Genomic DNA, 57,671 nt, shown 5'->3' with positions numbered 1-57,671 from the left:
GGCAGCCGCCTGCCCGAACCAGCGGTTCGTCCTCGTCGGCTATTCGCAGGGCGCGAACGTGGTCGACAACTCCGTCGGCGTCAGCAGCGCCGGAGCGGTGGTCGGCAGCCCCATCGTCGCCACGATCCCCGCCGCTCTCGAACCGCGGGTGGCGGCGGTGCTGCTGTTCGGCAACCCGATCCGGGCCCTCGGCAGGAGCGTCACCGGCGTCTACCAGAGCCGCACCGTCGACTTCTGCGCCCACGGCGACCCCATCTGCGAGAGCGGCGGCGGCGACGTGCTGGCGCATCTCGGCTACACGGCGAACGCCGACGCGGCGGCCGTCTTCGCGGCGGGCAGGGTCTGACGCCTTCGCCCCGCAGAGGCCCTGAGCCTCGGTCCCGCACGGCGGAAGGGCCCGGGAGGAGATCCCCCGGGCCCTTCCGCCCGCGGGTACCGCCGGCGGGGTCGCTCGAGATCGGTGACGAGCCCGGTCGGGCAGTGCCCCGCTCGGTGGCCCCCGCGCGACGGTTCGCGTGCGGGGGCCCGGGACGAGCTAGAAGACGCTGACGCCGTAGGCGCTCAGCGCCTCCACCACCGGCTGGAAGAACGTGGTGCCGCCGGAGCTGCAGTTGCCGCTGCCGCCGGAGGTCAGGCCGTAGGCGACGCCGCTGGTCGAGTACAGCGGGCCGCCGGAGTCACCGCCCTCGGCGCAGACGGTGGTCTGGATCAGGCCGTAGACGACGTCGCCGCCGCCGTAGTTCACGGTCGCGTTCAGCGCGGTGACCCGGCCGCTGTGGATGCCGGTCGTCGAGCCGTCGCGGTAGACCGTGGCGCCGACGCTGGGCGTCCCCGCACTGGTGATGTCCGTGTTGCCCGCGGTGCCGGACTTGGTGACGGAGGTGTTGGTGTAGCGGACCAGCGCGTAGTCGTTGCCCGGGAAGCTGTAGCTGACGTTCGTGCCCAGGGTGGTCGACTGCCCGGAGTTGGAGTACCAGGTCGAGGCGACCTCGCCGCAGTGCCCGGCGGTGAGGAAGTAGTAGGTGCTGCCGCTGCGGACGTTGAAGCCGAGCGAGCAGCGGTAGCCGCCGCCGTAGATGGCGTCGCCGCCGGCGATGAGCTTGTTGAACTTGCCCGGGGTGTGCTTGATCGTGAGCGCGCCGGCGTTGCCGCCCGCCTGCTGCTTGATCTTCGCGATCTCGGAGTCGGAGACCGTGCTGTCGACGGTGACCACGAGTCGGTTGGTCCTGCTGTCGACCGCCCAGGCGGTGCCCGGGACGTCCGCCTTGAGCACCGAGGCTCCGGCGCTCTTGAGTTCGGAGGCGCTGTAGGTGGTGTTGTCCGCCGCGCTCGCGTGGGGGATGGCGACGGCGGCCGCGGCCACGAGTCCGGTGGCGACGGCGGTCAGCCGGGTCCGTCTCGAGATGCCGCTCATGGGGGTGGTGGGGGTGGTGCGCTTGATCCTCACGTTTCGTTCCCTCCTGGGGGAAGTCGGGGGCCCGTCGTGTGGGGTCGGGGCCCGTGAGGCGCAGCCAGAGCCGACGTTCGTCCGGATTCCGGACACGCCGTGACCCTGACAAGCGCTGAGGGGGAGTATTCGGCCGAACGGCCGGTAGGCGCAAGGGCGCCTTTCGGCCGTAGACCAGTGAACGAACTGCGTGAGTCGATCCCTCTTGCAGCCCTCTTGCCCCAGCTCAGACCGGGTTGCGCTCCTTCTCCTCGACCGCCACCTCCCATGTCTTCCCGGGCGGGACGACGGACGGACCGAAGTAGGGGCAATGGCGCACGGAGGCAGTACGGCCGCATCGAGGACCACCGCCGTGCGTCCGTACGCGCCTGGTGCGCCGGGGTGCGGGGAACCCGACGCGTCAACCGGCCGCCCTGCCGGTGACGTCGGCGAACGCCGCCCCCCGGCAGACCGTCCCCCGCGGTCTCCTCCGTAGGGGACGCCGCGTCAGGGCGCGGACCGGCGCGCGTCGCAGGCGACGCCGTCATCGCCGTCGGCCCGTCGACGCCGTGCCGGGGGGTGCCGCGCAGTCCCGGTCGACGACACACGTCACCGAGGCGACGGCACACCGCACCGAGGCGTTCTCGCGGACCGGTGCGAGCAGTTGCCGTACGCCGTCCCCGCCCTGACCCGCGGCTGCCGCCCGCGGGCCGGCCCCGGACGGGCGCCCCTCCGTGTCCGCGGAGACCTGCGCGACGACCTGCGCGAGGTCCTGCGAGACGACCCGCTCGCTGCGCGCGGTCGGTCGGGGACGGCCGCGGTGAGCGCCACGGTGAGCGCCGGGGCCGCCGCTTCGGCCGTCTCCGGGCCGGGTGTCCGGAAGTCGACCGTCCGGATGGCTTGCGCGCGGCGGGCGGCACACCTCTCGACGGCGGTGTCCGAGCGCCGCATTCCGGCAGGGCGCTTGCCGGAGGAGAACACGATCGGCGCGCTTCTCATGCCACGCGACCTGCGCGCTTCTCAGGCCGCTCCCCCCGCGGACCGGTCGGCGGGCCGGGCGAGCCCCAGATGCTCGCGCAGGGTGCTGCCGGGATAGAAGGTGCGGAACAGGCCCCGGTGCTGAAGGAGCGCCACCGTGCCGTTCACCAGGCGCTCCAGATCCCGGCGCGGCTCGACGGGGGTGAGATGGAAGCCGTCGACGGCGCCCTCCTGACGCCAGGAGGCGATCAGGTCGGCGAGGTCGACGGGACCGCCCCGGTACAGCGGCCCCCGCGGGGTCTGCCGGGGGCCGCCCCCGCCGTGCCCGGGATGGGCGGCGTGCTCGCCGTCGCCGAGGTCGATCAGCAGACTCGCCATGACGCGCAGCGAGTCAGGGTCGCGTCCGGCCCCGGCGGCCTCGGACCGCAGCCGGTCGCGGGCGGCACGGGCCCGCGCGGGGCTCGCCACGCGCACCAGGGCGACGTCGGCGTGACACGCGGCGGCGGACCGGGGACGCCCCTCGGCGGCGTCGACGACCCGCACGGGGTGTCCCTGCGGAGATCCGGGCCCGGCAGACGGCCCGTTCGCCGTGGCGGCCGAGCCGCGGAAGCCGGCGCGGCGGAGCGTGTCGGCGTCGCCGAAGCGGCCGCCGCGCGCCCGGCGCGTCCCGGCGCCGTCCGCCCGGCCGTCCCACGACCCCGCGGCCGTCACCGCGACCTCGCCGGCCTCCCGCCACCGGGCCTCCGGCTGCGCGGCGGGGCGGCCGGAGAGCCGGGCCTCCTCGTCCGGGGCGAAGACGTCGGTCCGCCAGCCGGCCCGGCCCCGGCTGACCCGGTCCAGGGCGGCGATCGCCGCCGGGACGGGGAGGAGCTCGGTGGGCGCTGCGGTCAGCGTGGGCACCAGCCCCACGCGCCGCGTGACCGGCGCCACCCGCGACAACGCGGCCGACGCGTCGAATCCGGGCCGGGCGAAGGCCTCGTCCAGCGTGACGAAGTCGAGGCCGCCGCGCTCGGCGAGGCGCGCGAGCTCGGCGTAGGGGCCGATGTCGCGGCCCTCGGGCTGGTCGACGGCGGCGGCCAGGTGCAGCAGCCCCCGGCCGGGCGATGAGCTCATGAGGAAGAACCCTTTCTGTGGCGAGTCGGAAGGCGGCCGGCTCACCCGGCCTGTGGCGAGTCGGAAGGCGGCCGGCTCACCCGGCCTGTGGCGCTTCGGAAGGCGGCCGGCTCACCCGACGGCGTCGGCGCCGAGGTCCCGCAGGAACACCAGGGCGGCCCGCGCGGTGGCGTCGTTCTGCCGGAACGCGGGACCGCCGGTGTGCGGCCGGGTGAACGCGCCCGGCGTACGGCCGTCGGTGTGCGGCCCGAGCGCGAACCGCCGTGGATGGGGCCGGCCGCTCCGGTCCAGGACCCGCCCGTCCGCGCGGTCCACCCGCAGCAGCCCGTCCGCGGTCTCGCCGGCGCCGTCGGCGTGCAGGCCGCGCAGCAGCGGGTCGAGGGCGCGCCGCAGCGTCGGCTCCGGCAGCCTGGCCTCCACCAGCGCCCGCGCCTCGACCGAGCGCCCCGGCACGGTCGCGCCGTACGCCCGGAACACGCCGTCCTCCGCGCGTACGGTCATGTCGGCGCCGACGAAGTTCACCACCCCCGCCCGGGACAGCGCGAGCAGTTGCCGCAGCCGGGGGCCGGGCGGGCCGGAGGCAAGGCAGCTGAAGAACCCGTGCCACCAGGAGCCGACGCCCTCCAGCCGGACCAGTTGCCCGTAGACGGACAGCAGGCCCAGGAAGACGGCCAGGTCGGGGCTGTACGCCGGGTCGTGACGGCGGTTCAGATCGCCCTCGACGTATCCGCGCAGGCCCTCCTGCAACTCCTCGAAGGATCCGTAGGTCACCCCCTCCAGCGGCCGGTCGAGGGCGGCCAGGTCGAGCCGGTCGCGCGGGTCGGGCACGGCGGAGGCCACCAGCGCCTCCCGTTCGGGCCCCGCCGCCGCGGCCGCGTACTTCTCCTCGAAGTCGGCCCAGGCGATCGCGGTCCGCTCGGCGTGGGCCGTGAACAGCCGGTGGTAGTGGGCGAAGCCCAGCTCCTTCTCCACCAGCGGCCACACGTCCCGCCGGAAGTCGAGGCCCCCGGACCGCGCCGCCAGGGCGTCGATCTCGGCGGGCCCCAGGAACCTCGGCAGCGGCGGCCGTTCTCCGGTCCAGTCGTAGCCGATCTTCGAGTGGTACGGCACACCGCGCCGCGAGCCGACGTACAGCACCGGCTCACGCCCCGAGGGCACATAGACGTCCCCCTCGTACCGTCCGCCGCGCCCCTCGGTGAGCAGCACCGTCAGATCGACGAAGGCCAGTCCGAAGCCGCGCACCAGGACGGGTTCGCCGGCCCCGAGCGCGGACAGGTCGCTGTCGGCGGTGAAGTCCGGGGGAAGGTGGACGAGCCCGTGCTCACGGGCGTACGCGGCCAACGCGCTCTGCTCCTCGTCCGGTTCGGCGTCGAGGTGACCGAGGGCGAGGACGACGAGGTCGGCCCGGAGCGGCCGGGGCCGGCCCTCCAGCCACACCTGCTGGCGCTCCTCGCGCGAACCGCTCACCCGCAGGGCACGCCGCGGGTGGCGGTGCACGGTGATCTCCGGCGGCAGCGCGGCGACGGCCTGCTCGTGCGCCCAGCGCAGATACGCGCCCTGGATCCGCCGGTCGGCGAAGACGCGCCCGTCGAGGCCGGCCCACTCGTGCAGAGTGGGCCCGGGCCGCACGGGCCCGGCCATCCGCACCGTCTCGTCGGTGAACACGGTGACGTCCTCGGCGTGCGAGTTCATCCACAGCAACGGGGACTGGGCGGCCCGCCAGATGCGTCCGGCGCCCGGTGGATACGGGTCGACGAGATGGATGTCGAGAGCCGAACCGGCGTACAGCTCGGGGGCGTTGGCGGCGATCCGCTCGATGAGACCGGTCCCCCGGGGGCCGGCCCCGACGATCACGAGGGATCGTCTCGCCGGCCGGGACGCCGGGTGGGGCGCCGGGGATGGGGCAGGGGGCTCGGAAGGCATGCGAAGGCTCCGTGACACGGATGGGCCTTCACCACACGGCAGGAGACACGGCCGAGCCCCTCAGCAGGGCCGTGCAGCGAGGGTACGGGGGTATTTCCCCTCACTGTCAAGGCTGTCCGAACTGTGAGCGGTGCGTCTCGGATCGGTTGACGGGTAATCGGAGACCTGTTCCACTTGGGCCATGCATCCGCAGCAGTGGCTGGTCACCCGCTCCCACATCGACTTCGGTCGAGTGTGGTCCTGTTCCTGTTGAGCTGACCCCCTGCGCGCCCGGATTCCGGGCGCCCCCCGCGCGTTCTCCCCCAGCCAGCCCCGCCTTCACCCACGCACCCCCTTCTCGGCCCCCCTCACCCCTGCGCCGCCACCGCCCGACGCCCGGGCGCGGCCCGGAACCCGATCACCCGGTCCATCAAGGCGCCCAGCACATCCCGTACGGACCCCCGCTCCCGCGCGTCGCACTCCAGCACGGGAACGTCCGCGCCCAGCCCCAACGCCTCCCTGACCTCGTCCAGTTCGAACCGGTCGGCCCCGTCGAAGCGGTTCACGGCGAGGACGAACGGCGCGCCCTGCGCCTCGAAGTAGTCGAGAGCGGGATAGCACTCCTCGATGCGCCGGGTGTCCGCGAGGACGACCGTTCCCAGCGCGCCCTCCACCAGGTCGTCCCACAGGAACGAGAAGCGGCCCTGCCCCGGCGTGCCGAACAGGTACAGCGCGATGGCCGGATCGAGCCTGATGCGCCCGAAGTCCAGTGCGACGGTGGTCGTCGTCTTGGACTCGACGCCGTCGAGCGAGTCGACGCCCACCGACACCTGGGTGATCGGCGCCTCCGTGTCCAGCGGCTCGATCTCGGAGACGGCGGCGATGAAGGTGGTCTTGCCCACCCCGAGCCCCCCGCTCACGACGATCTTCACAGCGAGCGGCACGGTCTGGTCAGAACGCCCGGGCATGGTCCCTGGTCCTTTCGAGCATCCGCATCCTTGGCGGGAGATACGGCCCGGAGACGTCCGCCGCTCACCGCGCCGGCGGCCGGCACGGACGATGAGCGTCCGCGCACGGCAGGTGGCGGCACGTCAGCAGGAGCAGTCGCAGGCGCAGCACTCACAGCACGAGCACCCGTCACAGCAGTCGCAGCAACTGCAGTCACAGCTGCCGCAGTCGCCGCAGTCGCCGCAGTCGTTGCACAAGCCCTCGCGCTTCTTCCTCGACCAGGGGCCCTCGAACTCGTCGGCGCAGCACACCTTGCAGGTGCAGCACAGCCCGATCGCCACCGCGCAGCCGGCCAGGAAACCCCGCTTCTGCGGCCGGGGCGGCTCGCCGTACGGGTTGCCGTAGGGGTTGCCGGGCGCGTGCGGAGCGTTCGGATCCGCCGGGTTGCGCGGGGCATACGGGCCGGTGGGCGGCCCGAAGGCGCCCTCCGGTGCGTCCGCGTCCTGCGGCCCGTGCGTGTGCCCGCAGGACTGCGTTCCGAAGGCCCGGTCCACCGACCGGCCCAGCTCGTGCGCGAGCAGCAGGTGCGCCAGCCTGCCCTCCTCGAACTCGACGTCCCGCAGGGCGAGCCGGATGCCGTGCAGGGCGTCGTCGGCGAGCCGGCGGGCCTCGGCGAGCGGGGTGTGCGTGGCCGTCAGCGGGTTCCAGGCCCCGGCCGCCGCGTCCGCCGCCTGGTCCTCGACGGCGTCCAGCAGATGCGCCAGCCGTCCGAAGAGACGGCCGGCCTCGGCGAGCGGCACGGCGTTGGCCGGCCGGCCCGCCAGGACCGCGGTGTGCGCGAAAGCGGCGGCGGTCGCGGTCTCGGTCGGCTCGGTGACGGTCAGCAGCGGGGTGCCCGGACCGGCGAGCGCCTCGATGCCGACCTGCCGGTCCACGGCGTCGACGAGGACGGCGGTGTCGAACCCCACGGCCGCTCCGCCGCGTTCCCCGGCCCGCCCCCAGCTGTCGGCGACCCGGCGCGCGGCGGCGGCGACCGGCCGCCGCGCCAGCACCCCGTCGCCGTCGGCGACGTGGTCACGCACCTTGGCCGAGGCGAGCACCAGCGAGACGGCGGCCGCGAGCCGTGCGCCCTCCCCCTGGGCGACCGAGGCGGTGCGCATGCCCCGCAGCGGGCACGGTCCCGCCGTGCGCCGCCACCCGCCGGCGGTGACGCGCTCGGCCTGAGCCTCCGTCAGGACCGATATGATCAGCCCGTCGTAGTTGGTGACGACCCGCGCGAACTGCCCGTGATCGCCGCGCAGCGCGAGACACAGCCCGCACAGATGGGCCATCCACTGGGTCTTGAGACTCTCACCGAGCCGATGGCTGCACGGCCTGACGATTCCGAACACGACAACCCCCGTCGTCCTTGGGACACTGAGCTGCGCATGGTATCGACCGATTGTCATGCCGGATCGGGGGCACTCGGTTCACCCGGACGCACCGTCCGTCACCCGTCCGCCACGAAGAATCATATTTCACTCACAGTCAGCAGCTGTATGCGGTGCGACCCTTGGGAGACGCGGGCTCTCGACGTATTAGCTGTGCACCAGTACCGTCACAAACCCCCCGCGCGGCGTCTATCCACTTGGCGCGACATCCGCATCATGGACGACCATGGGGAATGCGGAAAGCAGAAGAAGACCGCTGTGAGAGGAGGCGTCCATGGGATCGGTGCGCAAGGCGAGTGCCTGGCTTGGCCTCGTCGACGACAACGATGACGAGCGTTACTACGACGACGACTATTCCGAGGGGACCGACCCGCAGGACGCCTGGGTCACCGACCCGCGCGTGAAGGTGGCGGCGGACACGGCCGAGGAGAAGGGCCGCCGCATCGGCACCGTCACCCCGGACAGCTTCCGGGACGCGCGGGCGATCGGCGAGCTGTTCCGTGAAGGCGTGCCGGTCATCATGAACCTCACCGCCATGGAGGCCGGCGACGCCAAGCGCGTCGTCGACTTCGCGGCGGGGCTGATCTTCGGCCTGCGGGGTTCGATCGAGCGGGTGTCCACCCGGGTGTTCCTGCTGAGCCCCGCCAACACGGAGATCGTGAACGGGGACCCGTCCGCGCATCGGACGGACGGATTCTTCAACCAGAGCTGAGGCAGGGCCGCTCGTCGGCCCTGCCCCGGCCCCTGGGCCGGATCAGCGGAAGGCGTCGAGTCCGGTGAGCGCCTTGCCCAGCACGAGCTGGTGCATCTCGACGGTGCCCTCATAGGTGAGGACCGACTCGAGGTTGGTCGCGTGCCGCATGACGGGGTATTCGAGCGAGATCCCGTTGGCCCCGAGGACGGTACGGGCGGTCCGGCAGATCTCGATCGCCTCCCGCACGTTGTTGAGCTTGCCGAAGCTGACCTGCTCGGGACGCAGGCGGCCGGCGTCCATGCGCCGCCCCAGGTGGTGGGCGAGCAGAATCCCCTTGTGCAGTTCGACCGCCATGTCGGCGAGCTTGGCCTGGGTGAGCTGGAATCCCCCGATGGGCCGCCCGAACTGCTCCCGGGTCTTCGCGTACGCGACCGCGGTCTCGAAACACGACCGGGCCGCCCCCATCGCGCCCCAGACGATGCCGTAGCGCGCGTGGGACAGACAGCTGAGCGGGCCGCGCAGCCCGGTGACCTCCGGCAGGACGGCGTCGGCCGGCAACCGCACGTCGTCGAGCACGAGTTCGCTGGTCACACTGGCCCGCAGGGACCACTTGTGCTTGATCTCCGGGGCGGAGAACCCGGGGATGCCGGTCGGCACGACGAACCCCCTGATCCCTTCCTCCGTCTGCGCCCAGACCACGGCGACGCCGGCGACCGACCCGTTGGTGATCCACATCTTCCGCCCGTTGAGCACCCAGTCGGAGCCGTCCCGCTTGGCGTACGTCCGCATACCCGCCGGGTCGGACCCGTGGTCGGGCTCGGTGAGCCCGAAGCACCCGATGACCTCGCCGGCGGCCATGCGGGGCAGCCACTCCCGCTTCTGCTCCTCGGAGCCGAACCGGTGGAGGGCGTACATGGCCAGGGATCCCTGCACGGAGACGAGCGAGCGGATCCCGGAGTCGGCGGCCTCCAGCTCCAGACAGGCGAGCCCGTACTGCACGGCGCTCGCACCCGCGCATCCGTACCCGCTCAGCGACATCCCGAGCGCCCCGATCCCGCCGAGCTCCCGGGCGAGCTCCCGGATGACCGGCAGCTCCCCGCTCTCGTACCACTCGGCGACATAGGGCAGCACCCGGTCCGCCGCCCAACCGCGCACGGTGTCACGGATCGCGAGATCCTCGGCGTCGAGCAGGTCGTCGATCCCGAGCGGGTCGGCGGGGTCGAACGGGGGCGACTTCGAGGACGCGGACATACGACAGCCTCCGGCAGAACCTAAAACTAGCACCGCTAGTAAACCTCTCCCGCCCGACCCTACGACCCCCCCGCCCCCCACGTCCAGTAACCCCCACCGGACCGCGGGGAGCGGGCTCACGGCAGTCCCCGACGGCCGGGTGAAACCGGGCCACAGGCCACAGGCCACAGGCCACAGCCCAGCAGCCCCCAGCTCCCCAATCCGCAGGCACCGTAGGCACCCGCCGCAGACGCCGACGGCGAAGCACCCCCACGGGCGACGGTCACCCCTCGACCAACCGTCACGGGCGGTGCGCGGGTGGGAGACCGACCGGCAGGCCGCAGGCCGCCGCACAGCAGGCGCAGGCCCGCAGGCGACAAGCCCGCACAACCGCCGCGGACAAGCGCCGCAGGCGCCCGCAGGCATCCGCAGACGCCGACGGCGATCCACCCCCACGGGCGACGCCCACTCCTCGACCGACCGTCACGGGCGGGGCGGGGGTGGGCGAAGGTCAGGCCGAGACGCGGGGCTCCACGACTTCCCGAGGCGCAGGAAGCCCCACCCCCGCCGGAGAGGCCTCGCACTGCATCACCCGCGGCAACCGCAACGCCATCACCGCCCCCAGCATCAGCAACCCCGCACTCACCAACAGCGTGACGTGCAGCCCGTGCACGAAGCTGTCCCGCGCGACCCGCCGCAGCGCCACCCCGGCGGGCCCGCCCAACTGCCCGGCCACCTGGTAGGCCTCGCCCAGCGAATGCCCCGCGGCCGCCGACGCCGACGCCGGCACCCCGGGCACGGAGGACAGCCCGGGAGCGTACGCAGCGTTCATCACGCTCCCCAGGAGGGCGATCCCGATCCCCGCCCCCAGCTGGTACGACGTCTCCCCGATCGCCGCCGCCCCGCCCGCCTGCTCCTGCGGGGCCTCGCTCAGCATCGACTCGTACGCCGCGAACAACGTCGTCTCGAGACCGAACCCGAGCAGCAGGAACCCGAACAGCAGCAGCCCCGTGTTGTCCGACCCGCCCATCGCGGTCAGCACCAGCACGGCCATCGCCGTCAGCAGGAACCCCCCGCACACCATCCGCCGCGGCCCGAACCCCCGCAGCAGCCGCGCCCCCGCCAGCCCCGCCGCCATCGCGGCGAAGGTCAGCGGCAGGAGCCGCAGTCCCGTCTCCAGCGGGGACAGGCCGAGCACGAGCTGCAGATACTGCGCCGCGATCAGCTCGAGTCCGACGAGCGCCAGCATGGCCAGCACAATGCATCCCACCGACGTGCTGAACGCCGGCCGCGCGAACATCCCGAGGTCCACCAGGGGATGCGTGCGCCGCCGCTGACGTCGTACGAAGAGGACGATCAGCACCGCGCCCACGGCCAGCGGCACCACGGTGAACGGTCCCAGCTCGCCGCCGCCCAGCCGCTTCACGCCCAGCACGACGCCGAACAGTCCCGCCGCCGCCATCAGCGCGCCGACGACGTCCCAGGGACCGTTCCCCGCCCCGCGCGACTCGGGCAGCAGCAGCCGTCCCACCGGCAGACTCACCAGCATCAACGGAATGTTGACGAGGAAGACCGAGCCCCACCAGAAGTGTTCGAGGAGAAAGCCGCCGAGCAGCGGTCCGATCGCCGCGCCCACCGCCGCCACCGCGCTCCAGAGGCCTATCGCCAGCGCCCGCTCACGCCGGTCCGGGAACACCTGCCGCAGGATCGACAGCGTCGCGGGCATGATCATCGCTCCGCCCACCCCCAGCAGCGCCCGCGCCACGATCAGCGTCTGCGCGCTCCCGGCGAACGCCGCCAGCGCGGAGGCGACGCCGAACAGGGCGTATCCGAGCAGCAGGATCCGTCTGCGGCCGACCTTGTCGCCGAGCGTGCCGAACAGGATCAGCAACGAGGCGCAGACCAGCGGATAGGTGTCGACGATCCAGAGCAGCTCTATCGCGCCGGGCCGCAGGTCCTCGGTGACGGCGGGCACCGCCACGTGCAGCACGGTCGCGTCGACGGCGACCAGGAGCAGGCTGACGCACAGCACCACCAGGACGACCCAGCGGTTGGCACCGGCCCCGGCCGTCCTCCGGCGCAGCCCAGCGGCGGCCGTGGTCGTCCCGGACATGTACGTACCTCCCAGGTGATCCCTCGGTCCGGCGGGCTCGCGGGGTGGGGACTCCCCGCGACTCGGCCGGAGAGGAGCGGTGGTCTCCGGCCCGCGCAAACGAACACGAGTGAGACGCAGCGTACGCGAGTTCGCGCCACGGTCACGTGGCGGACATCTCACGTCCAGGAGCGACCCATGTGGCGTACGCCACTACACCCCGACCCCGCACCCACTCCGCGCCCCCGTCCCTCACCCTGCCCCGCATTCCGCCCCCCGCCCCGCCCCACACCCCTCCCCCACCCGTCCCACACGCGTCCCCCACCCGTCCCACACTCGTCCCGCACGCACCCCCCACACCCGTCGCGCACATGCTCTGCACCCGCACCGCACCCGCTCCGCGCCCCGCGGCGCACGCCCCGCGCACCGCGCCCGGCGCGCTCCCGCCGCACTCGGCGGCCCGCCGGCTCCGGGCGCCCGTCGATAATCGAGCCCGTGACCGATCTCCAGACCCGTGTGAGGCCCCCCGGCTCCGCGGCCCCGCGCCGGGCGGCCCCCGTCCTCCTGGGGTACGCGGCCGTGCGCGCCCTGGGCCTGCTCGGCCTGGCCCTGTGGAGCGCCGCCGGCGACAAGAGCGCGCACACGCTGCTCACCGCCCGCTGGGACGCCCTCTGGTACACCAGGGTCGCCGAGCTGGGATACGGCTACGAGGTCCGGCTGCCGAACGGCGACGTGCACTCCAATCTGGCCTTCTTCCCGCTGCTGCCCTGGCTGGAAAGACTGCTGCACGCGGCGACCCCGCTGTCGTACGCGGACGCCGGTTTCGTCGTGTCCCTGCTCGCCTCGCTCGCGGCGGCCTGGGGGATCTTCGCGGTCGCCGACCACGTGTACGGGCGGCGGGCCGGGGTGTGCGCGGTGCTGGTGTGGGCCGTCCTGCCCGTCGGGATCGTGCAGTCGATGGCGTACAGCGAGTCGCTGTTCACCGCGCTGGCCGCCTGGTCGCTCTACGCGGTGCTCACGGGCCGGTGGGTGACCGCGGGGGCCCTGGCGTCGTTGTCCGGTCTGACCCGGCCGGTGGGGCTCGCGGTGGTCGCGGCGGTGTGGGCGGCCGGCGTGGCGTCCCTCCTCCGTGACCGTGCGGCCGCCCCGGGGATCTCGATCGCGCGAACCCGCAGCACAGCGCCCGCCTCCGGCGCGCACTCCCCCGTCCACGCCCCCGGCCCGCCGGCCGAAGCCCTCGCGGGGCGCGAGCGGACCGCCGTGAAGCCCCGCTACGCCCCGCGCGCCCTCGCCATGCTCCTCGCACCCCTCGGCGCCGCCGCGTACGTCCTGTGGGTCGGGCACCGCACCGGCCGCGGCCCCCTCGGCTATCTCGACGTCCAGGCGGGCTGGCGCAACGGCTTCGACGGCGGCTACGCCTTCGCCCGGTTCGTCGCCGGGAAGTTCACGTCGTTCCCCTCCGCCCTCGCCGGCGTCGGGCTGATCGTCGGCGTCGCCCTCCTGCTGTGGCTGTACGCGGTCTGCGTACGGCAGGGCCAGCCGCTTCCGCTGCTGGTGTACGGCGGCGCGGTCCTCGCGCTCGCCCTGTGCGCGTCGAGCTACTTCGGCTCGAAGCCGCGGCTGCTGCTGCCGGCCTTCCCGCTGCTGCTGCCGCTCGCCCTGGCCCTGTCCCGGCTGCGCACGAGCCGGGCGGCGCTGGTCGTGGGGTGCGCGGCGACTGCTTCGGCCGTGTACGGGGCGTGGTGGCTGAACGGCTCCGGTCCCCCCTGATCGGCGTCCGGCTTTTCAGTGAAACCTTTCATCATTTCCCTAAAACTATCCCTAGGAATGATCAAAGGAATTGAAGGCAGCAGCGTTCGGCGATTAGAGATTCCAGGGGGATTAACAGCGTTCTGAGAGCAATCCCACATCACATCGTCATCACAAACCAGCGGATTCGGCCGGGTCCACAGCTCACTCGCTGTAACGTCGTTTAGGTGCGTACCGACCAAAACCTCACCCGTCTGGACCGGGTGTTCGCCAGGCTCGACCGTGAGCCGGAACGACCGGCCCACATCGATGTGCCGAAGATGAGCAGGCACCGGGTCGCCCTGTTGCTGGCGACCCTGGCCTTCTATCTGGCGATCGTATGGCTCGTGGTGATCACCTCGTGGCTGGTCCGCCTCGACTGGCAGGTCATGTTCTTCCGGCCGTACCAGCAGTGGCCGCAGATCCACGCCTTCCTCGACTACTACGTGGTCCTCGGCCAGCGCGGCCCGACCGCCGTGATGGTCGCCGCCTGGCTCGGCTGGAGATCCTGGCGCCAGCACACCCTGCGCCCGCTGCTCACCCTGGGCGCCTCGCTGCTGCTGCTGAACATCACCGTGGGCGCCGCGAAGCTCGGCATGGGCCGGCTGGGACCGCACTACGCGATCACCATCGGCTCGAACGAGATGGGCCTGGGCGGCGATATATTCCCCAGCGGCCACACCGCCAACGCGGTCGTGACCTGGGGAATCCTGGCGTATCTGGCCTCCACGCCGAGGGCTCGCCGCTGGCTGTCCGCCGTGTCCGCGGTCGTCTCCCTCGGCGTCGGCCTCACCACCGTCTACCTCGGTACGCACTGGCTGAGCGACGTGGTGCTCGGCTGGGCCGCCGGACTGCTGATCCTGCTGGCGCTGCCCTGGTGCGAGCCGCTGATCGCCCGCGCCGAGGTCTCGATCTTCGCGCTGCGCGACCGTCTGCGCGAGCGCCGCAGCCGCACGGTCGCCGCTCCCTCCCCGGCCCCGGCCCCGGCCCCGTCGCCGTCCGTCCCCGTCGCGATGCCCGTGCCGCTCGCACAGCTGCACGCGGGCCAGGACGAGGCTGTCGCGGCGCACGAGCCCGCCTCCCCGGCCCGTGCGCCCCGCGCGCCCGCCTATCTGGCCCCGGGCCCGCACACGACCCGCTCCGAGCGCACCCCCGTCACCCCGGTCGGCAGCCGCCGGCCGCCGCACTCCGACCGCCTCCCGCGCGGCGCCGCGGCCTCGGGGGCCCGCCCCCTCACCGGCGGCTGACCTCACCGAACGCCTCCGCACGACGGCGGGACCCCGGTACGCACCCCCCGGTCCCGCACCGAAGGCCCCGGCTCCCCTTTCAGAGACCCGGGGCCTTCGCCGTGCTCCTGCCCCTCGGCCGGCGCGCCGCCGCGGCCGTCTCAGCCCTTCCAGGCGCGGGCCACCCTGCCGTCCCGCACCTCCAGGTTCAGCCGCCCGAAGCGGTACTCCATGGTGACGATCGTCCCGGGCGCCAGCGACCTCACCGTGGACCACCCCCGTTCGCGCGCGAGTCGCTCGGCCTGTTCTGCCTCCAGGCCGACGTAGCCGTCCGGACTGTCCTGGGGCTCCGCCGGCGGAGTGGTATTCGCTGCCATGGCTCCACGCTAGGCCCCGACGCCTCCCGGGGAACACCGAACCGGAGATGCGGAACCTCCGGTCACACTTCTGTCACAGGATCCCGATACGTGTTTCAACCGCCGTACGGCCATCCGTGCACAGCGGACCGTCACACGTACGAGCGGTTTCGGAGGCCTTCCCCGCATATTCGAACGCAATTCGCGACGCCCGTCCGAGTGCCGCCGATAACCCGTCGAAAAAAGGTCGGGAAACCACTTCGGGAGACTGTTTCCTTTCTTTCCGCCCGACCGCCCAGAAGCTGACGGCGCATAGGAAATACACGTCCCCTCCACACATCCTCCGTACGGACGCGGCGGCCCCGGCCGGTCGTCTCACCGGTCGGGGCCGCCGCGTCACGGAGCGGGGACGGGTCAGAGCATGAGGCGCTGCCCGGGGACGATCAGGTCGGGATCGCCGCCGATGACGGCCTGGTTGTCGGCGTAGACCCGCTGCCAGGTCATCCCGTTGCGGGCCGCGATGGTGCTCAGCGTGTCGCCCTGACGGACGGTGTAGTCACCGCGGGACGTGCCGCGCGAGGTCTGGCCCGTCGAGCGCTCCGGCGCCGCGGCGGAGTGCGTCCTCGACGACTCGGAGCCGGAGGTCGCGGATCCGGACCTGGTGGAGTGCGTGGACTGCGCGTACTTCGAGCCGTCCGAGGAGGCGGAGCCCCACTTCGAGGAGCCCGCCTTCGAGGAGCCCGACCCGGCCGAGCCGGACCCGGCGGAGGAGGACCGGTCGGCCCCCGGTGCGCTGCCGGCCGCTCCCGCGCGCTCCGAGCAGGTCGGCCACGCGCCCCACCCCTGGGAGTTCTGCACCTTGGCGGCCACGGAGATCTGCTGTGCCTTACTGGCCTTGTCGGCGGTCGACGCGTAGGCGGCTCCGCCGTACGCGCGCCAGGTACCGGCGGAGAACTGCAGCCCGCCGTAGTAACCGTTGCCGGTGTTGATGTGCCAGTTGCCGCCGCTCTCGCACTGGGCGATGCGGTCCCACACCCCGCTGTCGGCCGCCACCGCGTCGCTGGTGGCGGAGAGCAGCCCGAGCGGGGCGAGAAGAACCGCCCCGGCGAGGACCGCCGTCTTGTGCGACGACTTGCGGGTGCGGTGATCGGCACATTCGGACATGTAGATCCCTCTCTACATACCCGGGCTCCCCCTGACCGGAGCGCGGCCGCCGCGCAGGGACGCGGTCGGCGCGCTCCGCCCCGTCCGCCGGCGGTGGTGCTGCGCGCTGTCTGGCTCTGCGCGGCCGGCGGACGTTCCCGAGCGGTGCTCGTTGCACACGGCGGAGCAATCTAGGGAACCTGACGCCCCGTTATCAACCAAATCGCCGTTGCCGCAGGCCAGTTGCCAGTTACCGTAGGTAGCGGCGAATTCCGGCCACCCAGTTCGCTCGCACTTTTCAGGATTTGTCGACCACGACCCCGCCCGTCCTGTGAGTCAGGTCACCGACCCAACTGTCGTGACCTCTCCGTTACTTGACATGGAGTGACCCATTCCACACACAGGGTGACCATCCACGCGGAATGGTTCGATTCCGTTCGCTCTGCAGCGTGACTCCCGCCACAGATCGCCCGTTGTCATCTTCATGAGCCGGGGCCCACCCGGACCACGAGCCGGAGTCACCCGGCCTCGCCCACGCACCGCATCCGAGGGAGCCCCCCGTGCCGCGCATGCTCGACGTCAGCGACGAGGTACGCGCCGAGATCGGCGACGAAGAAGCCGACCGGCTGCTCGCCGGAGACAACGCCCCGGGCAGTTACGACTGCACGTCCTGCCGCACCCCGGGCGACTCCGAGAACGAGCACACCAGCACCGTCCTGTTCATCGGGGACGAGACCGCCGTCCTCGCCTTCGCCCACGCCACCTGCCTGCCCTCCCAGGTCGTCCAGGTGACCGAGGAGCAGCTGCAGGGCGCGGTGCGCTCCATCAGCGGCGACACCGTCGACCTGGACCCCGGCAAGGTCGTGCCCGAGCAGGCGGTGCTCGGCGTGACGAGCGGGCTCGTCCTGATCGCCGGGGAGCTGCACCCCGCCCTGGTCGTCGAGCCGACCGCGCCGATCGTGCGGCCCGGCACGACCGCCGCCGGCGACGACTTCCTGCCGCTCCTCATCGAGCAGGGCTTCATGCCGCTGAGCGAACTGACCGAGGTGCCGCCGGTGCAGCACGGCTGGTCCGTGCTGCTGGCGATGGGGCAGCTGCACGCCGTGCTGCAGCCGTCGTCCACCGGCGGCCAGCCGGTCGCCTGGTGGCAGGCGCACCAGCCGCTGCAGGTGACGGAGGGGTGGCGGGCCGCGGCCAACAAGCACCAGCAGGTGCTGATGTTCGCGGCGCCGGTCGGCTCCATCGGACGCCAGCCCCGGGAGGACCTCCTGCGGGACGCGCTGGACAAGGCCGCCGGGAACGGGCACCTGGTCGGCGCGGCACTCCCCCTCGCGGGCACCTGAGTCCGTCTCGGGGGCGGCAGCCGGGGGTCGTGCGGCGCGGCGCAGCCGTCCACGGCCCACGGCCCGGCGTCCGCCCCGGACGCCCGCTGTGCCGCATCCCTTCCCGTGCCGCGTCGTTTGGACATACGTGCACACCTACGACGTTCCCCGCCGCCCGTCCTACCAGTCGATCCCGTCCGCGCGACCGGCTCGGGACTCCCAGGGCGGCCCTTCGGCCACGCCGATCTACGACGCGCTCTACGCGGAGTACGTCAAGACGTTCCGTTCGCTGCCGGGCGACCGCAGCGGCGAGGACGAACTGGGCTTCACCGCCTTCGGGAACCTCCCCTACCACACGGGCTCGTACGCGGCGCCGCGCCCGGGGACGTTCAGCAGCTCGTACAGCGCCTACAGCGCGGGGGCGCAGAGCGCGCGGCACGGGATCGGGCAGCAGTCCCAGTGGCAGCGGGTGGGGCAGATCGGTCAGCAGCAGCCCGCGCCCACGATGCACCACGTCCCGGCGGCGCTGCCGCCGGCCCCCCGCAGGACCTTCTGAGCGCATCCGCAGGCGAATGCGCAGACGAATGCGCAGACGGACATCCGTCCGGACACCCGGACGGGTACGCCGACGGATGCCTGAACGGATACGCAGACGGCTGGAGGGCGGCGCCCGCGACGGGCGCCGCCCTCCAGCCGTGTCGTCACTTCTTCTTGCTGCCGCGCTTCTCGCGCACCCGGACCGAGATGTGGATCGGCGTGCCCTCGAAGCCGAACTCCTCGCGCAGCCGGCGCTCGATGAAGCGCCGGTAGCCCGCCTCGATGAACCCGGACGCGAAGAACACGAACCGCGGGGGCTTGGTGCCGGCCTGGGTGCCGAAGAGGATGCGCGGCTGCTTGCCGCCCCGGACCGGGTGCGGGTGGGCCGCGACCAGCTCGCCGAGGAAGGCGTTCAGACGGCCCGTCGGAACGCGGGTCTCCCAGCCTGCCAGGGCGGCCTCGATCGCCGGGACCAGCTTCTCCATGTGCCGTCCGGTGCGCGCCGAGACGTTCACCCGAGGGGCCCACGCCACCTGGGCGAACTCGGTCTCGATCTCCCGCTCCAGGTAGTAGCGGCGCTCCTCGTCGAGGGTGTCCCACTTGTTGTAGGCGATGACCAGCGCGCGTCCGGCGTCCACGGCCATCGTCACGATGCGCTGGTCCTGTACCGAGATCGACTCGGAGGCGTCGATCAGGATGACCGCCACCTCGGCCTTCTCCACGGCCGCCGCGGTGCGCAGTGAGGCGTAGTAGTCGGCGCCCTGCTGGAGGTGGACGCGCTTGCGGATGCCCGCCGTGTCGACGAACTTCCAGGTGACGCCGCCGAGTTCGATCAGCTCGTCGACGGGGTCGCGGGTGGTGCCCGCGATCTCGTTGACGACGACGCGGTCCTCGTTCGCCACCTTGTTCAGCAGGGAGGACTTGCCGACGTTCGGACGGCCGATGAGCGCGATGCGGCGCGGGCCTCCCACCGCGGTGCCGAAGGTCTGCGCGGGGGCCTCCGGGAGGGCCTCCAGGACGGCGTCCAGCATGTCGCCGGTGCCCCTGCCGTGCAGTGCGGAGATCGGGTGCGGCTCGCCGAGGCCGAGGGACCACAGGTAGGCCGCGTCGGCCTCCGCGCTCGGGCCGTCGACCTTGTTGGCGGCCAGCACGACGGGCTTGCCCGCCTTGCGCAGCAGCCGGACGACCGCCTCGTCGGTGTCGGTCGCGCCGACCTTGGCGTCGACGACGAAGACGACGGCGTCGGCGGCCTCGATCGCGTACTCGGCCTGCGCGGCCACGGAGGCGTCGATGCCGAGGACGTCCTGCTCCCAGCCGCCGGTGTCGACGAGCTTGAAGCGGCGGCCCGACCATTCGGCCTCGTAGGTCACACGGTCGCGGGTCACGCCCGGCTTGTCCTCGACGACGGCCTCGCGGCGGCCGATGATCCGGTTCACCAGGGTCGACTTGCCGACATTGGGGCGGCCGACGACGGCGAGCACGGGCAGCGGCCCGTGACCGGCCTCCTCGATGGCGCCCTCGACGTCCTCGACGTCGAAGCCCTCGACCGCGGCGAGCTCCATGAACTCCGCGTACTCGGCGTCGCCGAGCGCCCCGTGGTCGTGCTCGAAGGAGTCCGAGCCGTCGGGCTGGATGTGGTCGTTCATGAAGTCCGTACCTCGTCGTTCATTCGGGGTGATCGGTGGACCACCCGTTCTGTCCGGGTTGATCCACTACTCGGTATTCAGTGTCGCTCAGCGGCCCGTCAGGCGCCTGGCGTTTTCCAGGTGCGCGGCGAGCTGCTTCTGGATGCGTTCGGTGGCCTCGTCCAGCGCCTTGCGGGTGCGCCGCCCGCTGCCGTCGCCCGCCTCGAACGCGTCTCCGAAGACGACGTCGACGCGGGAGCGCAGCGGAGGCAGCGCCTTTATCAACCGTCCGCGGCGCTCCGTGCTTCCCAGCACGGCGACGGGCACGATCGGCGCCCCGCCGCGCACGGCGAAGTAGGCGAGCCCTGCGCGCAGGGCGGCGAAGTCGCCCTCGCCCCTGGTGCCCTCCGGGAAGATCCCGAGGACCCCGCCGTTGTCCAGCACGCCCAGCGCGCGGGTGATGGCCGCGCGGTCGGTGGTGTCGCGGTCGACCTTGAGCTGGCCGATGCCGGTCAGGAAGGGGTCCAGCGGGCCGATGAACGCTTCCTTCTTGATCAGGAAGTGCGTCGCCCGGGGCGCCACGCCCATCACCATCGGGCCGTCGATGTTGTGCGAGTGGTTGATCGCGAAGATCAGCGGGCCGCTCGCCGGCACCTTCCAGGCGCCCAGCACGCGCGGCTTGAACAGCCCGTACATCAGGCCGACGCCGATGCGCCGCCCGACCTCGGCGCCCCGCTCCGAGGGCACGGTCGTCGTCGAGGTCACCGCGCGGCCCGCTTCTCCTCGACGAGGGTGACGACGCACTCGATGACCTGGGTCAGCGTCAGGGCGGTGGTGTCCACCTCGACGGCGTCGTCCGCCTTGGCGAGCGGGGAGGTCTTGCGGGAGGAGTCGGCGGCGTCCCGCTTGATCAGCGCCTCGCGGGTGCTGTGCAGGTCCGCGCCCTTCAGCTCGCCGCTGCGGCGGGCGGCGCGGGCCTCGGGGGAGGCCGTGAGGAAGATCTTCAGGTCGGCGTCGGGCAGCACGGTCGTGCCGATGTCCCGCCCCTCGACGACGATGCCCCGCTCCGCGGCGGCGGCCAGCGAGCGCTGCAGCTCGGTGATCCGGGCCCGCACATCGGGCACGGCGCTCACCGCGCTGACCTTGGAGGTGACCTCCGGGGTGCGGATCGGACCGGCCACGTCGACGCCGTCGACCGTGATCGTCGGGTGGGCCGGGTCGGTGCCGGAGACGATCTCGGGCTTGCCCGCGACGGCCGCGATCGCGGTGGGGTCCTCGATGTCGATCCCGTTGTTCACCATCCACCAGGTGATCGCCCGGTACTGGGCGCCGGTGTCCAGGTAGCTCAGCCCGAGCCGGCCGGCCACGGCCTTGGACGTGCTGGACTTGCCGGTGCCGGACGGACCGTCGATGGCGACGATCACGGGCTGGGCGGCGCCGTTTTCCACGGGGGGACACCTTCCTGGTGCGAGGCGGTGGAGGTACGGGGCGCGACTGTGCCCCGTACAAGGTTACCGGCCGCACGTCACTCGTCCGGCCGCACGGGGGCCGCGCGGCCGGCCCCGGCCCTCCGCCGGTCCCGGACCGGCTCCTTCCGGCCGCCCTTCCGGCCCCCGCGCCGGGCGTCCGCCGCAGGTGTCTACCGACGGATCGCCCAGCCCCGCTCCCGCAGCGCCGTCGAGAGGACCTGCGCCGACTTCGGCTCGACCATCAGCTGCACCAGGCCCGCCTGCTGCCCCGTCGCATGCTCGATGCGGACGTCCTCGACGTTGACGCCCGCCTGCCCGGCGTCGGCGAAGATGCGGGCCAGCTGACCCGGCTGGTCGTCGATCAGCACCGCGACGACCTCGTAGGCCCGCGGAGCCGCTCCGTGCTTGCCGGGCACGCGGACCTGGCCCGCGTTGCCGCGGCGCAGAACGTCCTCGACCCCGCCGGCGCCCTCGCGCCGCTTCACGTCGTCGGAGGACTGCAGGGCGCGCAGGGCCCGGACGGTCTCCTCCAGGTCGGCGGCGACCTCGGTGAGCAGGTCGGCGACCGGTCCGGGGTTCGCCGACAGGATGTCGATCCACATCCGGGGGTCGGAGGCGGCGATCCGGGTGACGTCCCGGATGCCCTGTCCGCACAGCCGTACGGCGGCCTCCTCGGCATGCTCCAGGCGCGCGGCGACCATGCTGGAGACCAGGTGGGGCATGTGGGAGACGAGCGCCACGGCACGGTCGTGGGCGTCGGCGTCCATGACCACCGGGACGGCCCGGCAGTGCGAGACCAGCTCCAGGGCGAGGTTCAGCACCTCGGTGTCGGTGTCCCGGGTCGGCGTCAGCACCCAGGGGCGGCCCTCGAAGAGATCGCCGGTCGCGGCGAGCGGCCCCGACTTCTCCCGGCCCGACATGGGGTGCGTGCCGATGTACGCCGACAGGTCGAGGCCGAGCGCCTCCAGCTCGCGGCGCGGCCCGCCCTTGACGCTGGCCACGTCGAGGTACCCGCGGGCCACCCCCCGGCGCATCGCGTCGGCGAGCACGCCGGCCACGTGGGCCGGCGGGGCGGCGATGATCGCGAGGTCGACCGGGCCCTCGGGCTCCTCGTCGGAGCCGGCGCCCAGCGCGGCCGCCGTGCGGGCCTGTTCGCGGTCGTGGTCGGCGAGGTGGACGGCGACGCCCCGCTGGACCAGGGCCAGGGCGGCGGACGTGCCGATCAGCCCGGTTCCGATGACGAGCGCGCTCCTCACTGGGCGATGTCCTTGCGCAGGGCGGCCGCGGCTCCGAGGTAGACGTGGCTGATCTCGGCGCGCGGTCGGTCCGACTCGACGTGCGCGAGGATGCGCACGACCCGCGGCATGGCGCCCTCGATGTCCAGTTCCTGGGCGCAGATCAGCGGCACGTCGACGATGCCGAGCTTGCGCGCCGCGGCCGCCGGGAAGTCGCTGTGCAGGTCGGGCGTGGCCGTGAACCAGATGCTGATCAGGTCGTCGGCGCCGAGCGAGTTCCGCTCCAGCACGGCGGCGAGCAAGGCCCCCACCTGCTCGTCCATGTGGCCGGCCTCGTCCCGCTCGAGTTGGACGGCTCCCCGGACCGCTCGTACCGCCACGGCGCTGCTCCTCGCTGAAGTGTGCTGACGCGCTGCATTTCGCTGATGCGCTCATGCGCTGGTGTACCGATGTGCTGGTGTACCGATGTGCTGATATGCCGACGTGCCGGGCTACGGCACTTGACGCATCCAGCCTAGTCAGCCCGTGCCGGTCCGGTGCGCGCCGCCCGCGTGCCGAGACGGCGACGCACCCGTACGCCCTTTACGAAGGGTGCGGCCTGCGCTGTCATGGCACTCTGACGGCAGGACACCCGCATCGGGGAAGGCCCGGCATGAAGCGTCCAGGACCCCTGCTCACCCTTCTGGCGGGACTGGTGCTCGGCCTGTCCCTGCTGACGATCGACGCGACGACGAGCACGACGGCCCCCACCTCCCCCTACCGGGACCGGTCGCCGAGCCCCGCCCCCCTCCGCAGCACCGTCTCCCCCGCTCCCGCCCCCGCGGCCACCCCCTCCCGCCCCCCGGACGGCGACTACGCCGGACGCACCGACGACGACGCGGCGGCGGTCGCCGTCTCCGTCCGCGGCGGCAGGGCGATCGCGTACTTCTGCGACGGCCGCACCCAGGAGTCCTGGCTCAAGGGCGACGTGAACGCCGACGGCGCCCTGCGCCTCACCGGCCCGCACGGCACTCGGCTGACGGGCACGCTCCGGGACGGCGCGCGGATCGAGGGCGCGGTCGGCGTCGGCGGAGAGCGCCACGCCTTCACCGCGGACCGGGCGGAGAAGCCGTCCGGGCTGTGGCGGGCGACGGCCACCGTGCGCTCCGCCAAGATCGACGGCGGCTGGATCGTCCTGCGGGACGGCAGCCAGGTCGGCGTCCTCACCCGCGACGGCGAGCCCTCGCCCGCTCCCCGCGTCGACCCGCGGACCGGCGCGGTGACGGTCGACGGACAGCACCTCACGGCCCGCCCCGCCACCCCCTGACCCCCGTACGAGCAGGGAGCCCTCATGACCGTCGACCCGAACGCCGCCACCCGCGGCTTCCCCGAGCCCGCGCGGCGCGGCCCGCACCCGGCCCGCTATCTGGTCCCGGCACTCGTCGGCGGGGCCGTGGCGGTCGGCCTCGGCGTGTACGGCAAGGCGCACGACCCGGCCGGGACGGCGTTCGACCTGGCCGGGTTCAGCAGCACGGGCGCGGTGAAGGCCTGGCTGGCGTCGGCCGCGATGTTCTTCGCCCTCGTCCAGCTCGTCTCGGCGCTGATGCTCTACGGGAAGCTGCCCGGTCCCGTCTGGTCCGCCGCGCTGCACCGCTGGTCGGGCCGCGCCGCCTTCCTGATCGCCGTCCCGGTTGCGGTGCACTGCTTGTACGCGCTTGGGTATCAGACGTACGAAACACGCGTGATGTGGCACTCCGTCCTGGGTTGCTTCTTCTTCGGCGCATTCAGTGCCAAGATGCTGCTGCTCCGCTGGGAGCGACTCCCGGGATGGCTGCTGCCGATCGTCGGCGGACTCGTCTTCGCCGTGCTGACGGTGATCTGGCTCACCTCCGCCCTCTGGTTCTTCCGCACCTTCGGAGTGACGACATGACCCACCCCGCGACACGACGCACGGTTCTGCTGGCGACGGGCGGCGCGGCAGCGGCCCTCACGGCGGCCTGCAGCAAGTACGGCGACAGCGGCTCGTCGTCGTCCGACAAGTCGTCGAACGCCGTCGCCGGCCAGGAACTCGCGAAGACGGCCGACATCCCCGTCGGCGGCGGCAAGATCTTCGCCGACGAGAAGGTCGTCGTCACCCAGCCGACGAAGGACGACTTCAAGGCGTTCTCCGCCATCTGCACCCACCAGGGCTGCACCGTCTCCAGCATCGCCGACGGCATCATCCACTGCCCCTGCCACCAGAGCGAGTTCCGCATCACGGACGGCTCGGTGGCCGGCGGTCCCGCGCCCCGCCCCCTGCCCGCCGAGAAGATCACGGTGAAGCGCGGCTCGATCAGCCTGGCCTGAGCGCCCGCCGGGTCACCGGTCCCCCGGCCCCGGCCCCGGCCCGTCGCCGCTCCGCCCTGGGCTCACTGGTCCCACAGCGCCCCGAGCGTCATCAGTTCGCTCTGGTACTCGATCCGGTCCGCCCACTCCGTCGGCCAGGCGTCGGCTCCGGCGTACGCGCCCGCGAAGGCGCCCGCGAGACACGCGATGGAGTCGGAGTCCCCCGAGGAGCAGGCGGCCCGCCGCAGCACGGTCAGCGGCTCGTCGGGGAAGAGCAGGAAGCACAGCAGGCCGGCGGCCATGGCCTCCTCGGCGATCCATCCCGCCCCGGCCGCCAGACAGGGGTCGGCCTCGGTCGACGGGGCGCGCAGCGTCTCCTGGAGGCGCTCCAGCACGCCCAGGCACTCGTCCCAGCCGCGCGCCATGAAGTGCTCCGGGTTCGGGTCCTGGCTGCGGGTCCACAGGTCGCCGAGCCAGCGGTGGTGGTAGCGGGAGCGGTTGTCGAGGGCGTACGAGCGCAGCAGCCCGACCAGGGCGGCCGGGTCGGCGCCCTGGACGAGCAGGCGCACGGCGTGGGCGGTGAGGTCGGAGGCGGCGAGCGCGGTGGGGTGCCCGTGGGTGAGGGCGGACTGGAGCTGTGCGGCGCCGGCCCGCTGCTCGTCGCTGAGGCCGGGGACCAGGCCGATCGGGGCGACGCGCATGTTGGCGCCGCAGCCCTTGGAGCCGATCTGACTGGCGTCCTGCCACAGGCGCTTGTCGTCCTCGAGGAGGTCGCAGGCGGTCAGGCAGGTCCGGCCCGGGGCGCGGTTGTTGTCGGGTGACCGATACCAGTCCACGAACTCCTCGCGCAGCGGCCGCGCCAGCGACGTCGGCACGAGGAGCCCGCGGTCCATGGCGGTCCGCAGGGCGCGCCCCACCGCGAGGGTCATCTGCGTGTCGTCGGAGACGAGGGCGCGCTTCGGCAGTTCCATCTCCCGCCACGGCCCGCACTTGGCGAGGATCGAGGCGACGTCGTTGAACTCGGTCGGAAATCCGAGCGCGTCCCCCAGCGCGAGTCCCAGCAGGGACCCGGTGGCGCGCTTCCTCACGGTGGTCGAGGTGGTCATGCGGAACGTCCTTCCCGGGGCGGTCGCAGCAGGGGCGGGTGGAGCGCGGTGGCGGCGCCCGCGCGGTAGAGGGCGGCGGGCTTGCCCCGGCCGCCGGTCAGGCGCGCGCCGCCGGGCACGGGCTCGACGAAGCCCGGGGTGGCGAGCACCTTGCGGCGGAAGTTGGGCCGGTCGAGGCCGGTCCCCCACACGGTCTCGTAGACCTGCTGGAGCTCGCCGAGGGTGAACTCGGGCGGGCAGAAGGCGGTCGCGAGGCAGGTGTACTCGAACTTGGCGCCGACCCGGTCGTGGGCGTCGGCCAGGATCCGGTCGTGGTCGAAGGCGAGGGGCCCGACGTCGCCGTACGGCTGCCAGCGCGCCTGGAGGGCGTCGCCGCCGCCGGTGGGCTCGGGGGCGTCGGGCAGCAGGGCGGCGAAGGCGACGGAGACGACCCGCATCCGCGGGTCGCGGCCGGGCTCGCTGTAGGTGCGCAGCTGCTCCAGGTGGAGCCCGGAGACGTCCTTCAGGCCGGTCTCCTCGGCGAGTTCGCGCCGGGCCGCGGTCTCCGCGGACTCGTCCGGCAGCACGAAGCCCCCGGGCAGCGCCCAGCGGCCGGCGTAGGGCTCCTGGCCGCGCTCGACGAGCAGGACGTGCAGGGCGCCCGCGCGGAGCGTGAGGACGGCGAGGTCGACGGTGACGGCGAAGGGCTCGTAGGCGTACTTGTCGTAGCCGTACTCGTTGTAGCCGTACTCGTCATGGGCGTGCCCGTCGTGGCCCCGCATGACGAACACCCCCTTTTAATAGTCACTACGACTATAAAAAGGGGGTGTTCGCGCGCACAAGCCCTCAGGGGCTCAGAAGTTCCTAGAGGTCGACTTCCTTCATCAGCATGCCGACCTCGGTGTTGGACAGCCGGCGCAGCCAGCCCGACTTCTGGTCGCCCAGGGTGATCGGCCCGAAGGCGACGCGCACCAGCTTGTCGACCGGGAACCCGGCCTCGGCCAGCATCCGGCGCACGATGTGCTTGCGGCCCTCGTGCAGGGTCACCTCGACCAGGTAGTTCTTGCCGGTCTGCTCGACGACGCGGAAGTGGTCCGCCTTCGCGTAGCCGTCCTCCAGCTGGATGCCGTCCTTGAGCTGCTTGCCCAGGTCGCGCGGGATCGGGCCCACGATGTGCGCGAGGTAGACCTTCTTCACGCCGTACTTGGGGTGCGTCAGCCGGTGCGCGAGCTCACCGTGGTTGGTGAGCAGGATGACGCCCTCGGTCTCGGTGTCGAGCCGGCCCACGTGGAACAGCCGCGTCTCGCGGTTGGTGACGTAGTCGCCGAGGCACTGGCGGCCCTCGTTGTCCTCCATCGTGGAGACGACGCCGGCCGGCTTGTTCAGCGAGAAGAACTGGTACGACTGCGTCGCGACCGTCAGGCCGTCGACCTTGACCTCGTCCTTCTCCGGGTCGACCCGCTTGCCCTGCTCCAGGACGATCTCGCCGTTGACCTCGACGCGCGCCTGCTCGATCAGCTCCTCACAGGCCCGCCGGGAACCGTAGCCGGCGCGCGCGAGGATCTTCTGCAGCCGCTCGCCCTCCTGCTCGGCGCCCGGGAAGGTCTTGGGCAGCTTGACGTCCTTCTTGCCCGCGTAGCGCTCGCGGTTGCGCTCCTCGGCCCTCGCCTCGTACTCCCGCGAGGTCGCCGGGACGGAACGGCCGCGCCCGGTGCCCTGGCCCTGCTTGGGGCCGCCCTTGGCGCCGCCGCGCGCGGAGGCGCCCCGGCCCGACTTCGGGCCCTCATGGGTGCCGCCGGGGCCCACGTCGTAGCGGCGCTCCTCCGGGCGGGGGTTCTTCGGCCGGCCGCCCTGCTGGTCGTCGCGGGCGTTGCCGGCGCCGCGGTGACCACCGCGGCCGCCGCTGCTCCCGCCGCGACCACCGCTGTTCCCGCCGCGGCCGCCGCTGTTGCCACCACGGCTCCCGCCGTTGTTTCCGCTGCTGTTCCTGCCGCTGCTGCTTCGCATCAAATTTCCGTCTTGTCGTCTGCGTCCTCGGAATCCGGAGCGTCCGGATCGAACGACGGCACGCCCTCCTGGGTCTCGGCCTCGATCGCCGCCGCCTCCGGGAGGAAGGGCGCGAGCTCCGGGAGCTCGTCCAGACCTCGCAGGCCCATCCGCTCCAGAAAGTAGTTCGTCGTCACGTACAGGATCGCACCTGTTTCGGGTTCCGCGCCCGCCTCCTCCACCAGACCGCGCTGGAGCAGGGTGCGCATCACACCGTCACAGTTCACTCCGCGCACCGCGGAGACCCTGCTGCGGCTGACCGGCTGGCGGTAGGCGACGACCGCCAGGGTCTCCAGCGCCGCCTGGGTGAGCCGGGCCTGCTGGCCGTCCAGGACGAAGCCCTCGACGGCAGCCGCGTACTCGGGGCGGGTGTAGAAGCGCCAGCCGCCCGCGACGAGCCTGAGCTCGAAACCGCGTCCCTGCACGGTGTACTCGTCGGCCAGCTCGCGCAGCGCGTCGGCGACCTGCCGCCGGGGCCGCTGGAGGATCTTCGCGAGATGCTCCTCGGTCGCGGGCTCGTCGACGACCATCAGGACGGCCTCCAGAGCCGGCTTCAGATCCAGTGCGGCGACGGTCTCCTCGCTCACTCCCGCGTCTCCTTCCCGGGCTCCTCCGGCGGCCGGTCGAACTCGTCGGTGACCGTCGGCTGCACGTTCGCGTCCCCGCCGGTCCAGCGCACCAGGAGCTCGCCCAGCGCGGTCTCCTGGTCCAGGGCGACGGCCTTCTCGCGGTACAGCTCCAGCAGCGCGAGGAAACGTGCCACGACGGTGAGGGTGTCGTCGGTGTCCTCGACGAGCGTGCGGAAGCTGGCCTCGCCGAGCTCCCTCAGCCGGGCGACGACGATCCCGGCCTGCTCCTGCACGCTGACCAGCGGTGCGTGGATGTGGTCGACGTACACCTGCGGCTCGGCCCGGGGCTGCATGGCCTTGACCGCGAGCTTCGCGAGCCCTTCCGCGCCGATGCTGATGACCACCTCGGGCAGCAGTTCGGCGTGGTGCGCCTCCAGGCCGACGGTACGGGGATAGCGGCGGCCCTCGCTCTCCAGCCGGTGCGTGAAGATGTCGGCGATCTGTTTGTAGGCCCGGTACTGCAGCAGTCGGGCGAAGAGCAGGTCGCGGGCCTCCAGCAGCGCCAGGTCTGCCTCGTCCTCGACCTCGGCGGCGGGCAGCAGCCGGGCCGCCTTCAGATCGAGGAGGGTGGCGGCCACGACCAGGAACTCGGTCGTCTGGTCGAGGTCCCAGTCGGGGCCCATGGCCCGGATGTGGGCCATGAACTCGTCGGTGACCTTCGACAGCGCCACCTCGGTGACGTCCAGCTTGTGCTTGGAGATCAGCTGCAGGAGCAGGTCGAAGGGCCCCTCGAAGTTGGCGAGCCGCACCTTGAAGACGCCGTCGGACACCTCCCGCGACGAGGGCCCGCCGCCCTCCGCGACGACAGTCCCCGCACCCGCTTCGGCCGAACCCCGGCCCGCCGCATCCGGCCCCGGGACGTCCGGCCCCGGGACGTCAGGTCCCACGACGACCGGCCCCGCCGCATCGGATTCCCGGACGGCCGTCCCCGGCATGCCCGAGGCCGTTGCGTCCGGTTGCCGGGCGTCCGGCCGCAGGACGGCTGAGCCCGTCGCACCCGGTGCCCGGGCGTCAGGCGCCGCCGTCTCCGGCTCCGGAACGTCCGGCTCCGCCGCGTCCGGTTGCGGGGCGCAGCGCTCCGGGGCTTCCGGGCCCGTTGCGTCCGGTTGCCCGACGTGCGGCTCCGCCGTGTCCGGGTCCGCCGTGTCCAGGTCGGCCGCATCCCGTTCCGGGACCGGAACCGTGGCGTCCGGTGGCGGGGGGTTCGGGGCCGGGGCGGGCGGGTCGGGCTCCGGAGCGGCGAACGGCGCCGCTACCGGTCCGCGCCCCAGCGCGCGCCGGCGGCCGGCTGCGCCGCCGGAGGCGGATGCGGGAGCGTCGTTCGAGGTCATGGCCCTCGCAGGCTACCGCTACCGCCCGCGAAGTCGTCGTACGAGGATGCTGGCGTCCCCGCGGCTCTCCAGGTCGGCGAGGACCACGGCGACCGCTTCGCGGACGATGCGCCCCCGGTCCACGGCCAGCCCGTGCTCGCCGCGGAGCACCAGACGGGCGTGCTCCAGGTCCATGAGCTCCTCGGCGGAGACATAGACGGTGATCTTCTCGTCGTGGCGTTCGCGCCCGCTGGGCCGGCGGGCCGCGGCCCGTCCGCGCTTGCGCTGCTGGCCGTCGTCCGGGGCGCCTGCGGCAGAACCTTCCTGCGCGCCCTGACGCCGCTCCTGACGCTCTCCCGGGGCGCCCCTGGTGCGGGACTCCCCGGCGTCGGTCTGGCCGGCGTCGGCCGCCGCGTGCTCGGCGCCCTCGCCGTCACCGCCCTGCGCGGGAACGGCCTGCGGCGCGTCCTCCGCGCCGGCCGCCACCGCGTCGCTCTCGCCGGCCGGCGCCGGCACCCGGGCCTCGCCGTTGGCGGGGCGCCGGGACGCGGACGACTGAAGCGCCATTCCCCCTGTCGTACGGAAGAGTTCGTCGGCCCCCGGCAGACTCACTCGGCGTGACACCGGGCGAGCACCTCCCTGGCGAGCTGACGGTAGGCGGCGGCGCCGACGGAGTTGGAGGCGTACGTGGTGATCGGCTCACCGGCGACCGTGGTCTCCGGGAAGCGGACCGTGCGCCCGATGACCGTGTGGTAGACGTGGTCGTCGAACGCCTCGACGACCCGCGCGAGCACCTCACGGCTGTGCACGGTGCGCGAGTCGTACATGGTCGCCAGGATGCCGTCGAGCTCCAGCTCCGGGTTGAGTCGCTCCTGGACCTTCTCGATGGTCTCGGTCAGCAGCGCCACACCGCGCAGCGCGAAGAACTCGCACTCCAGCGGCACGATCACCTTGTGGGCGGCCGTGAGGGCGTTGACGGTGAGCAGACCGAGCGAGGGCTGACAGTCGATGACGATGTAGTCGTAGTCGTCCATCAACGGCTTGAGCGCACGCTGGAGCGTGGACTCGCGCGCGACCTCGGAGACCAGTTGCACCTCGGCGGCCGACAGGTCGATGTTGCTGGGCAGCAGGTCCATGTTGGGGACCGCCGTCTTGAGGAGCACCTCGTCCGCCGCCATGCCCCGCTCCATGAGCAGGTTGTAGACGGTGAGGTCGAGCTCCATCGGATTGACGCCGAGACCGACCGACAGCGCGCCCTGCGGGTCGAAGTCCACGAGCAGCACCCGCCGGCCGTACTCCGCGAGCGCGGCACCCAGGTTGATGGTCGACGTCGTCTTGCCCACGCCGCCCTTCTGGTTGCACATCGCGATGATCTTCGCGGGGCCGTGCTCGGTCAGCGGGCCCGGGATCGGGAAGTACGGCAGCGGGCGTCCGGTCGGACCGACGCGCTCACGGCGCTGTCGGGCCGCGTCGGGCGCGAGCGTGGCCGCGTATTCCGGGTCCGGCTCGTACTCGGCATCGGGATCGTAGAAGTGCCCGTCGGGCAGTTCGTCGTAGTCGGCGAAGTGGTTGTGGGGCGCGCCACTTCCGTCGCCGGCCATGGCGTTCACGTGATGGCCATCCATGCTCTGGTGTGCTGACAGAGCCATATGGGGGCTGCGCTGGCTCTGGTGGGCTGCGAAGGTTCGGACTGCGACGGAGCCGACAGCCTGGGGCCCCGCGGAACCCGGGTCCCGCGTAGGCATTCCTGGTTGACCACCCCCGGGAGCAAATGTCGACTCATTCACAAGTCGTCTTACCTCCTTGGTGACCAGGAAACTTCTAGACAAGGTCAGCGTGGCACCATGCCGACGGTTGGCGACTCTATGGCGTGTCGGGCGTCCGCAGCAACACAATCCGCCGGACCCGGCCCGATGTGTCGGCAATGAAACATCCCTCTGTCAAGGGCGTACGGCCGTCGCACGGCAGGTTTCACCGGTGTGCGAATCGGTCGAAGAGTTACGTTCGAGGCGAGTTGGCCGAGAGCCGCAAAGTGACCATACACACATCCGGCCGGACCTTGTCGGGCAAGGTCCGGCCAGGTGGGCACGGTTGACGCGCCTTGTTGACGTATCGCCTTTACGAAAAGGTGACTTGGCTTCCCGGGGTCGCCGGGAGCCCTCCGGCTCAGCCGAGCAGGGACTCCAGCTCCACGTGCTCCAGCCCGTGCGCCTCGGCGACCTCGCGGTAAACGACCTTGCCGTCATGGGTGTTGAGACCCTTGGCCAGGGCCGGATCGCGGCGCAGCGCCTCCACCCAGCCCTTGTCCGCCAGTTCGACGATGTAGGGCAGCGTGGCGTTGGTCAGCGCGTAGGTGGAGGTGTTGGGGACCGCGCCGGGCATGTTGGCGACGCAGTAGAACACCGAGTCGTGGACCGGGAAGGTCGGCTCGGCGTGCGTGGTCGGGCGGGAGTCCTCGAAGCAGCCGCCCTGGTCGATGGCGATGTCGACAAGGACACTTCCGGGCTTCATCCGGGACACCAGCTCGTTGGTGACCAGCTTCGGGGCCTTGGCGCCGGGGATGAGCACGGCGCCGATGACGAGGTCGGCCTCCAGGCAGGCCTTCTCCAGCTCGAAGGCGTTGGAGACGACCGTCTGGATCTTCGTGCCGAAGACCTTGTCGGCCTCCTTGAGCTTGTTGATGTCCTTGTCGAGCAGGGTCACGTGGAAGCCCATGCCGATGGCGATCTGCGCCGCGTTCCAGCCGGAGACGCCGCCGCCGATGACGACCGCCTTGGCGGCCAGCACGCCCGGGACGCCGCCGGGCAGCACACCGCGGCCGCCGTTGGCGCGCATCAGGTGATAGGCGCCGACCTGGGGGGCCAGCCGGCCCGCGACCTCGGACATCGGGGCGAGCAGCGGCAGCGCGCGGTTCGGGAGCTCGACGGTCTCGTAGGCGATCGCGGTGGTGCCCGACTCGACGAGGGCGTCGGTGCACTCCTTGGACGCCGCCAGGTGCAGGTACGTGAAGAGCGTCTGGTCCTTGCGCAGGCGGTGGTACTCCTCGGCGATGGGCTCCTTGACCTTCAGCAGCAGGTCGGCCGTGGCCCACACCTCGTCGGCGGTCTCCAGGATCTGCGCACCGGCGGCCACGTACTCGTCGTCCGTGATGGACGAGCCGAGACCGGCGCCTCGTTCGACGACGACCTGGTGGCCGTGGCGCACGAGCTCGTGCACACCGGCGGGGGTGATGGCCACCCGGAACTCGTTGTTCTTGACCTCGCGGGGGATGCCGACCTTCACGTCGATCACGGTCCTTGGCTCAGAGGGTGTGGGGGCACAGCGAAGACATTCCCGGAGGTACAGGGCACACCGGGACGCACCGCAGGAGAACGTGCGGCAGAGCCAGTCTAATGAAGGTGTTCCCGCTGTCTAGCCTTTCATTGCATCAACCTTCAGCGGATGCACTGCGGATTTCGCAGGTGTTAGCGGCGTGTTCCGGCTGTTCGGGCCCCGTATCGCCGTCCGCGGGCTCCTCTTCCAGGATGCGCTCGGCCTCGCCCCGGTGCAGGCGGGCCGCCGCCGGGTCGCCCAGGCGGTCCAGGGTGTCGGCCAGTCTCAGCTGCACCGCGGCCCGCAGCCGGGTGTCCCCGGCGCGCCCGGCCCACTCCACCGCCTCCCGGCAGGTGCGCAGCGACTCCTCGGGGCGGCCCGCGTACTCCTGGACCCGGGCCAGCTCGCTCAACGCCCTTGCGTGCGCCGCCACATCGGCGTTCTTGCGGTGCCCCGCGGCGGCGGCCCGCCAGGCCCGCTGGGCCTCTCCGTAGCGCCCGGCGTAGGTGTGCGCGGTGGCGATGCGGCCGTACAGGCGGGCGGCGTCCGCCCGCTCGTCGCGGGCCAGGCGCTGGGCGAGGGCGCGGCCGAACCAGTCGGCGGCCCGCTCGTAGTCCCCGAGCTCCAGGTGGGCGCCGCCTACGGATTCCATCGCGCGGCCGATCGCGTACGGGTCGTTCGCCTCGCGTCCGGCGTCCAGCGCGGCCCGGTAGCGCGCCAGGGCCTCCGCGGTGCGGCCCGTCCGGGCGTCGACGTCGGCCAGGTTCAGCAGGGCCGCGGCCTTCTCCCGGGGCAGCCCGCGGCGCTCGGCCACGTCCAGGACGAGCTGGTGGACCCCGTACAGGTCCGGGGCGGCCGCCTGGGTGCCCACGTGCGCGACCATCGCCCGCACCAGCTGGGACATCAGCCGGCGGGCGAGGGTGTCCAGCTCCCCGTCCGCGACGGCGAGGCGGGCCGAGGCCAGCAGGGCGGGCCGGCGCACGCTCAGCCAGTCGGCGGCCGCGCGCGGGGTGGGGAAGCGCAGGGCGCGGGGCATGCCCTGGAGCTTCTCGCGGGCCTGGGGGCTGTCGGTCTCGGTGATGGCCCGGCAGGACTGCAGCAGCCGTACCGTGCGCTCCAGCATGCGGGCGCGGGCCAGCTGGAGCTCGGCCGGGCGGTCGTGGGTCTCGGCGGCGGCGCGCAGCAGGGGGTGCAGACAGCCGGGGATCTCGTACTGGGGCAGCGGGGACTCCACGGACCGCAGCAGCCCGAGTGCGGTGAGGTCGTCCAGAGTGGTGCGGGCCGTGCCCACCGAGCAGCCGGCCAGCGCGGAGGCGGTGTGCGGGTCGACGAGGCCGGCCGGGGCGAGGCACAGCAGTCGCAGCACCCGGGCGGCGGGGGCGGGCAGCGCGGCGTGCACGAGCCCGAACACCCGGCTGAGCGGCGAGCCCTCGTCGCTCTCCGCGTGGAGCTGCCTCGCGAGGTCGGCGACGGCGGCCTGCGGGCGGGCGGCGAGCCAGCCTCCCGCCAGCGTCAGGGCGGCGGGCTCGCCCTGGCAGGCCTCCACCAGCCCCTCGGCGGAGAGCGGGTCGACGGTGATGCGGACCGAGCCCGTGTACCGGGTCAGCAGTTCGAGGGCGGATTTGGTGTCCAGGCCGCCCAGGGTGCAGGGGCGGACGTCCGCGATGCCGGTGAGGGGCCCCGAGGAGACGGCGACGAGCAGGCACTGCGGGGCGTCGGGAAGCAGTGCGTCCACCTGTTCGGCGCCGGTGGCGTCGTCGAGCAGGAGCAGCACCCGCCGCTCGACGAGGGACGCGCGCAGCAGGGCCGCCAGGTCGTCCTCGTCGGCGCCGGCGGGAGCCGGCACGTCCAAGGCGGCGAGCAGCTCACGGGCGGCGCGCTCCACCGGCACGGGCGTGCCGTCGGGCTCGGCGAGACGGGCGCGCAGCACGCCGTCCGGATAGCGGTCGGCGACCTGCCGGACGAGTTCCTCGGCGAGCGCGGTCCGTCCGGAGCCGGGCCGGCCGGCGATCAGGAGCACGCGCGCGCGAGGGGCCTTCCGGCCGGAGATGGTGTCCAGCCCCGCGCGCTCGATGTCGGCGCGCAGTTCCTTCAACTCCCGGGTGCGGCCCAGGAAATGGCCCTCTGGCGCAGCGTGTCCGGACAGCTGCACGCCGCCTGTGTCCACTGCCTGATCCGTCACGGGCCACACTCCCGTCCCACCGCGCACGCAACCCGCCCGGGACTCCGGATCGGGTGATTCCAGAGCCTAGTTCACGCTCTGCGACGTTCCGGGAGGAGCACGGCGGCGCGCGGCCGGGACTCCCCCGATCGGATCAGCCGATCGTCACACCGCGAGCGGCCCGGAGGGGCCGCGAAGCCGGGCCGACGCGGACGACGGCGGGCTCACGGGACGGTGACCGGTGACCGGCGAGGCGCTCCGGGCGACCGGTGGATTCAGGCCTGTGCGGGGTGACGCGGTGCGGGTGATTTCAGGCCTGCGAGCGAGCACGGGGAACGGGTGATTCAGGCCGGTGAGCCCGAGCGAGGAACGGGCGCACACCGGTCGGTGACGGGTGAGGGACGAGCGGCTGGTTCAGGCCTCGAACGGACGGGCCGGCCAGGGCGCCTCCGCCGGCCGCAGGGCGTCCACGCCCTCCCCGCCGCGGGCGGCCACCAGCGACAGCACGCCGACCACGAGGCAGTTGTTGTGCACGTCGCCCGCGAGGATCGCCCGGACCAGGTCGGCGACCGGCACGCGCGCGTGCTCCATGTCGGCTTCCTCCTCCTCCACCGCGAAGCGCTGGCCGTCGGCCTCCGACAGCCCCCGGGCCAGGAAGATCCGCACGGACTCGTCACAGCCACCGGGCGTCGTGTACACGTCGGTGAGAACGCGCCAGTCCTCGGCCTTGACGTGCGCCTCCTCGTACAGCTCGCGCCGGGCCGCGTGCAGCGGGTTCTCGCCGGGCACGTCGAGCAGACCGGCCGGGATCTCCCACAGCTTGTGCCGCACGGGGTGGCGGTACTGCTTGATCACCAGCACACGGTCCTCGTCGTCGAGGGCGAGGACCGCCACGGAGCCGGGATGGACCTGGTAGTCCCGGCCGACCACCGAGCCGTCGGGCATGACCACCTCATCGGTGCGCACCGAGGTCTTGTTGCCCACGAAGGGGGTCTGGGTGGCCCGGATCTCCCACGTCTGAGGAGTGTCCTTGATCGTCATGCCTTGCGTCCTTCCACCGTGCCACCTGCGCAAACGAAACCGGGGCGCAAACCCTTGAAGGTTCGCACCCCGGCCACCGTACAACTGGTGTGTTACTTCGAAGTCTGCCCCTCGGCGACCTTCCGCTCGACCGCCGCCTTCACCAGGCCGGCGAACAGCGGGTGCGGACGCGTGGGCCGCGACCGCAGCTCCGGGTGCGCCTGCGTGGCCACCAGGTAGGGGTGGACGTCACGCGGGTACTCCACGTACTCGACGAGCTTGCCGTCCGGCGAGGTGCCCGAGAACAGGATGCCCGCCTTCTTCTCCAGCTCGGCGCGGTAGGCGTTGTTCACCTCGTAGCGGTGCCGGTGCCGCTCCTCGACGTACTCCTTGCCGTCGTACACCTCACGGACGATGGAGCCCTCCGCCAGCTTGGCCGGGTACATGCCCAGCCGCATCGTGCCGCCCATGTCGCCCTCGCCGGCCACGATGTCGAGCTGCTCGGCCATCGTGGAGATGACCGGGTGCCCGGTGGCCGGGTCGAACTCGGTGGAGTTGGCGTCGCCGATGTCGGCGAGGTTGCGCGCGGCCTCGATCACGATGCACTGCAGGCCCAGGCACAGGCCCAGCAGCGGGATCCGGTTCTCGCGGGCGTAGCGGATCGCGCCGACCTTGCCGAGCACGCCGCGGTCGCCGAAGCCGCCTGGGATGCAGATTCCGTCGACGTCCTCGAGCTGCGCCCTGGCGCCGGCCGGGGTCTTGCAGTCGTCCGAGGTGACCCACTTGATCTTCACGCGGGCCTTGTTGGCGAAGCCGCCGGCGCGCAGCGCCTCGGTGACCGAGAGATAGGCGTCGGGCAGGTCGATGTACTTGCCGACCAGGGCGAGGGTGATCTCGTGGGCGGGGTTGTGGACGCGGTCGAGCAGGTCGTCCCACGTCGTCCAGTCCACGTCGCGGAAGGGCAGGTCCAGCTTGCGGACGACATAGGCGTCCAGACCCTCGCGGTGCACGGTCTTCGGGATGTCGTAGATCGAGCGCGCGTCGGGACAGGCCACCACCGCGTCCTCGTCGACGTCGCACATCAGCGAGATCTTGCGCTTGATCGCCGTCGGCACCTCGCGGTCGCAGCGCAGCACGATCGCGTCCGGCTGAATGCCGATGTTGCGAAGCGCCGCGACGGAGTGCTGGGTCGGCTTGGTCTTCAGCTCGCCGGAGGGGCCGATGTACGGCAGGAGCGAGATGTGCACCACGAAGACGTTGTCCCGGCCGACCTCGTGCCGGACCTGGCGGACCGTCTCCAGGAACGGCAGCGACTCGATGTCGCCGACGGTGCCGCCGACCTCGGTGATCACGACGTCGACCTCGTCCGTCGCCATGCGGCGGATGCGGTGCTTGATCTCGTTGGTGATGTGCGGGATGACCTGGACGGTGTCGCCGAGGTACTCGCCGCGCCGCTCCTTGGCGATCACCGTGTTGTAGACCTGGCCGGTGGTGACGTTGGCGGAGCCGTCGAGGTCGCGGTCGAGGAAGCGCTCGTAGTGGCCGATGTCCAGGTCGGTCTCGGCGCCGTCGTTGGTGACGAACACCTCACCGTGCTGGAAGGGGTTCATCGTGCCCGGGTCGACGTTCAGGTACGGGTCGAGCTTCTGCATCACGACGCGCAGTCCCCGCGCCTTGAGCAGCATGCCGAGGCTGGAGGCCGTCAGACCCTTGCCGAGCGAGGAGGCGACACCCCCGGTGACGAAGATGTGCTTGGTCGTCGTGGATTTGGGCGTCATGGCCAAGAGGGGGCTCCCGTGGTCGCGATTGGGGTGTGCGGTTCGGGGGCTTCGAGACCACCGGTCCACGGGCTACCAGGGTATCAGCGCCTCGGAGGGATGGCTTCCGGCCACGCTCCGCGCACGGCCCGACACGGGAGGCCGTCCCGCACCGGTTTCTCACCCGTTGCTCACCCGTTCGGCCCACCCGCGTTGCCGCGAGCGGCACGCAGATCATCTACGTGCGTCGTATCCTGCTCGGACACTCACTGCCGAGCCCGGTCGGCAAGACGGCACACCCCAGCCCGTCCCCCACCGGAACAACGAGAGCTCGTCAGTTCGTTGAGCAATAATCGGCGTTTTGCCCTGAGGGCCGAGCGGCTGCTTTGCTTCAGCGCTCAACGACGCATTACAAACGACCCCTTGACCGCACTAGCGACAGCCCCCGTGTCCCATGGGGGTGACGTGGCCGTTCGACTGGAGTTGCACGTGGCCGGGCGCATCGAAGACTACGCACTCATCGGAGACATGCAGACCGCCGCCTTGGTCTGCCGTGACGGGACAGTGGACTGGCTGTGCCTGCCCCGCTTCGACTCGCACGCGATCTTCGCCGGTCTGCTCGGCACGGAGGAACACGGGTTCTGGCGCCTCGGTCCGGCGCACGCCTCCGACGCGCCGCCGCCACGTGCGGCCCGGCGCACCTACCGCGGCGACTCGCTGATCCTGGAGTCCGAGTGGGACACCCCGCGCGGCACCGTCCGGGTGACCGATTTCATGCCTCCCCGCGACGGCGCGCCCCAGCTGATCCGGATCGTCGAGGGCGTCTCGGGCCGGGTCCCGATGCGCTCGACCCTGCGGATGCGGTTCTCCTACGGCCGGGTGGTGCCGTGGGTGCACAAGCACGAGGGCCGCACGGTGGCCGTGGCGGGCCCGGACTCGGTGTGGTTCGACACCGACTGCGAGACCTACGGCAAGTCGCTGACCACCTACGCCGACTTCACGGTCGCGCCCGGCGACCGGATCGCGTTCACGATCTCGTGGGAGCCCTCGCACAAGCAGCCGCCGCCGCTGCCGGAGCCGGAGCAGTCCCTGGAGGCGACCGAGGAGTTCTGGCGCGAGTGGGTCGAGCACTGTACGTACCACGGCCCCTACCGTGAGGCGGTGATCCGCTCCCTGATCACGCTCAAGGCGCTGACGTACGGCCCGACCGGCGGCATCGTCGCCGCCCCCACCACGTCCCTGCCGGAGGACATCGGCGGCGTCCGCAACTGGGACTACCGCTACACGTGGCTGCGCGACGCGGCCATCACCCTGTCCTCGCTGCTGCGCACCGGCTACCGCGAGGAGGCCCGCGCCTGGCGCGAGTGGCTGCTGCGCGCGGTCGCCGGCGACCCCGAGAACCTGCAGATCATGTACGGCATCGCGGGCGAGCGCGAGCTCGGCGAGGCCGAGCTCGACTGGCTGCCCGGCTACGAGAACTCCGGCCCGGTCCGGGTGGGCAACGGCGCCGCGCACCAGCTCCAGCTGGACGTCTACGGCGAGGTCACCGAGGCCCTGCACCTGGGCCACATGACCGGCCTGGCCCGCAACGACTACGCCTCCCTGCTCCAGCTCAAACTGATCCGCTACCTGGAGCAGCACTGGGACGAGCCCGACGAGGGCATCTGGGAGGTGCGCGGCCCGCGCCGCCACTTCGTGCACTCCAAGGTCATGGCGTGGGTCGCGGTCGACCGCACCATCAAGCTGATCGAGTCCGGCGACGCCGACGGTCCGCTGGACAAGTGGCGCGAGCTGCGCGACGACATCCACCGGGACGTGTGCGAAAAGGGTTACGACAAGGAGCGCAACACCTTCACCCAGTCCTACGGCTCCAAGGAGCTGGACGCGTCGCTGCTGCTCATCCCGCAGATGGGCTTCCTGCCCCCGGACGACAAGCGGGTGATCGGCACCATCGAGGCGATCCAGCGCGAGCTGTCCACCCCGGACGGCTTCATCCTGCGCTACCCGACCTCGGGCGGCGACGAGGGCGTGGACGGCCTCCCGGGCGACGAGGGCGCGTTCCTGGCCTGCTCGTTCTGGATGGCGGACGACCTCGCGATGATCGGCCGGGTGGACGAGGCGCGCAAGCTCTTCGAGAAGCTGCTCTCCCTGCGCAACGACCTCGGTCTGCTGGCCGAGGAGTGGGACCCGCGCCTGCAGCGCCAGGTCGGCAACTTCCCGCAGGCTTTCAGCCACGTCCCGCTGATCGACACGGCGCTGCGGCTGACGGCGTCGGGGGCGTACGGGGGCTGAGCCCCTGGGCAGAGGTCTTACGGACCGGTGACGTGCGGCCGCCGAACAGGACCGGGCGGCCGCGCCCGCCTACGCTGGAGCCATCTGCCCCTGCACGGAAGGGGGCGCCTCATGGCCTCCCCATCGAAGGCGGGCGCGGCACTGTCCGCGCTGCGCGAGGAACTGGTCGGCGACGTGTTCGCCCCGGAGGATCCGGGTTACGACGAGGCCCGGACCGTCTTCAACGCGATGATCGACCGTCGTCCGGCCGCGATGGCCCAGTGCGTCGACGAGTCCGACGTCGTACGGTCCGTGCGCTGCGCCCGCGACCTGGACCTGCCCGTCGCGGTGCGCGGCGGCGGACACAGCGTCGCGGGCATGGCGCTGGGCGACGGCGCCCTGGTGGTCGACCTGCGGCACATGCGCGCGGTCGCCGTCGACCCCGCCGCCGGGACGGCACGGATCGCCGGCGGGGCCACCATGAGCGACCTGGACCGCGCGTGTCAGCCCCACGGGCTGGCCACCACCGGCGGCCGGGCCTCCACCACCGGCGTCGGCGGCTTCGTCCTCGGCGGCGGCACCGGCTGGCTCGACCGCCGCTACGGCCTGGCCGTGGACAACCTGCTCGAAGTCGAGCTGGTCACCGCGGACGGCCGGCAGGTGCGCGCGAACGCCGACGAGCACCCGGACCTGTTCTGGGCGCTGCACGGCGGCGGCGGCAACTTCGGCGTCGCCACCGCGCTCACCCTGAAGCTGCACGAGCTGCCCGAGTTCTCCATCGCGCTGCTGCTCTACCTGCCCGAGTTCGGCCCCGAGGTCACCCGCACCTACCGGGACGTGATAGCGGCCGGCCCGGACGAGGCGAGCGGCGCCGTCATCTACCTCACCGGGCCGCCCGAGGAGTTCGTCCCGCCGCACCTGGTCGGCTCGCTGCTGTGCGGGATGCTGCTGACGTACGCCGGCGCCGAGGAGGACATGCGCAAGCTCGCCCAGCCCCTGCTGGCGCTGCCGCACGAGACGGAGGTCGTCGGGGCGATGCCGTACGCCGACGTCCAGTGCATGCTCGACGACCCGCCCGGGATGCGGAACTACTGGTCGGCGGAGTACCTGACCGGCGCCCCGGACGAGTTCGTCGACGTGTACTGCGCCCGCGGCCGGGCCATGCCCGTGCCGACCGGCACCATGCACGCGCTGTTCCCGCAGGGCGGCGCGATCGGCGCCGGCCCGCACGAGTACCCCGTGCCGTACCGCGACGCGCCCTGGGCCGTGCACCCCTTCGGACTGTGGGAGGACCCGGCGGACGACGAGCGGTGCATCCAGTGGGTCCGGGACGTCCGGGCCGACGCACAGCCGTGGAGCACCGGAGCGGTCTACCTCAACTTCATCGGCGACGAGGGCGCCGACCGGGTCGTCGCGGGCGTCGGCGCGGAGAACGCCCGGCGGCTCGCCGACGTGAAGCGCGGGTACGACCCCGAGAACGTGTTCCGCTTCAACCACAACGTCAGGCCCGCCTGAGACCACCGCGCAGATGTCACCGGAAGGTCCAGATGTCACCGGAAGGTCCGCGCAGGTAGCGTCCGCTGCATGGACAGCCGCACGGACCACCGATTGGACAGCCGGAGCGCCGGCATCACCGTGCAGCGCGCGCTGGAGCTGCCCGGCCTGCGCAGCGGGCTGCCCGAGGTCCTCGCGGGCGGCGAGCGGCTGGACCGCACGGTGCGCTGGGTGCACGCGGGCGAGGTCCCGCACATCGCCTCGCTGCTCAAGGGCGGGGAACTGCTGCTGACGACGGGCTACGGTCTCGGCACGCGTCCGGCCGAGCAACGGGCGTTCGTCCGCACGCTGGCCGAGCGGGGCATCGCGGCCCTGGTGATCGAGCTGGGCCCGCGCTTCGACCGGCTGCCCGCGGCCCTGGTCGAGACGGCGCGCACGACCGGGCTCCCGCTCGTCCAACTGCACCGCGAGGTGGCGTTCGTGACGGTCACGGAGGAGGTCCACACCGAGATCGTCAACGGGCACTACGCCCTTCTCCAGCAGGCCGAGGAGGTGCACCGGCGCTGTACGCAGGCCCTGCTCGGCGGCGGCGGGATCCCGCAGGTGCTGGGCATCCTGGCGGACTTCGGCGACAACCCGGTGTTCCTGGAGACGACCGACGGACGCCTGCTGTACGCGGCCGGGGAGGGCCCGCAGGGCGCGGATCCGCTCCAGGTGTGGGAGGGACTGCGCGGCCCGCACAAGGACGCGCCGCCGCCCGCCGGTTCGGTGCTGGTGGACGTGCCCGGGGGCGGGTCGGGGACGGGCGCGGTGCGTGCCCGGCTGGTGCAGCTGCCCGTGCGTGCCCCGCTCGCTCCCGTGCACCGCATCGCGGCCGAACGGGCGGCCGGGATCCTGGCGGTGGTGCTGATGCAGGCCCGCCAGGAGGAGGAGCTCGCCGCGCGCGGCCGGGGCGACTTCCTGACCGACCTCGCCGAGGGCCGGATCGCCGCGGAGGACGCCCCGGCGCAGGCGCGGGTGCTCGGCTTCAGGCCCGCCGCCGGCCCGCTGCTGCCGGTCGTCATGCGCCTGGGCGACGGCATCTCACCGGGCGGGGGCTGGGCGGTGCTGGCACGGGCGGTCGCGGAGGAGCTGACGTCGGTGGGGGTGCCGGTGCTGCTGGGCGTGCGGCCGGTGGAGGGCCGCGTGCCGGTGCTGCTGGGACTGCGCTCGGAGGCGGAGCGGCCCGCGGTGGCGGACCGGGTCGCGGCGGCGCTGCGCGCCGGGGTGGAGCGGGCCGGGATGCAACGGCCGGGGGCCGCGCCCCCGGTGGTGGTCGTCGGGGTCGCGGGCGGCTGGGCAGCCGCCTCGGCGGGGCTCGGACACGCGGCGGAGACGGCGACGGCGGCGCACGGTCTGCCGGACCGCCTCTGGTACGACGCCCGCCGTCTGGACATCGACCTGCTGCTGTGGCGGCTGCGCGACCACCGCGACCTGGCGGCGTTCGTGGACCGCGCCATCGGCCCGGTCCGCGACCACGACCAGCGCTCCAGGCCGCCGCTGCTGCCGACCCTGGAGACGTATCTGGCGCACGCCGGACGCAAGGCGGAGACGGCCCGCGAGCTGCACCTGAACCGGCAGACCCTCTACAACCGCCTCGCCCGCATCGGCGAACTGCTCGGCACCGACCTCGACGACCCCCAGACGGTCCTGGCGTTGAGCCTGGCGCTGCAGGCGCGGCGCCACGTGCCGTGAGACCACGTGCCGTGCCGCCGAGAACGCCGGCGCGCGCCCCTTCGCCCCCGTTCGCCGGGGCCGTCGGCGTCGCCCGGTCCCGGCCGGCCCGCGACATCGGGCCCGGCAGCTGTTCCTCCGCGGCTCAGATCATCGGGCGGGGCTGCGTCAGCTCGTCGTAGACGCTGAGCACCTGGGCGACGGTCTCGTCCTCGGTGGGCCAGGTGGCCGCCTGCCGGGTGCCCGAGTCCCGCAGCCGCCCGGCCCGTTCGGGGTCGCCGAGCAGCCGTACGACGGCGGCGCCGAAGGCTCTCGCATCGCCGCGCGGCACCAGTTCGGCCGCGTCGCCGACGAGCTCGCGGACGCCGCCGGTCAGAGTCGCGACGAGCGGCACGCGCGCGTGCAGCGCCTCCTGCGCGAGCACCGACCGCGACTCCCCGCCGCCGGGCAGCAGCGCCAGGTCGGCGGCGGCCAGGAGTTCGCTGACGTCGTCCCGCAGCCCGACGAGCCGGACCGGCAGCTCCTCGTCCTCGATGCGGCGCTGCAGCTCGGCCCGCTGCGGCCCCTCCCCCGCGATCACCACCAGGGGGGCGGGATCCAGCTCGCGCCACGCGTGCGAGGCGTCCAGCAGGAGGTCGTGCCCCCGGTGCCGGTCCAGTGAGCCGACCGCCACGAGCAGGGGCCGGCCGATCGCGCCGAGTTCGGCCCGCAGCTTGGGCAGCGGCTGTTCGCACTCCTCCTGCGGCCCCTCGCCCGGCCGGCGCCGGGGCAGCGCCACCGCCGCGAGCCGCGCGTCGCGGGCGCCCGTGCGGCGGGCCCGGTCGACCAGGTCGGAGGTGGTGCCGAGGACCACCGTGGCCGTCCTCGCGACGCGTCGCTCCAGCAGTCGCAGCAGGTGGGCGCGGGCGCCCTCGGCGTGCGCGCGGTTGTGCCAGGTGACGACGAGCGGGGTGCGTCGGCCGCTGAGCGCGAGGACGGCGCGGAAGGAGGCGTGCAGTCCGTGCGCGTGGACGAGGTCGGCGTCGGTGCAGGCCGCGCGGAGCGCCGCCACGGAACCCGGGTCACTGCTGCGCGGCACGTGCACGTGTTCGGCGCCCGCGCCCCTGAAGTCGTAGGTGTCATCCGCATCGATGGGGGCGCACACCGTGACCCGCACGCCCCGCGCGACGAGCCCCGCGGTCAGGGAGCGCACATGCGCGCTGCTGCCGGCGTTGCCGCCGCCCAGCACCTGCACGGTGCGCAGCGACGACTGGCCGTGCGGTGAGTGGCTGCTCACGTGGCCGGGGCTCCTGGTTCGGCTCGGACGGTCACGAAGAAACGTACAGAAGGGCCGGGCGGAGGGGTGGACCGCTGGCGTTCCTCCACGTATTGCGCCCAAGGATGCCAGGACGTACGGGTGTTCCGTGCCCTCCAGCCTCCGGGCGACGGCCCGCAGACCCCTGCGCTTCACCCACGCGGGTGAAGCCGACCGGTTCCGCGTTCGATTCGTCGGCCCCGACCGGGCCGCGCCGCGCCGCAGTCGACGGGAACGGCGACGGCGACCGGGTCCGGGCCTACGGGAGCAACGCCGACGGGGCGGGCCGTGCGGGTCGCCCCGCGCCGCCCGCCCCGCATCCGCTGCGCGGCACCCTCAGCGCCCTCAGCGCCCTCAGCGCCCTCAGGACCTGCCGTGCCTGCCGTGCCTGCCGTGCCTGCCGTGCCTGCCGTGCCTGCCGTGCAGTCTGCGGCAGGGGCCGTCACCCGTCCGCGCGAGCCGTGGCGAGGAGCTCCTCCGCGTGGGCCCGCGCCGTCTCGGAGTCCTCCTGGCCGGCGAGCATGCGGGACAGCTCGCGGATGCGCTCCTCGCCCTCCAGGACCTTCACGCCGGACCGGGTGACCGACCCGTCGTGCGTCTTCTCGACCAGCAGCTGCCGGTCGGCGAAGGCGGCGACCTGCGGAAGGTGGGTGACGACCACCACTTGCGCGGTCTTCGCGAGCCGCGCCAGCCGACGCCCGATCTCGACGGCCGCCTTGCCGCCCACGCCCGCGTCGACCTCGTCGAAGAGATACGTCGGCACCGGATCCGTCCCCGCGAACACGACCTCGACGGCCAGCATCACGCGCGAGAGCTCACCGCCGGACGCGCCCTTGGCGATGGGCCGCGGCGGGGCGCCCGGGTGAGGGGCGAGCAGCAGCTCGACCTCGTCCACGCCGGCCGGCCCGTAGGCGACCGTACGGCCGCCGACCTCGACGCCCTCCGGGTCCTCGGTCTGCCGGATGTCGAACGACACGCGCGCGTGCGGCATGGCCAGCGAGGCCAGCTCGGCGGTCACCGCCGCGGCGAACCGCTCCGCGGCATCCGTGCGCGCGTCGGTCAGCGCCTGCGCCAGCCCGCCGAGTTCGGTCCGCAGCGCGTCCCGCTCGGCGGTCAGCTCGTCGATGCGCTCGTCGTCGCCGTCCAGCTCGGTGAGACGGGCGGCGCTCTGCTCGGCCCAGGCGAGCACGGAGTTCGTGTCCTGCCCGTACTTGCGGGTGAGGGCGGTGAGCGCGGCCCGCCGCTCCTCCACGGCCGACAGCCGCAGCGGGTCGGCGTCCAGGTCGTCGGCGTACCCGGCGAGCTCGCCCGCGACGTCGCCCAGCAGGATGCCGATCTCCCCGATCCGGTCGGCCAGCGCGGACAGCGCGGGGTCGTGCGACCGAACGGCCTCCAGGGCCCGCTGCGCGCCCGCCACGAGCGTGGCGGCGTCGATCCCCTCGGGATCCTCGGGGTTCCCGGCCAGCGCGGCGTGCGCGACCGTGGCGGCGGACGACAGCGCCTCCGCGTGTCCGAGCCGCTCGGCCTCCTCCGCGAGCTCGACGTCCTCCCCGGCGCGCGGTTCGACGCCGGCGATCTCGTCGAGCCCGAAGCGCAGCAGGTCGGCCTCCTGCGCCCGCTCACGCGCGCGGGTGACGATCTCGTCCAGCTCGACGGCCACCGCCCGCAGCCGCCGGTAGGCCTCGGTGTACTTGGCGAGCGGCACCGTCACCGCGTCGCCCGCGTACCGGTCGAGCGCCTGCCGCTGCCGGGACAGCTTGAGCAGCCCCTGCTGGTCGGTCTGCCCGTGCACGGCCACCAGCTCGTCGGCGAGTTCGGCGAGCACGCCCATGGGCACGCTCCGCCCGCCCACGTGCGCCCGCGACCGCCCCTCGGCGGAAACGGTACGGCTGATGAGCAACGCCCCGTCGTCGAGCTCGGCGCCCGCCTCCTCGGCCCGCAGGACCACCGCGGCGCCCGGGGGCACCGTGATCCGTCCTTCCACGACCGCCTTCTCCGCACCGATCCGCACGAGGGCGGGATCAGCGCGTCCGCCCAGCAGCAGTCCGAGGCTGGTGACCACCATGGTCTTGCCCGCGCCCGTCTCACCGGTGACGGCGGTGAAGCCGGGCGACAGCTCGACGACAGCGTCGTCGATGACTCCGAGCGACCGTATCCGCATCTCCTCCAACACGGAGACGACCTTACGAGGTCGGGGAGGGAAAGTGCGAGGCACCCTGTCACCCGCGCGAGTGGACGCGCCTCCCCGGCCCCCGATCCGAACGACAGACCCTAGTTCCGCGCCCCGCGCCAGCCCGCGACGGGCAGGGCGAACTTCGCCACAAGCCGGTCGGTGAACGAGGCGTGGTGCAGCCGGGCGAGCCGCACCGGCACGGCGCCGCGTCGCACCTCGACCCGGGCCCCCGGAGGCAGCTCGAAGGTCCGCCGCCCGTCGCACCACAGGACCCCCGGCGGGATGTGCGGCAGCAGCTCGACCGCGAGCACCGAGTTCGGCGAGGTCACCAGCGGCTTCGCGAACAACGCGTGCGCGCTGATCGGCACCATCAGCAACGCCTCGACCTCCGGCCACACCACGGGCCCGCCGGCGGAGAACGCGTACGCGGTGGAGCCGGTGGGCGTCGACAGGACGATCCCGTCGCACCCGAACCCGGTGACCGGCCGCCCGTCGATCTCCAGCACCACCTCGAGCAGCTTCTCGGCGCCCGCCTTCTGCACGGCCGCCTCGTTCAGCGCCCAGTCGGTGTGCACGATGTCCCCGTTGCGGTGCACGACGACGTCGACGGTCATGCGCTCCTCGACCTCGTACGCCCGGGTCACCACCCGGTCGACGACCTTGTCGAGGTCGTCGCGCTCGGCCTCCGCGAGGAAGCCGACGCTCCCGAGGTTGACGCCGAGCATCGGCACCCCGGACGCCCGCGCGAACTCCGCGCCGCGCAGGAGCGTGCCGTCACCGCCGAGGACGATGAGCAGCTCGCACCCCTCCAGGCACTGCGGGGTGGCCTCGGCGACCAGTTCCACGTCGTCCGGCACATGCAGGTCGGACGCCTCGTACTCCAGTACGCGCACCCCGATGCCCTCGCGCAGCAGCCCCTTGACCACCAGCTCGGCACTGCGGATGGCCGCAGGCCGCCCGGTGTGGGCGAGCAGGAAAACAGTACGAGCTCGGTTCTGACTCAACGCGGCCCCTCCGCAACTGCACGGTCGACGTCGGCCGGGTCCAGGGCGGGAGCCCCGGCCCGAAGCCACAGAAAGTACTCGACATTGCCCGACGGCCCGGGCAGCGGACTGGCGGTGACCCCCCGCACCCCGAGTCCCAGGTCCCACGCCTTCGCGGCCACGCCCCGAACGGCTTCCGCCCGAAGCTGCGGGCTGCGCACGACGCCCCCGCTGCCCAGCCGTTCCTTCCCCACCTCGAACTGGGGCTTGACCATCATCACCAGGTCCGCGTCCGGTCCGGCGCACCGCGCCAGGGCCGGCAGCACCAGCCCGAGCGGGATGAAGGACAAGTCCCCCACGACAAGATCCACAGGCTCCCCATCGATCGCTTCAAGCGTCAACTCGCGTACGTTCGTACGGTCCTTGACGGTGACGCGTTCATCGCTCTGAAGAGACCAGGCGAGTTGTCCGTATCCGACGTCCACGGCGACGACGTGCACGGCGCCCGCCCGCAGCAGCACGTCCGTGAACCCTCCGGTGGAGGCGCCGGCGTCGAGGGCCCGCCGTCCCCGCACCACGAGCCCCTGGGGCACGAACGCCTCCAGCGCCCCGGCGAGCTTGTGCCCGCCCCGGGAGACGTAGTCCGGGTCGTCGGCGTCGACGGCCACGACGATCGCTGCGGCGGTCTCCACCTGTGTGGCCGGTTTCGTCGCGACGGTCTTGCCGACGCTGACCCGGCCGGCGGCGATCAGCTGCCCGGCGTGCTCACGCGAGCGCGCGAGCTTGCGGCGGACCAGCTCCGCGTCCAGACGGCGACGTGCGACTCCTGCCACGTTCGGTTCAGCTCCTACTGCCATACGAGGGTGAAGGCGTCCGCCGGTCGTACGACGGTGCGGGCGCCGGGGGTCCCGGGCGGGCGTCGAGCGCGGTGAGCGCGTCGCGCAGCCCCCGGTGTACATCCTCGTACACCTCGACGTGTCCGTCGGTGGCGAGGTGGTCGGCGTCGGCCAGCCGCTCCAGCTGCGCGTCCACCTCCGCGTGTCCGGTGGAGGCGCGCGGGACGGCCAGCGGCGCGGGACCGGCGGGGGCGTGCTCCTGCTCGCGCTCCCGCTCACACTCTTCCCCGTGCGTCTGCTCCTGCTCGCGCTCCCCGGACCCGGCCGCCGTCGGCGGCTCCGGCGCCTCCGCCGCGGTCTCCGGCACTGTGTCGCTCATGCCCAGACGCTACCTCGAACACCTGGGGTACCGTCGTGCGCGATGGCCACGATCGAGGAGTGCCGCGCCGCACTCGAGAAGCTCTCCGACTCCATGCAGAGCACCGAAGGGGACGTCCGCACGGCCACGGCCCTGGACCGCTCGGTGAGCTGTCGGATCACCGACCTGGACGTCACGTTCGTCGGCCGCATGACGGGCGGCCGGATCGTGGTGCAGGACACCCTGCAGGGGCCGCCGGCGGAGAAGGCGCAGATCAGACTGACCATGACCGGCGACGACCTGGTCGCGCTGGTCGACGGCGAGCTGAACTTCGCCAAGGCGTGGGGTTCGGGCCGGGTGAAACTGGAGGCCGGCCTCAAGGACCTGTTCCAGCTCAGGAAACTTCTGTAGCCGCGACCCTCCCGGCACCCACGGCTCCCGCCCGCGCCCTGCGCGCCGCCGGCACCACCAGCGGCGTCCCCGTCTCGGGATCGTCGATGACCTGGCAGCGCAGCCCGAAGACCTCCTCGACCAGAGCGGCGGTGACGATCTCGTTCGGCGCGCCCTGCGCGATGACCTCGCCGCCCTTCAGGGCGACCAGATGGGTCGCGTAGCGGGCCGCGTGATTGAGGTCGTGCAGCACGGCGACGAGCGTGCGCCCCTGCTCCTCGTGGAGCTCGGCGCACAGGTCGAGGACGTCGATCTGGTGCTGGATGTCCAGGTACGTGGTGGGCTCGTCGAGCAGCAGCAGCGGGGTCTGCTGGGCGAGGGCCATCGCGATCCACACACGCTGGCGCTGCCCGCCGGACAGTTCGTCGACGTACCGGTCGGCGAGCTCGGCGATCCCGGTCTGCGCCATGGACTCCCGCACCACCCGCTCGTCCTCGGCCGACCACTGCCGCAGGACGCCCTGGTGCGGGTAACGGCCGCGGCCCACCAGATCGGCGACGGTGATCCCGTCGGGGGCGACGGACGACTGCGGCAGCAGCCCCAGCGTCCGCGCCACCTTCTTCGCCGGCATCGACTGGATGACCTGCCCGTCCAGCAGCACCCGCCCCCGGCTCGGCTTCAGCATCCGCGACAGCGCCCGCAGCAGCGTCGACTTGCCGCACGCGTTCGGGCCGACGATCACGGTGAAGGAGTTGTCCGGGATCTCCACCGACAACTGTTCGGCGATGACCCTCTGGTCGTAGGCGAGGGTGACGTCCTCGGCGGACAGGCGGTTCACGGTGCTCCTTCGCATGTTCGGTTCGGCCGAGCGGCTGTGGTGACCGACCCGGCCGGTCATATACGGCCCGCCCTGCGCTCGGTGACGAGAAGCCACAGCAGGTAGACGCCGCCGAGCACGCCGGTGACCACGCCCACGGGCAACTGCCCGTCACCGAAGAGCCGTTGCGAGGCCCAGTCGGCGCTCACCAGCAGGGCGGCGCCCATGCACAGGGACGCCACGAGGTTCGGTCCGGGCGAGCGGGTCAGCCGACGGGCGAGCTGCGGCGCGGTGAGCGCCACGAAGCTGACCGGTCCCGCCGCGGCGGTGGCCGCCGCGGTCAGCAGCACGGCGGACACCATGAGCACCAGCCGTACGCGCTCCACGCGCACGCCCAGCGCGTGGGAGACGTCGTCGCCCATCTCCATCATCCGCAGCCCGCGCGCGTGGGCGAGGACGAGCGGCACGAGCACACAGGCCAGCACGAGCAGCGGCCAGACCTGCTTCCAGTCACGGCCGTCGAGCGTGCCGGTCATCCACACCACGGCGCGGGCCGCGTCGACGAAGTCGGCCTTGGTGAGCAGGTATCCGTTGACCGCCGTCGCGACGGCCGAGACGCCGATGCCGACGAGCACCAGCCGGTACCCGTGGACGCCCCGCCTCCACGCGAGCAGGTAGATCAGGGCCCCGGTCACCAGCCCGCCGACGAGCGCGCCCATGGTCACCTGGGCGGCGCTCCCGGAGAACAGCACGATCATCACGAGCGCGCCGGCCGTCGCCCCCTGCCCGAGCCCCAGCACGTCCGGACTGCCCAGCGGGTTGCGCGACACGGCCTGGAACAGCGCCCCGCCGAGCCCCAGCGAGGCCCCCACGAGCAGGCCCACGAGCACGCGCGGCAGCCGCAGTTCGTTGACGACGAACTCCTGCCCGGCGTCGCCGTGGCCGAACAGCGTCCTCACGACGTCGCCCGCCGGGATCGGGAAGTCGCCGGTGCCGATCAGCACCACGCCCGCGGCGAGCGCGACGACCGCCAGCAGCACGACGACGATCAGCGCCCGCGGATCCAGCCGGACGGACAGCCCGCCCGGGGTGCGCAGCGCACGGGGGCCGCGAGGGGTCTTCTGCGCGCTCTTCACAGCTGGGCCGTCCTCCGCCGTCGTACGAGAAAGATGAAGACCGGGCCGCCGATGATCGCGGTGACGATGCCGACCTGGACCTCCGACGGGCGGGCCACGACCCGGCCGACGACGTCGGAGCCGAGCAGCAGCACCGGCGACAGGATCGCCGCGTACGGCATGATCCAGCGCAGGTCGGGCCCGGTGAACGAACGGACCACGTGCGGGACCATCAGCCCGACGAACACGATCGGCCCGCAGGCCGCGGTCGCCGCGCCGCACAGCACGGTCGCGGCGAGCATCGACAGCGCCCGGGTGCGGTTGAGGTTCGCGCCGAGCGCCTTGGCCGTGTCGTCGCCCATCGCCACGGCGTTCAGCGGCCGGGCGAGGACGAACGCCACCAGCGTGCCGGCCACGAGGAAGGGCAGCACCTGCCGGATGGTCTCGTCGGTCGCCGAGGACAACGAGCCGACGGTCCAGAAACGCATCCGGGCGAGCGCCGCGTCGTCCAGGATCATCACGGCCTGGAGGTAGCCGTAGAGCGCTGCGCTGACCGCGGTGCCGGCGAGCGCGAGGCGCACGGGGGTGGCCCCCCGGCTGCCGCCCAGGAACCAGACCAGCGCGCCGACCGCGGCCGCTCCGCAGAACGCGAACCACACATAGCCGCTCAGGCTGGTGACGCCGAAGAAGGAGATGGCGGTGACGACGGCGGCCGACGCGCCCGCGTTGAGGCCGAGCAGCCCGGGATCGGCCAGCGGATTGCGCGTCAGCGCCTGCAGCACCGCGCCCGACAGGCCGAGCGCGGCCCCGACGAGCAGACCGAGCACGGTCCGCGAGATCCGCTCGTCGACGACGACGTCCGCGTATGTCCCCGAGTCGTGGAACAGGCCGTGCCAGACCTGCGCGGCCGACAACTCCTTGGCCCCGACGGCGATGCTCGCCACCGCGACCAGCAGCAGCACCGCGACGGCGGCCAGGAGTCCGACGGAACGGACCGCCCGGCGTTTGCGGGGCGCGGGGGCGGTCTCCGCGCGCGGTACGGGAACACTGTCGACCAACACCCGGTTAGGTTAGCCTACCCTCGCAACAATGCCAGGCCCCGGGCCCGTCACACCCACCGGCCCGTCACGTGATCCGGTCCGTCGCGTCCACCGGTCCGTCACACCCGTCGGTCCGTCACACCCGACGGTCCGTCACACCCGACGGACCGTCACAGGCGGTCTGTCACGCCCTCACGCGTCAGAGTCCGAGCCGTGCCAGCGCCTTCCCCCCGTCCAGCTCACAGGCCCCGTCCCCGGCCGCCGTCCAGGCCGCCGCGCACAACGCCCGCAGCCCGTCCAGCGCTTCGCCCTCACCCGTCAGCTCCAGCCGCTCGGTCCCCGCGCCGGCCGTCCAGCCGCCGCACCGGAACCCGTCCCCCTCCACGGCGACCTCCGGCTGCCCGGTGAGCAGCCCGCGCAGATCGGCGTCGACATACGTCGGCCGGTGCTGCGGCGGCGCGGCGAGCAACTGCGGCCCGTCGGTGACACCGGTGAGGACGAGCAACGAGTCGACCTCCCCGTTGAACGCGCCCTCGATGTCCGTGTCCAGCCGGTCCCCGACCACCAACGGCCGCTTCGCGCCGGTGCGCAGGATCGTCTCCCGGTGCATGGGAGGCAACGGCTTGCCCGCGACCTGCGGCTCGGCGCCGGTCGCGATCCGCACGACCTCCACCGCCGCGCCGTTGCCCGGCGCGATGCCCCGCCCGCTGGGAATCGTCAGATCCGTGTTGGACGCGAACCACGGCACCCCGCGCGCGACGGCGTACGAAGCCTCCGCGAACCGCCCCCACGGCAGGTCCGGCCCGCCGAAGCCCTGCACCACGGCCGCCGGGTCGTCGTCCGCCGACTCCACCGGCACGAGCCCCCGCTCGCGCAGTGCGACCCGCAGCCCCTCCCCGCCGATCACCAGCACCCGCGAACCCCCCGGCACCTGCTCGCTGATCAGCCGAGCGACCGCCTGCGCCGAGGTGATGACGTCCTGCGCCCCCGTCGGTATGCCCAGCTCCGTCAGATGGTCCGCCACGGCGTCCGGCGTGCGCAGCGCGTTGTTGGTGACGTACGCGAGGCGCATCCCGCCCGCCCGCGCGGAGGCGAGCGAGTCGACGGCGTGCACGATCGCGTTCCCGCCGGCGTACACCACCCCGTCGAGGTCGAGCAGAGCCGTGTCGTACGCCTCGCTCAGGGCCTGCCCACTGCCCTCGGGCCTCGTCCTGACGCTCCGGCTCATTCCACATCGCTCCTCGCTCGATCCGCTTTCCCTCGATCATCCCGCACGCCACCGACACACGTACGATGCCGGGATGAACACAGCAGGTCCCTCCGAGGCGACGGCGCCCCGAGGCCTGGAACTCACCCCGTTCCGAGGCCTGCGCTACGACCCCGACCGGGTCGGCAGTCTCGCCGCCGTCACCTCCCCGCCGTACGACGTCGTGGTCCGCCCCGACGGCCTGCATCACCTCCAGGACGCGGACCCGTACAACATCGTCCGCCTGATCCTCCCCCAGGCCGCCACCCCCGCCGCCCGCAACGAACAGGCCGCCGACACCCTGCGCCGCTGGCTCTCCGAGGGCGTCCTCACGGCCGACCCCGAGCCCGCCCTGTACGTCTACGAGCAGCGCCACGCCGACGGCATGCTCCAGCGCGGGCTCATCGGCGCCCTGCGCGTCTCGGAGCCCTCGGAGGGCGTCGTCCTGCCCCACGAGGACGTCATGCCGCACATCGTCGCGGACCGTGCCGCCCTGATGCGCGCCACCCACGCGAACCTCGAACCCCTCCTGCTCACCTACCGGGGCGACGGCGCCGCGGCGGAGGCCGTGGACCGCGCGGCCGCCCTCCCCCCACTGCTGTCCACCACCACCGAGGACGGCTACAGCCACCGGCTCTGGGCGATCACCGACCCCGCCGAGACGGCCCGCGTCCAGCAGGACCTCTCGCGCCGTCAGGCCCTGATCGCCGACGGCCACCACCGCTGGGCGACCTACCTCCGACTGCGCGCGGAACATCCCGCGCCCGGCCCCTGGGACCACGGCCTCGTCCTCCTGGTGGACACGGCGCGCTACCCCTTGCGCGTGCGCGCCATCCACCGCCTCCTGCACGGCCTCTCGGTCGCCGGGGCCCTGGCCGCGCTCGACGGGCACTTCCGCGTCCGGTCCCTGGACGTCGCCCTCCCGCAGGCCCTCGACGTCCTGGCCGACGCCGCGTGCGCGGGCAACGCGTTCCTCCTCGCGGGCGACGGCGCCTTCCACCTCGTCGACCGCCCGGACCCGGCCCTCCTCGCCCGCACGGTCCCCACCGACCGCCCGGAGGCCTGGCGCACCCTGGACGCGACGGTCCTGCACGCCACGCTCCTCGACCACATATGGGGCATCCCGGAGGACGACCCCGCCCGCATCGCCTACATCCACGACACCGCGGCGACCGTGCGGAAGGCCGAACGCGACGGCGGCACGGCGGTCCTGCTGCACCCCGTCCGCGAGGAGGTCGTCCGCGACCTGGCCCGCCAGGGCGTCACCATGCCCCGCAAGTCGACGTCGTTCGGCCCCAAGCCGGCCTCGGGACTGGTCCTGCGCGCACTCGACGCCTGACCCTGAACGCACGAAGGGGCGGGACCCGGTCACACCGGATCCCGCCCCTCGCCGTACGTCAGTCCTCGTCGCGGTCGGCCTTCGCGTCGTGGGCCTTCGCGTCGTCGGCCTTCGCGTCGTCGGCCTCGACCTCGGCCTCGGCCGCGTCCTCGACGCCCGCCGCCTCCGCCGCCGTCTTCACGACGACCTCGTCCACCTCGTCGACCTCATCGGCCCCGTCGGTCCCCTCGGCCCCGTCGGTGCCTTCCTCGTCCAGGGCGTCCACGAAGTCCACGCCGTCCAGCTCGGCGAGCCGGTCGGAGGCATCGGTGCTGCCGTCCCGGTCCGCCTCGACGGCCTTGGCGAACCACTCCCGCGCCTCGCCCTCACGCCCGGCGGCGAGCAGGGCGTCGGCGTACGCGTAGCGCAGCCGCGCGGTCCACGGCTGGACGGAACCGGCCGCCAGCTCGGGGCTCTGGAGCGTCACGATGGCCGCGTCCAGCTGTCCCAAGTCACGGCGGGCGCCGGCCGCGACGAGCCGCATCTCCACCTGCCCGGCCTTGTCGAGCTTGTGCACCTCGGGAGCGCCGGCCATGTCCAGCGCCTTCTCCGGCCGTCCGAGCCCACGCTCGCAGTCGGCCATGACGGGCCACAGCTCCACGGAGCCGCTCATCCGCCGGGCGGCCCTGAACTCGGCGAGCGCCTCGCTGTACTTCTGGTTGGCGTACGCGGCGAACCCGCCCGCCTCCCTGACGGCCGCGACACGCGAGGCGAGCCGCAGGGCCACCTTGGAGTACGCGTAGGCACGCTCGGGCTCCTCGTCGATCAACCGGGCGACCATCACCAGGTTCTTGGCGACGTCGTCGGCGAGCGTCTTGGGCAGGCTCATCAGCTCCTGCCGCACGTCCTTGTCGATCTCCTCGCCGGTGACGTCCTCCGGGATCGGCAGCCGCTTGATCGGCTCCCGCTCCCGGTCCCGGTCGTCGCGGAAACGGCCGCCGCCGCGATCGTCCCGACGGTCGTCACGACCGTCGCGCCCGCGGAAACCACCGGGCCGTCCGCCACGGTCGTCCCGACGCGGACCACGGGGGGCAGCACCCCGGTCGTCCCGCCCCCGGAACCCACCACGATCGTCACGCCGGTCGTCCCGACGGTCGTCCCGACGGTCGTCGCGGCGATCATCACGCCGGTCGTCACGGCGGAAGGCGGGACGGTCGCCCCGGTCCCCGCGGTCGTCACGGCGGAAACCCGGACGGTCGCCGCCCCGGTCGTCGCGACGCGGCCCACGGTCCCCGCGGTCATCACGCTGGAACGCCGGCCGAGAACCCCGGTCCCCCTCACGCCGGTCATCCCGCCGGTCATCACGACGATCGTCCCGACGGCCATAACCGCCACCCTCATGGCCACGGTCACGGTCACGACCACCGAAGCCACCACCACGGCTGTCGTCCCGACGACCGTAACCGCCACCGCGGTTGTCCTCGCGCCGGCCGTTCCCCCCACGGTCGTCGTCCCGACGGAACGCCGGCCGGTCGCCGCGGTCGTCACGACGGAAGCCGGGGCGGTCGCCCCGGTCGCCGCGGTCGTCACGGCGGAAGCCCGGACGGTCGCCACCGCGGTCGTCGCGACGCGGCCCACGATCCCCGCGGTCATCACGCTGGAACGCCGGCCGAGAACCCCGGTCCCCGCGGTCGTCACGGCGGAAGCCCGGACGGTCGCCACCACGGTCGTCGCGACGCGGCCCACGATCCCCGCGGTCATCACGCTGGAACGCCGGCCGAGAACCGCGGTTTCCCTCACGCCGGTCATCACGACGATCGTCCCGACGGCCATAACCGCCACCAGCGCCGCCACCGGCACCACGATTGTCGTCGCGGCGGAAGCCACCCCGGCTGTCGTCCCGACGGTCATCACGGCGGTCGTCCCGACGGAAGCCCCCGCGCTCACCACGACCGCGATCGTCACGATTCCTGTCGTCACGGGCACGATCGTCACGGCCGCGCTCGTCACGACGGTCGTCGCGGCGAGCGAATCCACCACGGTCGTTGTCGCGACGGAAGCCGCCACGGTCACCGCGGTCGCCGCCGGCGCGATCGCCGCGGTCCCCACTGTCCCGTCGCCGCTGGTCGCGCTCAGGTCGGTCGTCGGGAGAGTTGGTGGACATGGGTGACTCCTGTCATCGGTACAGCAAACATTCTCGCGCACCCGAGTACCCGGCGCGCTCCAGAAAAACGAAAAGGACCCTTGGTCCCAGCTGAACGCTGGGACCAAGGGTCCTTTCCAAAGATTGTTCGGCGGCGTCCTACTCTCCCACAGGGTCCCCCCTGCAGTACCATCGGCGCTGTAAGGCTTAGCTTCCGGGTTCGAAATGTAACCGGGCGTTTCCCTCACGCTATGGCCACCGAAACCCTAATGGTTTCGAGCGAACAAGCACACTTTTTACTTGTTTTCAGCTCTAACCGGCAACGGTCGTTGCCTCAGAACT

50 protein-coding genes and 1 rRNA gene (1 of these 51 running past the window's edge) are annotated in these 57,671 nt (G+C 72.8%); 14 read left to right on the top strand and 37 right to left on the bottom strand.

Going from position 1 to position 57,671, the window contains the following annotated elements; genetic code table 11:
- On the top strand, positions 1-346 hold the 3' portion of the coding sequence (locus Sri02f_RS37240; protein WP_109005742.1) for a cutinase family protein. The gene continues 296 nt to the left of window position 1, outside the view; the window shows 346 of its 642 coding nt (coding positions 297-642); the start codon falls outside the window, past its left edge; the stop codon is at positions 344-346.
- Positions 347-535: 189 nt separating this feature from the next.
- Here Sri02f_RS37240 and Sri02f_RS37235 read toward each other — a convergent pair whose 3' ends face one another.
- From Sri02f_RS37235 to Sri02f_RS37215, 5 genes are all read right to left on the bottom strand, one after another.
- Positions 536-1,447 (bottom strand): S1 family peptidase, encoded by a 912-nt coding sequence (locus Sri02f_RS37235; RefSeq protein WP_109005741.1) that lies wholly within the window; start codon positions 1,445-1,447, stop codon positions 536-538.
- Between the two features lie 999 nt (positions 1,448-2,446).
- Positions 2,447-3,517, bottom strand: a complete 1,071-nt coding sequence (locus tag Sri02f_RS37230; protein ID WP_109005740.1) for an LLM class flavin-dependent oxidoreductase — start codon at positions 3,515-3,517, stop codon at positions 2,447-2,449.
- A 111-nt stretch (positions 3,518-3,628) separates the two neighbouring features.
- Complete coding sequence (locus Sri02f_RS37225) at positions 3,629-5,440, bottom strand: FAD/NAD(P)-binding protein (RefSeq protein ID WP_109005739.1); 1,812 nt, start codon at positions 5,438-5,440, stop codon at positions 3,629-3,631.
- Positions 5,441-5,787: 347 nt separating this feature from the next.
- The gene (locus tag Sri02f_RS37220) at positions 5,788-6,387 is read right to left on the bottom strand and encodes a GTP-binding protein (protein ID WP_109005738.1); all 600 of its coding nucleotides are present in this window, start codon (positions 6,385-6,387) and stop codon (positions 5,788-5,790) included.
- A gap of 123 nt (positions 6,388-6,510) precedes the next feature.
- Positions 6,511-7,758 carry a DUF5685 family protein gene (locus Sri02f_RS37215; protein ID WP_174855785.1) on the bottom strand — a complete coding sequence of 416 codons (1,248 nt, stop codon included), beginning with the start codon at positions 7,756-7,758 and terminating at the stop codon, positions 6,511-6,513.
- A gap of 313 nt (positions 7,759-8,071) precedes the next feature.
- On the opposite strand from Sri02f_RS37215, the gene Sri02f_RS37210 reads away from it, so the two are divergent.
- Complete coding sequence (locus Sri02f_RS37210; RefSeq protein ID WP_109005736.1) at positions 8,072-8,509, top strand: cell division protein SepF; 438 nt, start codon at positions 8,072-8,074, stop codon at positions 8,507-8,509.
- Positions 8,510-8,551: 42 nt separating this feature from the next.
- Here the strand turns inward: Sri02f_RS37210 and Sri02f_RS37205 are convergent, their stop codons facing one another.
- Both Sri02f_RS37205 and Sri02f_RS37200 read right to left on the bottom strand, forming a co-directional pair.
- Complete coding sequence (locus tag Sri02f_RS37205; protein ID WP_109005735.1) at positions 8,552-9,742, bottom strand: acyl-CoA dehydrogenase family protein; 1,191 nt, start codon at positions 9,740-9,742, stop codon at positions 8,552-8,554.
- A 490-nt stretch (positions 9,743-10,232) separates the two neighbouring features.
- Positions 10,233-11,834: an MFS transporter gene (locus tag Sri02f_RS37200; RefSeq protein ID WP_109005734.1), complete on the bottom strand. Its 1,602-nt coding sequence runs from the start codon at positions 11,832-11,834 to the stop codon at positions 10,233-10,235.
- Positions 11,835-12,308: 474 nt separating this feature from the next.
- Here Sri02f_RS37200 and Sri02f_RS37195 point away from each other — a divergent pair, with 474 nt between their 5' ends.
- Together Sri02f_RS37195 and Sri02f_RS37190 are read left to right on the top strand one after the other, a co-directional pair.
- Positions 12,309-13,583 carry a mannosyltransferase family protein gene (locus Sri02f_RS37195; RefSeq protein ID WP_109005733.1) on the top strand — a complete coding sequence of 425 codons (1,275 nt, stop codon included), beginning with the start codon at positions 12,309-12,311 and terminating at the stop codon, positions 13,581-13,583.
- A 206-nt stretch (positions 13,584-13,789) separates the two neighbouring features.
- Positions 13,790-14,848, top strand: coding sequence for a phosphatase PAP2 family protein (locus Sri02f_RS37190; RefSeq protein WP_109005732.1), 1,059 nt, complete (start codon positions 13,790-13,792; stop codon positions 14,846-14,848).
- A gap of 140 nt (positions 14,849-14,988) precedes the next feature.
- Here the strand turns inward: Sri02f_RS37190 and Sri02f_RS37185 are convergent, their stop codons facing one another.
- Entirely contained in the window at positions 14,989-15,204 is a 216-nt protein-coding gene (locus Sri02f_RS37185) for an I78 family peptidase inhibitor (RefSeq protein ID WP_109005731.1), read from the bottom strand.
- 393 nt (positions 15,205-15,597) lie between these two features.
- Complete coding sequence (locus Sri02f_RS37180; RefSeq protein ID WP_109005730.1) at positions 15,598-16,347, bottom strand: LysM peptidoglycan-binding domain-containing protein; 750 nt, start codon at positions 16,345-16,347, stop codon at positions 15,598-15,600.
- Positions 16,348-16,886: 539 nt separating this feature from the next.
- Here Sri02f_RS37180 and Sri02f_RS37175 point away from each other — a divergent pair.
- A complete protein-coding gene (locus Sri02f_RS37175; RefSeq protein WP_109005729.1) occupies positions 16,887-17,669 on the top strand; it encodes a DUF8842 C-terminal domain-containing protein in 783 nt (260 codons plus the stop codon).
- 127 nt (positions 17,670-17,796) lie between these two features.
- Positions 17,797-18,204, top strand: a complete 408-nt coding sequence (locus Sri02f_RS37170; protein WP_109005728.1) for a hypothetical protein — start codon at positions 17,797-17,799, stop codon at positions 18,202-18,204.
- Between the two features lie 145 nt (positions 18,205-18,349).
- Here Sri02f_RS37170 and der read toward each other — a convergent pair whose 3' ends face one another.
- From der to aroH, 5 genes are all read right to left on the bottom strand, one after another.
- Positions 18,350-19,831, bottom strand: a complete 1,482-nt coding sequence (gene der, locus Sri02f_RS37165) for a ribosome biogenesis GTPase Der (protein WP_109005727.1) — start codon at positions 19,829-19,831, stop codon at positions 18,350-18,352.
- A gap of 87 nt (positions 19,832-19,918) precedes the next feature.
- Positions 19,919-20,614 (bottom strand): lysophospholipid acyltransferase family protein, encoded by a 696-nt coding sequence (locus Sri02f_RS37160; RefSeq protein WP_109005726.1) that lies wholly within the window; start codon positions 20,612-20,614, stop codon positions 19,919-19,921.
- Positions 20,572-21,258: a (d)CMP kinase gene (gene cmk, locus Sri02f_RS37155; protein WP_109005725.1), complete on the bottom strand. Its 687-nt coding sequence runs from the start codon at positions 21,256-21,258 to the stop codon at positions 20,572-20,574. The genes Sri02f_RS37160 and cmk overlap by 43 nt, the downstream gene beginning before the upstream one ends.
- A gap of 191 nt (positions 21,259-21,449) precedes the next feature.
- Entirely contained in the window at positions 21,450-22,535 is a 1,086-nt protein-coding gene (locus Sri02f_RS37150) for a prephenate dehydrogenase (RefSeq protein ID WP_109005724.1), read from the bottom strand.
- Positions 22,532-22,894: a chorismate mutase gene (gene aroH / locus Sri02f_RS37145; protein ID WP_109005723.1), complete on the bottom strand. Its 363-nt coding sequence runs from the start codon at positions 22,892-22,894 to the stop codon at positions 22,532-22,534. Before aroH ends, Sri02f_RS37150 begins: the two co-directional genes overlap by 4 nt.
- A gap of 272 nt (positions 22,895-23,166) precedes the next feature.
- Between aroH and Sri02f_RS37140 the strand changes: the two genes are divergently transcribed.
- From Sri02f_RS37140 to Sri02f_RS37130, 3 genes are read left to right on the top strand one after another with little or no spacing between them, the layout of a single operon-like run.
- Complete coding sequence (locus Sri02f_RS37140) at positions 23,167-23,820, top strand: hypothetical protein (RefSeq protein WP_109005722.1); 654 nt, start codon at positions 23,167-23,169, stop codon at positions 23,818-23,820.
- Between the two features lie 24 nt (positions 23,821-23,844).
- Entirely contained in the window at positions 23,845-24,423 is a 579-nt protein-coding gene (locus tag Sri02f_RS37135; RefSeq protein ID WP_109005721.1) for a DUF6529 family protein, read from the top strand.
- A complete protein-coding gene (locus tag Sri02f_RS37130) occupies positions 24,420-24,839 on the top strand; it encodes a Rieske (2Fe-2S) protein (protein WP_109005720.1) in 420 nt (139 codons plus the stop codon). Before Sri02f_RS37135 ends, Sri02f_RS37130 begins: the two co-directional genes overlap by 4 nt.
- Before the next feature lie 62 nt (positions 24,840-24,901).
- On the opposite strand, the gene Sri02f_RS37125 is transcribed toward Sri02f_RS37130, so the two are convergent.
- From Sri02f_RS37125 to pyrG, 11 genes are all read right to left on the bottom strand, one after another.
- Positions 24,902-25,924 carry an ADP-ribosylglycohydrolase family protein gene (locus Sri02f_RS37125; protein ID WP_109005719.1) on the bottom strand — a complete coding sequence of 341 codons (1,023 nt, stop codon included), beginning with the start codon at positions 25,922-25,924 and terminating at the stop codon, positions 24,902-24,904.
- Positions 25,921-26,685 (bottom strand): NUDIX hydrolase, encoded by a 765-nt coding sequence (locus Sri02f_RS37120; protein WP_109005752.1) that lies wholly within the window; start codon positions 26,683-26,685, stop codon positions 25,921-25,923. The genes Sri02f_RS37125 and Sri02f_RS37120 overlap by 4 nt, the downstream gene beginning before the upstream one ends.
- Before the next feature lie 82 nt (positions 26,686-26,767).
- Complete coding sequence (locus Sri02f_RS37115; protein WP_109005718.1) at positions 26,768-27,910, bottom strand: pseudouridine synthase; 1,143 nt, start codon at positions 27,908-27,910, stop codon at positions 26,768-26,770.
- The gene (scpB, locus tag Sri02f_RS37110) at positions 27,910-28,479 is read right to left on the bottom strand and encodes an SMC-Scp complex subunit ScpB (RefSeq protein ID WP_245970962.1); all 570 of its coding nucleotides are present in this window, start codon (positions 28,477-28,479) and stop codon (positions 27,910-27,912) included. The genes Sri02f_RS37115 and scpB overlap by 1 nt, the downstream gene beginning before the upstream one ends.
- Before the next feature lie 53 nt (positions 28,480-28,532).
- Positions 28,533-29,849, bottom strand: coding sequence for a segregation and condensation protein A (locus Sri02f_RS37105; RefSeq protein ID WP_373865165.1), 1,317 nt, complete (start codon positions 29,847-29,849; stop codon positions 28,533-28,535).
- A 78-nt stretch (positions 29,850-29,927) separates the two neighbouring features.
- Entirely contained in the window at positions 29,928-30,512 is a 585-nt protein-coding gene (locus tag Sri02f_RS37100; RefSeq protein WP_109005715.1) for a hypothetical protein, read from the bottom strand.
- Positions 30,497-31,633, bottom strand: coding sequence for a ParA family protein (locus Sri02f_RS37095; protein ID WP_167467693.1), 1,137 nt, complete (start codon positions 31,631-31,633; stop codon positions 30,497-30,499). The genes Sri02f_RS37100 and Sri02f_RS37095 overlap by 16 nt, the downstream gene beginning before the upstream one ends.
- 421 nt (positions 31,634-32,054) lie before the next feature.
- The gene (ald, locus tag Sri02f_RS37090) at positions 32,055-33,179 is read right to left on the bottom strand and encodes an alanine dehydrogenase (protein ID WP_109005713.1); all 1,125 of its coding nucleotides are present in this window, start codon (positions 33,177-33,179) and stop codon (positions 32,055-32,057) included.
- 136 nt (positions 33,180-33,315) lie between these two features.
- Positions 33,316-35,382: a tetratricopeptide repeat protein gene (locus Sri02f_RS37085; protein ID WP_109005712.1), complete on the bottom strand. Its 2,067-nt coding sequence runs from the start codon at positions 35,380-35,382 to the stop codon at positions 33,316-33,318.
- 393 nt (positions 35,383-35,775) lie between these two features.
- The gene (locus tag Sri02f_RS37080; protein ID WP_109005711.1) at positions 35,776-36,402 is read right to left on the bottom strand and encodes an NUDIX domain-containing protein; all 627 of its coding nucleotides are present in this window, start codon (positions 36,400-36,402) and stop codon (positions 35,776-35,778) included.
- A gap of 92 nt (positions 36,403-36,494) precedes the next feature.
- The gene (gene pyrG, locus Sri02f_RS37075; protein WP_109005710.1) at positions 36,495-38,159 is read right to left on the bottom strand and encodes a CTP synthase; all 1,665 of its coding nucleotides are present in this window, start codon (positions 38,157-38,159) and stop codon (positions 36,495-36,497) included.
- A gap of 468 nt (positions 38,160-38,627) precedes the next feature.
- Here pyrG and Sri02f_RS37070 point away from each other — a divergent pair, with 468 nt between their 5' ends.
- From Sri02f_RS37070 to Sri02f_RS37060, 3 genes are all read left to right on the top strand, one after another.
- Entirely contained in the window at positions 38,628-40,430 is a 1,803-nt protein-coding gene (locus Sri02f_RS37070; protein ID WP_109005709.1) for a glycoside hydrolase family 15 protein, read from the top strand.
- A gap of 111 nt (positions 40,431-40,541) precedes the next feature.
- Positions 40,542-41,924: an FAD-binding oxidoreductase gene (locus Sri02f_RS37065; protein WP_109005708.1), complete on the top strand. Its 1,383-nt coding sequence runs from the start codon at positions 40,542-40,544 to the stop codon at positions 41,922-41,924.
- A gap of 69 nt (positions 41,925-41,993) precedes the next feature.
- Entirely contained in the window at positions 41,994-43,637 is a 1,644-nt protein-coding gene (locus Sri02f_RS37060; protein WP_109005707.1) for a PucR family transcriptional regulator, read from the top strand.
- Positions 43,638-43,761: 124 nt separating this feature from the next.
- Here the strand turns inward: Sri02f_RS37060 and Sri02f_RS37055 are convergent, their stop codons facing one another.
- From Sri02f_RS37055 to Sri02f_RS37035, 5 genes are all read right to left on the bottom strand, one after another.
- Complete coding sequence (locus tag Sri02f_RS37055; protein WP_109005706.1) at positions 43,762-44,892, bottom strand: glycosyltransferase family 4 protein; 1,131 nt, start codon at positions 44,890-44,892, stop codon at positions 43,762-43,764.
- A gap of 460 nt (positions 44,893-45,352) precedes the next feature.
- Positions 45,353-47,071 carry a DNA repair protein RecN gene (gene recN / locus Sri02f_RS37050; protein WP_109005705.1) on the bottom strand — a complete coding sequence of 573 codons (1,719 nt, stop codon included), beginning with the start codon at positions 47,069-47,071 and terminating at the stop codon, positions 45,353-45,355.
- Positions 47,072-47,181: 110 nt separating this feature from the next.
- A complete protein-coding gene (locus tag Sri02f_RS37045) occupies positions 47,182-48,087 on the bottom strand; it encodes an NAD kinase (protein WP_069773189.1) in 906 nt (301 codons plus the stop codon).
- Positions 48,084-48,899 carry a TlyA family RNA methyltransferase gene (locus Sri02f_RS37040; protein ID WP_109005704.1) on the bottom strand — a complete coding sequence of 272 codons (816 nt, stop codon included), beginning with the start codon at positions 48,897-48,899 and terminating at the stop codon, positions 48,084-48,086. Before Sri02f_RS37040 ends, Sri02f_RS37045 begins: the two co-directional genes overlap by 4 nt.
- 7 nt (positions 48,900-48,906) lie before the next feature.
- Positions 48,907-49,281, bottom strand: a complete 375-nt coding sequence (locus Sri02f_RS37035) for a hypothetical protein (RefSeq protein ID WP_109005703.1) — start codon at positions 49,279-49,281, stop codon at positions 48,907-48,909.
- 42 nt (positions 49,282-49,323) lie between these two features.
- On the opposite strand from Sri02f_RS37035, the gene Sri02f_RS37030 reads away from it, so the two are divergent.
- Entirely contained in the window at positions 49,324-49,671 is a 348-nt protein-coding gene (locus Sri02f_RS37030) for an SCP2 sterol-binding domain-containing protein (RefSeq protein WP_109005702.1), read from the top strand.
- On the opposite strand, the gene Sri02f_RS37025 is transcribed toward Sri02f_RS37030, so the two are convergent.
- From Sri02f_RS37025 to Sri02f_RS37010, 4 genes are all read right to left on the bottom strand, one after another.
- A complete protein-coding gene (locus Sri02f_RS37025; RefSeq protein WP_109005701.1) occupies positions 49,655-50,548 on the bottom strand; it encodes an ABC transporter ATP-binding protein in 894 nt (297 codons plus the stop codon). The genes Sri02f_RS37030 and Sri02f_RS37025 overlap by 17 nt on opposite strands.
- The gene (locus tag Sri02f_RS37020; protein WP_109005700.1) at positions 50,545-51,603 is read right to left on the bottom strand and encodes a FecCD family ABC transporter permease; all 1,059 of its coding nucleotides are present in this window, start codon (positions 51,601-51,603) and stop codon (positions 50,545-50,547) included. Before Sri02f_RS37020 ends, Sri02f_RS37025 begins: the two co-directional genes overlap by 4 nt.
- Complete coding sequence (locus Sri02f_RS37015) at positions 51,600-52,643, bottom strand: FecCD family ABC transporter permease (protein ID WP_109005699.1); 1,044 nt, start codon at positions 52,641-52,643, stop codon at positions 51,600-51,602. Before Sri02f_RS37015 ends, Sri02f_RS37020 begins: the two co-directional genes overlap by 4 nt.
- 178 nt (positions 52,644-52,821) lie before the next feature.
- Complete coding sequence (locus Sri02f_RS37010) at positions 52,822-53,850, bottom strand: HAD hydrolase-like protein (RefSeq protein ID WP_109005698.1); 1,029 nt, start codon at positions 53,848-53,850, stop codon at positions 52,822-52,824.
- 73 nt (positions 53,851-53,923) lie between these two features.
- Here Sri02f_RS37010 and Sri02f_RS37005 point away from each other — a divergent pair, with 73 nt between their 5' ends.
- Positions 53,924-55,207 carry a DUF1015 domain-containing protein gene (locus Sri02f_RS37005; RefSeq protein WP_109005697.1) on the top strand — a complete coding sequence of 428 codons (1,284 nt, stop codon included), beginning with the start codon at positions 53,924-53,926 and terminating at the stop codon, positions 55,205-55,207.
- Positions 55,208-55,265: 58 nt separating this feature from the next.
- On the opposite strand, the gene Sri02f_RS42345 is transcribed toward Sri02f_RS37005, so the two are convergent.
- The 3 genes from Sri02f_RS42345 to rrf form a co-directional block, all read right to left on the bottom strand.
- Positions 55,266-56,090: a tetratricopeptide repeat protein gene (locus Sri02f_RS42345; RefSeq protein ID WP_218029929.1), complete on the bottom strand. Its 825-nt coding sequence runs from the start codon at positions 56,088-56,090 to the stop codon at positions 55,266-55,268.
- Positions 56,075-57,457, bottom strand: a complete 1,383-nt coding sequence (locus Sri02f_RS42340) for a hypothetical protein (RefSeq protein WP_245970961.1) — start codon at positions 57,455-57,457, stop codon at positions 56,075-56,077. The genes Sri02f_RS42345 and Sri02f_RS42340 overlap by 16 nt, the downstream gene beginning before the upstream one ends.
- Positions 57,458-57,475: 18 nt before the next feature.
- A 5S ribosomal RNA gene (gene rrf / locus Sri02f_RS36995) occupies positions 57,476-57,592 on the bottom strand.
- Between the last annotated feature and the right edge of the window lie 79 nt (positions 57,593-57,671).

Origin of the sequence: Streptomyces rishiriensis, assembly GCF_003112535.1 — a bacterium.
GTDB lineage: Bacteria > Actinomycetota > Actinomycetes > Streptomycetales > Streptomycetaceae > Streptomyces > Streptomyces rishiriensis.
The sequence above is the reverse complement of the archived record's forward strand: the minus strand, read 5'-3'. Positions and strand labels throughout refer to the sequence as shown.

Bases quoted from the DNA above. Each gene is read 5' to 3' on its own strand.
- Sri02f_RS37230 (WP_109005740.1), bottom strand. From the start codon at position 3,517: ATGAGCTCATCGCCCGGCCGGGGGCTGCTGCACCTGGCCGCCGCCGTC.
- Sri02f_RS37225 (WP_109005739.1), bottom strand. From the start codon at position 5,440: ATGCCTTCCGAGCCCCCTGCCCCATCCCCGGCGCCCCACCCGGCGTCC.
- Sri02f_RS37220 (WP_109005738.1), bottom strand. From the start codon at position 6,387: ATGCCCGGGCGTTCTGACCAGACCGTGCCGCTCGCTGTGAAGATCGTC.
- Sri02f_RS37210 (WP_109005736.1), top strand. From the start codon at position 8,072: ATGGGATCGGTGCGCAAGGCGAGTGCCTGGCTTGGCCTCGTCGACGAC.
- Sri02f_RS37205 (WP_109005735.1), bottom strand. From the start codon at position 9,742: ATGTCCGCGTCCTCGAAGTCGCCCCCGTTCGACCCCGCCGACCCGCTC.
- Sri02f_RS37200 (WP_109005734.1), bottom strand. From the start codon at position 11,834: ATGTCCGGGACGACCACGGCCGCCGCTGGGCTGCGCCGGAGGACGGCC.
- Sri02f_RS37185 (WP_109005731.1), bottom strand. From the start codon at position 15,204: ATGGCAGCGAATACCACTCCGCCGGCGGAGCCCCAGGACAGTCCGGAC.
- Sri02f_RS37180 (WP_109005730.1), bottom strand. From the start codon at position 16,347: ATGTCCGAATGTGCCGATCACCGCACCCGCAAGTCGTCGCACAAGACG.
- der (WP_109005727.1), bottom strand. From the start codon at position 19,831: ATGAACGACCACATCCAGCCCGACGGCTCGGACTCCTTCGAGCACGAC.
- Sri02f_RS37140 (WP_109005722.1), top strand. From the start codon at position 23,167: ATGAAGCGTCCAGGACCCCTGCTCACCCTTCTGGCGGGACTGGTGCTC.
- Sri02f_RS37135 (WP_109005721.1), top strand. From the start codon at position 23,845: ATGACCGTCGACCCGAACGCCGCCACCCGCGGCTTCCCCGAGCCCGCG.
- Sri02f_RS37130 (WP_109005720.1), top strand. From the start codon at position 24,420: ATGACCCACCCCGCGACACGACGCACGGTTCTGCTGGCGACGGGCGGC.
- Sri02f_RS37125 (WP_109005719.1), bottom strand. From the start codon at position 25,924: ATGACCACCTCGACCACCGTGAGGAAGCGCGCCACCGGGTCCCTGCTG.
- Sri02f_RS37120 (WP_109005752.1), bottom strand. From the start codon at position 26,685: ATGCGGGGCCACGACGGGCACGCCCATGACGAGTACGGCTACAACGAG.
- Sri02f_RS37115 (WP_109005718.1), bottom strand. From the start codon at position 27,910: ATGCGAAGCAGCAGCGGCAGGAACAGCAGCGGAAACAACGGCGGGAGC.
- scpB (WP_245970962.1), bottom strand. From the start codon at position 28,479: ATGGTCGTCGACGAGCCCGCGACCGAGGAGCATCTCGCGAAGATCCTC.
- Sri02f_RS37095 (WP_167467693.1), bottom strand. From the start codon at position 31,633: ATGCCTACGCGGGACCCGGGTTCCGCGGGGCCCCAGGCTGTCGGCTCC.
- Sri02f_RS37080 (WP_109005711.1), bottom strand. From the start codon at position 36,402: ATGACGATCAAGGACACTCCTCAGACGTGGGAGATCCGGGCCACCCAG.
- pyrG (WP_109005710.1), bottom strand. From the start codon at position 38,159: ATGACGCCCAAATCCACGACGACCAAGCACATCTTCGTCACCGGGGGT.
- Sri02f_RS37065 (WP_109005708.1), top strand. From the start codon at position 40,542: ATGGCCTCCCCATCGAAGGCGGGCGCGGCACTGTCCGCGCTGCGCGAG.
- Sri02f_RS37060 (WP_109005707.1), top strand. From the start codon at position 41,994: ATGGACAGCCGCACGGACCACCGATTGGACAGCCGGAGCGCCGGCATC.
- recN (WP_109005705.1), bottom strand. From the start codon at position 47,071: ATGCGGATACGGTCGCTCGGAGTCATCGACGACGCTGTCGTCGAGCTG.
- Sri02f_RS37035 (WP_109005703.1), bottom strand. From the start codon at position 49,281: ATGAGCGACACAGTGCCGGAGACCGCGGCGGAGGCGCCGGAGCCGCCG.
- Sri02f_RS37030 (WP_109005702.1), top strand. From the start codon at position 49,324: ATGGCCACGATCGAGGAGTGCCGCGCCGCACTCGAGAAGCTCTCCGAC.
- Sri02f_RS37025 (WP_109005701.1), bottom strand. From the start codon at position 50,548: ATGACCGGCCGGGTCGGTCACCACAGCCGCTCGGCCGAACCGAACATG.
- Sri02f_RS37010 (WP_109005698.1), bottom strand. From the start codon at position 53,850: ATGAGCCGGAGCGTCAGGACGAGGCCCGAGGGCAGTGGGCAGGCCCTG.
- Sri02f_RS37005 (WP_109005697.1), top strand. From the start codon at position 53,924: ATGAACACAGCAGGTCCCTCCGAGGCGACGGCGCCCCGAGGCCTGGAA.